The sequence below is a fragment of the Clostridium yunnanense genome, from assembly GCF_016595795.1.
GTDB classification, from domain to species: domain Bacteria; phylum Bacillota; class Clostridia; order Clostridiales; family Clostridiaceae; genus Clostridium_AR; species Clostridium_AR yunnanense.
On the sequence record NZ_JAENHN010000028.1, the window covers coordinates 1 to 57671 of the forward strand.

General features: G+C 31.0%; 54 protein-coding genes and 12 tRNA genes (1 of these 66 running past the window's edge). 53 read left to right on the plus strand and 13 right to left on the minus strand.

What is annotated here, in order from left to right; translation table 11 throughout:
• Positions 1-1301: 1301 nt before the first annotated feature.
• The 7 genes from gyrA to dnaA form a co-directional block, all read right to left on the minus strand.
• On the minus strand, positions 1302-3869 hold the full coding sequence (gene gyrA, locus JHL18_RS09325; protein ID WP_200268457.1) for a DNA gyrase subunit A: 2568 nt from the start codon (positions 3867-3869) through the stop codon (positions 1302-1304).
• 20 nt (positions 3870-3889) lie between these two features.
• On the minus strand, positions 3890-5800 hold the full coding sequence (gene gyrB / locus JHL18_RS09330) for a DNA topoisomerase (ATP-hydrolyzing) subunit B (RefSeq protein ID WP_200268458.1): 1911 nt from the start codon (positions 5798-5800) through the stop codon (positions 3890-3892).
• 56 nt (positions 5801-5856) lie between these two features.
• Positions 5857-6117 carry an extracellular matrix regulator RemB gene (gene remB / locus JHL18_RS09335; RefSeq protein WP_128210850.1) on the minus strand — a complete coding sequence of 87 codons (261 nt, stop codon included), beginning with the start codon at positions 6115-6117 and terminating at the stop codon, positions 5857-5859.
• 14 nt (positions 6118-6131) lie between these two features.
• Positions 6132-7217 carry a DNA replication/repair protein RecF gene (gene recF / locus JHL18_RS09340; protein WP_200268460.1) on the minus strand — a complete coding sequence of 362 codons (1086 nt, stop codon included), beginning with the start codon at positions 7215-7217 and terminating at the stop codon, positions 6132-6134.
• A 57-nt stretch (positions 7218-7274) separates the two neighbouring features.
• Positions 7275-7481 carry a S4 domain-containing protein YaaA gene (yaaA, locus tag JHL18_RS09345; RefSeq protein WP_200268462.1) on the minus strand — a complete coding sequence of 69 codons (207 nt, stop codon included), beginning with the start codon at positions 7479-7481 and terminating at the stop codon, positions 7275-7277.
• 84 nt (positions 7482-7565) lie between these two features.
• Positions 7566-8666, minus strand: a complete 1101-nt coding sequence (gene dnaN / locus JHL18_RS09350; RefSeq protein WP_200268464.1) for a DNA polymerase III subunit beta — start codon at positions 8664-8666, stop codon at positions 7566-7568.
• A gap of 260 nt (positions 8667-8926) precedes the next feature.
• Positions 8927-10288, minus strand: a complete 1362-nt coding sequence (dnaA, locus tag JHL18_RS09355) for a chromosomal replication initiator protein DnaA (protein WP_200268466.1) — start codon at positions 10286-10288, stop codon at positions 8927-8929.
• Positions 10289-10828: 540 nt separating this feature from the next.
• Here dnaA and rpmH point away from each other — a divergent pair.
• The 13 genes from rpmH to JHL18_RS09420 all read left to right on the plus strand — a co-directional run bounded on the left by rpmH (position 10829) and on the right by JHL18_RS09420 (position 21173).
• Positions 10829-10963 (plus strand): 50S ribosomal protein L34, encoded by a 135-nt coding sequence (gene rpmH / locus JHL18_RS09360; RefSeq protein WP_128210855.1) that lies wholly within the window; start codon positions 10829-10831, stop codon positions 10961-10963.
• A gap of 57 nt (positions 10964-11020) precedes the next feature.
• On the plus strand, positions 11021-11410 hold the full coding sequence (gene rnpA / locus JHL18_RS09365) for a ribonuclease P protein component (protein ID WP_200268468.1): 390 nt from the start codon (positions 11021-11023) through the stop codon (positions 11408-11410).
• Positions 11373-11582 carry a membrane protein insertion efficiency factor YidD gene (gene yidD, locus JHL18_RS09370; protein ID WP_183279575.1) on the plus strand — a complete coding sequence of 70 codons (210 nt, stop codon included), beginning with the start codon at positions 11373-11375 and terminating at the stop codon, positions 11580-11582. The genes rnpA and yidD overlap by 38 nt, the downstream gene beginning before the upstream one ends.
• Positions 11583-11604: 22 nt before the next feature.
• On the plus strand, positions 11605-12285 hold the full coding sequence (gene yidC / locus JHL18_RS09375; protein ID WP_200268470.1) for a membrane protein insertase YidC: 681 nt from the start codon (positions 11605-11607) through the stop codon (positions 12283-12285).
• 57 nt (positions 12286-12342) lie between these two features.
• Complete coding sequence (jag, locus tag JHL18_RS09380; protein ID WP_200268472.1) at positions 12343-12975, plus strand: RNA-binding cell elongation regulator Jag/EloR; 633 nt, start codon at positions 12343-12345, stop codon at positions 12973-12975.
• Between the two features lie 323 nt (positions 12976-13298).
• Entirely contained in the window at positions 13299-14675 is a 1377-nt protein-coding gene (gene mnmE / locus JHL18_RS09385) for a tRNA uridine-5-carboxymethylaminomethyl(34) synthesis GTPase MnmE (RefSeq protein WP_200268474.1), read from the plus strand.
• 9 nt (positions 14676-14684) lie between these two features.
• Entirely contained in the window at positions 14685-16580 is a 1896-nt protein-coding gene (mnmG, locus tag JHL18_RS09390) for a tRNA uridine-5-carboxymethylaminomethyl(34) synthesis enzyme MnmG (protein ID WP_200268476.1), read from the plus strand.
• Position 16581: 1 nt separating this feature from the next.
• The gene (gene rsmG, locus JHL18_RS09395) at positions 16582-17301 is read left to right on the plus strand and encodes a 16S rRNA (guanine(527)-N(7))-methyltransferase RsmG (RefSeq protein ID WP_200268478.1); all 720 of its coding nucleotides are present in this window, start codon (positions 16582-16584) and stop codon (positions 17299-17301) included.
• Between the two features lie 156 nt (positions 17302-17457).
• A complete protein-coding gene (gene noc, locus JHL18_RS09400; RefSeq protein ID WP_200268480.1) occupies positions 17458-18243 on the plus strand; it encodes a nucleoid occlusion protein in 786 nt (261 codons plus the stop codon).
• Positions 18244-18585: 342 nt separating this feature from the next.
• The gene (locus JHL18_RS09405) at positions 18586-19353 is read left to right on the plus strand and encodes a ParA family protein (RefSeq protein WP_200268482.1); all 768 of its coding nucleotides are present in this window, start codon (positions 18586-18588) and stop codon (positions 19351-19353) included.
• Between the two features lie 5 nt (positions 19354-19358).
• Positions 19359-20222 carry a ParB/RepB/Spo0J family partition protein gene (locus JHL18_RS09410; RefSeq protein ID WP_200268484.1) on the plus strand — a complete coding sequence of 288 codons (864 nt, stop codon included), beginning with the start codon at positions 19359-19361 and terminating at the stop codon, positions 20220-20222.
• A 48-nt stretch (positions 20223-20270) separates the two neighbouring features.
• Positions 20271-20780, plus strand: a complete 510-nt coding sequence (locus JHL18_RS09415) for a DUF4446 family protein (RefSeq protein WP_200268486.1) — start codon at positions 20271-20273, stop codon at positions 20778-20780.
• A 144-nt stretch (positions 20781-20924) separates the two neighbouring features.
• Positions 20925-21173: a YkuS family protein gene (locus JHL18_RS09420; RefSeq protein WP_200268487.1), complete on the plus strand. Its 249-nt coding sequence runs from the start codon at positions 20925-20927 to the stop codon at positions 21171-21173.
• 3 nt (positions 21174-21176) lie between these two features.
• Here the strand turns inward: JHL18_RS09420 and yyaC are convergent, their stop codons facing one another.
• Genes yyaC through JHL18_RS09435 form a run of 3 tightly spaced genes read right to left on the minus strand, consistent with a single transcriptional unit; the run spans position 21177 to position 24038 of the window.
• Positions 21177-21773, minus strand: coding sequence for a spore protease YyaC (gene yyaC, locus JHL18_RS09425; protein WP_200268489.1), 597 nt, complete (start codon positions 21771-21773; stop codon positions 21177-21179).
• A 49-nt stretch (positions 21774-21822) separates the two neighbouring features.
• Positions 21823-22881 (minus strand): sporulation integral membrane protein YtvI, encoded by a 1059-nt coding sequence (gene ytvI, locus JHL18_RS09430; RefSeq protein ID WP_200268491.1) that lies wholly within the window; start codon positions 22879-22881, stop codon positions 21823-21825.
• The gene (locus JHL18_RS09435; RefSeq protein WP_200268493.1) at positions 22881-24038 is read right to left on the minus strand and encodes an aminotransferase class V-fold PLP-dependent enzyme; all 1158 of its coding nucleotides are present in this window, start codon (positions 24036-24038) and stop codon (positions 22881-22883) included. The genes ytvI and JHL18_RS09435 overlap by 1 nt, the downstream gene beginning before the upstream one ends.
• A gap of 541 nt (positions 24039-24579) precedes the next feature.
• Between JHL18_RS09435 and JHL18_RS09440 the strand changes: the two genes are divergently transcribed.
• The 23 genes from JHL18_RS09440 to JHL18_RS09545 all read left to right on the plus strand — a co-directional run bounded on the left by JHL18_RS09440 (position 24580) and on the right by JHL18_RS09545 (position 48314).
• Positions 24580-24822, plus strand: coding sequence for a putative Se/S carrier protein (locus JHL18_RS09440; RefSeq protein ID WP_200268495.1), 243 nt, complete (start codon positions 24580-24582; stop codon positions 24820-24822).
• Positions 24823-24836: 14 nt separating this feature from the next.
• Positions 24837-25736 (plus strand): mechanosensitive ion channel family protein, encoded by a 900-nt coding sequence (locus tag JHL18_RS09445; protein WP_243277849.1) that lies wholly within the window; start codon positions 24837-24839, stop codon positions 25734-25736.
• 37 nt (positions 25737-25773) lie between these two features.
• A complete protein-coding gene (locus tag JHL18_RS09450; protein ID WP_183279562.1) occupies positions 25774-25968 on the plus strand; it encodes a DUF951 domain-containing protein in 195 nt (64 codons plus the stop codon).
• Positions 25969-26076: 108 nt separating this feature from the next.
• On the plus strand, positions 26077-26364 hold the full coding sequence (gene rpsF, locus JHL18_RS09455) for a 30S ribosomal protein S6 (RefSeq protein WP_200268497.1): 288 nt from the start codon (positions 26077-26079) through the stop codon (positions 26362-26364).
• A gap of 15 nt (positions 26365-26379) precedes the next feature.
• Complete coding sequence (locus tag JHL18_RS09460) at positions 26380-26829, plus strand: single-stranded DNA-binding protein (protein WP_200268499.1); 450 nt, start codon at positions 26380-26382, stop codon at positions 26827-26829.
• Between the two features lie 49 nt (positions 26830-26878).
• Positions 26879-27115 (plus strand): 30S ribosomal protein S18, encoded by a 237-nt coding sequence (gene rpsR / locus JHL18_RS09465; RefSeq protein WP_183279878.1) that lies wholly within the window; start codon positions 26879-26881, stop codon positions 27113-27115.
• 192 nt (positions 27116-27307) lie between these two features.
• Positions 27308-29122 (plus strand): glycosyltransferase family 39 protein, encoded by a 1815-nt coding sequence (locus JHL18_RS09470; RefSeq protein WP_200268501.1) that lies wholly within the window; start codon positions 27308-27310, stop codon positions 29120-29122.
• Positions 29085-30890: an LTA synthase family protein gene (locus tag JHL18_RS09475; RefSeq protein ID WP_200268503.1), complete on the plus strand. Its 1806-nt coding sequence runs from the start codon at positions 29085-29087 to the stop codon at positions 30888-30890. The genes JHL18_RS09470 and JHL18_RS09475 overlap by 38 nt, the downstream gene beginning before the upstream one ends.
• Before the next feature lie 172 nt (positions 30891-31062).
• On the plus strand, positions 31063-31380 hold the full coding sequence (locus tag JHL18_RS09480) for a MazG-like family protein (protein ID WP_200268505.1): 318 nt from the start codon (positions 31063-31065) through the stop codon (positions 31378-31380).
• A gap of 16 nt (positions 31381-31396) precedes the next feature.
• Positions 31397-32392 (plus strand): YybS family protein, encoded by a 996-nt coding sequence (locus JHL18_RS09485; RefSeq protein ID WP_200268507.1) that lies wholly within the window; start codon positions 31397-31399, stop codon positions 32390-32392.
• A 33-nt stretch (positions 32393-32425) separates the two neighbouring features.
• A complete protein-coding gene (locus tag JHL18_RS09490) occupies positions 32426-34405 on the plus strand; it encodes a DHH family phosphoesterase (RefSeq protein WP_243277850.1) in 1980 nt (659 codons plus the stop codon).
• A gap of 1 nt (position 34406) precedes the next feature.
• Positions 34407-34853, plus strand: coding sequence for a 50S ribosomal protein L9 (gene rplI / locus JHL18_RS09495; RefSeq protein ID WP_200268509.1), 447 nt, complete (start codon positions 34407-34409; stop codon positions 34851-34853).
• A gap of 14 nt (positions 34854-34867) precedes the next feature.
• Positions 34868-36769: a Lon family ATP-dependent protease gene (gene lonC / locus JHL18_RS09500; RefSeq protein ID WP_200268511.1), complete on the plus strand. Its 1902-nt coding sequence runs from the start codon at positions 34868-34870 to the stop codon at positions 36767-36769.
• 156 nt (positions 36770-36925) lie between these two features.
• On the plus strand, positions 36926-38263 hold the full coding sequence (locus JHL18_RS09505; protein WP_200268513.1) for a replicative DNA helicase: 1338 nt from the start codon (positions 36926-36928) through the stop codon (positions 38261-38263).
• A 209-nt stretch (positions 38264-38472) separates the two neighbouring features.
• Positions 38473-39813 carry a magnesium transporter gene (gene mgtE / locus JHL18_RS09510; protein WP_200268515.1) on the plus strand — a complete coding sequence of 447 codons (1341 nt, stop codon included), beginning with the start codon at positions 38473-38475 and terminating at the stop codon, positions 39811-39813.
• 466 nt (positions 39814-40279) lie between these two features.
• Complete coding sequence (gene glpK, locus JHL18_RS09515) at positions 40280-41779, plus strand: glycerol kinase GlpK (RefSeq protein ID WP_200268518.1); 1500 nt, start codon at positions 40280-40282, stop codon at positions 41777-41779.
• A 45-nt stretch (positions 41780-41824) separates the two neighbouring features.
• Positions 41825-42625 (plus strand): pyrroline-5-carboxylate reductase, encoded by an 801-nt coding sequence (proC, locus tag JHL18_RS09520; protein ID WP_200268520.1) that lies wholly within the window; start codon positions 41825-41827, stop codon positions 42623-42625.
• A gap of 434 nt (positions 42626-43059) precedes the next feature.
• Entirely contained in the window at positions 43060-44061 is a 1002-nt protein-coding gene (gene trhO, locus JHL18_RS09525; protein WP_200268522.1) for an oxygen-dependent tRNA uridine(34) hydroxylase TrhO, read from the plus strand.
• A 459-nt stretch (positions 44062-44520) separates the two neighbouring features.
• Positions 44521-44655 (plus strand): hypothetical protein, encoded by a 135-nt coding sequence (locus tag JHL18_RS26225; RefSeq protein WP_274600948.1) that lies wholly within the window; start codon positions 44521-44523, stop codon positions 44653-44655.
• 200 nt (positions 44656-44855) lie between these two features.
• Entirely contained in the window at positions 44856-45362 is a 507-nt protein-coding gene (locus JHL18_RS09530) for a hypothetical protein (RefSeq protein ID WP_200268527.1), read from the plus strand.
• A gap of 390 nt (positions 45363-45752) precedes the next feature.
• On the plus strand, positions 45753-47039 hold the full coding sequence (locus JHL18_RS09535) for an adenylosuccinate synthase (protein WP_200268529.1): 1287 nt from the start codon (positions 45753-45755) through the stop codon (positions 47037-47039).
• A gap of 283 nt (positions 47040-47322) precedes the next feature.
• Complete coding sequence (locus JHL18_RS09540) at positions 47323-47505, plus strand: DUF1858 domain-containing protein (protein WP_183279549.1); 183 nt, start codon at positions 47323-47325, stop codon at positions 47503-47505.
• Positions 47506-47573: 68 nt separating this feature from the next.
• Positions 47574-48314, plus strand: a complete 741-nt coding sequence (locus tag JHL18_RS09545; RefSeq protein ID WP_200268531.1) for an acyl-[acyl-carrier-protein] thioesterase — start codon at positions 47574-47576, stop codon at positions 48312-48314.
• 66 nt (positions 48315-48380) lie between these two features.
• Here JHL18_RS09545 and JHL18_RS09550 read toward each other — a convergent pair whose 3' ends face one another.
• Positions 48381-49631 (minus strand): BaiN/RdsA family NAD(P)/FAD-dependent oxidoreductase, encoded by a 1251-nt coding sequence (locus JHL18_RS09550; RefSeq protein ID WP_200268533.1) that lies wholly within the window; start codon positions 49629-49631, stop codon positions 48381-48383.
• A 424-nt stretch (positions 49632-50055) separates the two neighbouring features.
• Between JHL18_RS09550 and JHL18_RS09555 the strand changes: the two genes are divergently transcribed.
• The 17 genes from JHL18_RS09555 (at position 50056) to mglC (ending at position 56261) form a co-directional block, all read left to right on the plus strand.
• A complete protein-coding gene (locus JHL18_RS09555; protein WP_200268535.1) occupies positions 50056-50421 on the plus strand; it encodes a CoA-binding protein in 366 nt (121 codons plus the stop codon).
• 65 nt (positions 50422-50486) lie between these two features.
• Entirely contained in the window at positions 50487-50639 is a 153-nt protein-coding gene (locus JHL18_RS09560; RefSeq protein ID WP_200268537.1) for a hypothetical protein, read from the plus strand.
• Positions 50640-50993: 354 nt separating this feature from the next.
• Positions 50994-51068 (plus strand) — tRNA-Glu (locus JHL18_RS09565).
• A gap of 13 nt (positions 51069-51081) precedes the next feature.
• Positions 51082-51157: transfer RNA gene (locus JHL18_RS09570), tRNA-Val, on the plus strand.
• 7 nt (positions 51158-51164) lie between these two features.
• Positions 51165-51241, plus strand: a tRNA-Asp gene (locus tag JHL18_RS09575).
• A 10-nt stretch (positions 51242-51251) separates the two neighbouring features.
• Positions 51252-51326: transfer RNA gene (locus JHL18_RS09580), tRNA-Thr, on the plus strand.
• Between the two features lie 18 nt (positions 51327-51344).
• Positions 51345-51419: transfer RNA gene (locus tag JHL18_RS09585), tRNA-Glu, on the plus strand.
• A gap of 13 nt (positions 51420-51432) precedes the next feature.
• A tRNA-Val gene (locus JHL18_RS09590) sits at positions 51433-51508 on the plus strand.
• A 7-nt stretch (positions 51509-51515) separates the two neighbouring features.
• Positions 51516-51592, plus strand: a tRNA-Asp gene (locus tag JHL18_RS09595).
• A gap of 10 nt (positions 51593-51602) precedes the next feature.
• Positions 51603-51677: transfer RNA gene (locus JHL18_RS09600), tRNA-Thr, on the plus strand.
• 19 nt (positions 51678-51696) lie between these two features.
• A tRNA-Glu gene (locus JHL18_RS09605) sits at positions 51697-51771 on the plus strand.
• A gap of 13 nt (positions 51772-51784) precedes the next feature.
• A tRNA-Val gene (locus JHL18_RS09610) sits at positions 51785-51860 on the plus strand.
• 7 nt (positions 51861-51867) lie between these two features.
• A tRNA-Asp gene (locus tag JHL18_RS09615) sits at positions 51868-51944 on the plus strand.
• Positions 51945-51951: 7 nt separating this feature from the next.
• A tRNA-Thr gene (locus JHL18_RS09620) sits at positions 51952-52026 on the plus strand.
• A gap of 540 nt (positions 52027-52566) precedes the next feature.
• A complete protein-coding gene (gene mglB / locus JHL18_RS09625) occupies positions 52567-53613 on the plus strand; it encodes a galactose/glucose ABC transporter substrate-binding protein MglB (RefSeq protein WP_200268539.1) in 1047 nt (348 codons plus the stop codon).
• A 75-nt stretch (positions 53614-53688) separates the two neighbouring features.
• Positions 53689-55212 carry a galactose/methyl galactoside ABC transporter ATP-binding protein MglA gene (gene mglA, locus JHL18_RS09630; RefSeq protein ID WP_200268541.1) on the plus strand — a complete coding sequence of 508 codons (1524 nt, stop codon included), beginning with the start codon at positions 53689-53691 and terminating at the stop codon, positions 55210-55212.
• Positions 55213-55229: 17 nt separating this feature from the next.
• Entirely contained in the window at positions 55230-56261 is a 1032-nt protein-coding gene (gene mglC, locus JHL18_RS09635) for a galactose/methyl galactoside ABC transporter permease MglC (RefSeq protein WP_200268543.1), read from the plus strand.
• A 64-nt stretch (positions 56262-56325) separates the two neighbouring features.
• On the opposite strand, the gene JHL18_RS09640 is transcribed toward mglC, so the two are convergent.
• Both JHL18_RS09640 and JHL18_RS09645 read right to left on the minus strand, forming a co-directional pair.
• On the minus strand, positions 56326-57303 hold the full coding sequence (locus tag JHL18_RS09640; protein ID WP_200268545.1) for an ATP-binding protein: 978 nt from the start codon (positions 57301-57303) through the stop codon (positions 56326-56328).
• Positions 57296-57671, minus strand: the final stretch of a protein-coding gene (locus JHL18_RS09645; protein WP_200268547.1) for a DnaD domain protein. The gene runs 626 nt beyond the window's last position; the window shows 376 of its 1002 coding nt (coding positions 627-1002); its start codon lies beyond the right edge, outside the window; it ends in the stop codon at positions 57296-57298. The genes JHL18_RS09640 and JHL18_RS09645 overlap by 8 nt, the downstream gene beginning before the upstream one ends.

Sequence of the window (57671 nt, forward strand, 5' to 3'; positions counted from 1 at the left end):
ATTTAAAGTTTAATCATAGCTTACTTACTTAGTAAGTCTTTTTTCAAAAGAATTGCTGGTTTAGTTTAAGTCTATATTTAGACTTTGTTTATCTTCTCTGTTTAATTTTCAAAGACCAAGTTGTTTGTTGCCGCTCATCGGCGACTTCTTTATCTTATCACTTGCAAACTTTCTTGTCAACATTTTTTTTAATGATTCTTATTTGCTTACGATTTTGCATCGCTGTGACGTTCTTTATCTTATCATCTTAAAAGTTAATTTTGATATTATTGCAAAGTGATTATAAAAGATTAATCTGCTTTTTCTATTTATTGCTTTTATTTTCTAACTATATCCCATATTGATACACCTGGTTATGTTTTCATAAAGCAACATATCATTAAAGTTAATTAAGCTCTACTTAAAGCTCAATAACTGAATTTATCTTACATAAAAGCTATTCAATCTTATAGAGTATTTTATAAGATGTAAGATTTCTGTTACATTAAGGCTATACGAATCTAATTATTATTTAAAATAGAGCTTAAATAGTTTCAGTCATTAATAATTCACTATCACCAAATATCATCAACTTCGTATTATAATTAAATATAAAAGTTGGATTGTTTCGCACCTCAACTCTTGTCTATTTATTTCTTAAGAACATTCATATCAAAATTTTTCTATACTTATAATGTTTTAAACAACATGATCTAAATAATTGATTAATAAAAACATTGCCTTATTAAACCATTAAAGAAATCATTGAATTAATCTTTTTTAACTACTTTTACGTATGTTCATTGATAAATGTATAATAGTAAATTTACAAGATTATATTTTATGTATTACTTTTTATATGAATATTTATAAGCCTCATGAAATAAATAGGCTAAGTTAGCTTAAATAGATTGTCTATTTAAATATATAAAAATTAAAAAAGTTAAAAAGATAAAATCTTAACTTTTTAACTTTTTTTAAATTTAACTTTTTAAAAAGTTATGCTTATAATGCAGGTTTAGATGTATTTTAGAAAAGACCTTATATGTATAAAACATACTTTACTTATGACTTATAATCTATACATTTGCAAATTTATAAGCTAAAACTTACAAACATTATACTAATCTTTTTTACTATTTAGCTTAATAAAACTTAATCACTCAAAGATCTACATTAATTATAAAATTCAAAACAATAAGAGAGTTTAAATTTAGATTTAAAAATTATACGTTTTGTATTTTTGTAGACAATAAGAAAAGGGCCATCTTAATAACAATTCTATAAGATGGCCCTTAAATATACTTTTATTCTATTGAACTTTATTCTTCATTGTCAGTATCTTGATCTTCTTCTGCTCTCTCAAGCAATTCATCTAAACTATTATCTTCATCATATACTACTGGAACTTCTTCTAACTCTACAGCTACATCACTTCCATCAGTATCACCATCATCAGTCGAAGACTTTTCAGTGTATGGTATTTTTGCTATAGCAACTACCTTCTCTTCTTCTACAGTTCTCATAAGAGTAACACCCATTGTAGCTCTACTTGTAACTGATATGTCAGAAACATTAATTCTTATAGCAACACCACTACTATTTATAAGCATTAATTCATCATCAATCTTACATATAGTCGCACCAACTACCTTACCAGTCTTCTCTGCTAACTTATATGTTATTAATCCCATACCACCTCTATTTTGAACCTTATATTCAGATACAGGTGTTCTTTTACCAAATCCATTTTCACTTATTACTAACACATCTTCATCATCAACAGCTATATCCATACAAACTGCCATGTCATCTTTTCTTAGATTCATAGCCTTTACACCTGAAGCTGTTCTTCCCATTGGTCTTACATCTTGCTCATTGAATCTTATTGCATAACCATTTTGGGTAACTATCATTATGTTAGCATCTCCATAAGTTACTTTTGCCTTTAGAAGCTCATCTTCTTCTCTTAAACCTATAGCTATTAAACCATTCTTTCTTATATTCTGGAACTCACTAAGTGGAGTCTTTTTTACTAAACCTTTCTTAGTTGCCATAAATAAGAATCCATCTTGATTCATATCCTTTATAGTTAAAACAGTATAAATTCTTTCATCTTGTTCTAAAGGTAATATATTTATAAGATTTGTTCCCTTTGCAGCTCTTCCTGCATCTGGTATCTCATAAGCCTTAAGCTTAAATACCTTACCTCTATTAGTAAAGAATAGTAAGTTAGTATGAGTTGAAGTTATGAATACATTCTCTACAAAGTCATCTTCTTTTGTAGTCATTGCCTGTATTCCCTTGCCCCCTCTTCTTTGAGCGGAGTAAGTATCAGCTAATATTCTCTTAATATAACCACTATGAGTTAATGTGATAACAACTTCTTGCTCTTGAATTAAGTCTTCATAATCTATTTCATTCTGATTCTTAGTAATTTCAGTTCTTCTTTCATCAGAATATCTAGCCTTTATTTCAAGAAGTTCTTCTTTTATAACACTTAGAAGTTTTTCTTCACTTCCTAGTATCTCATTTAAGTAATTGATAAGTTTCATTATTTCGTTGTACTCATCTTCAATCTTATCTCTCTCTAATCCAGTAAGTCTTCTAAGTCTCATATCTAAAATTGCTTGAGTCTGAACATCACTCAATCCAAACTTTTCTCTTAATTCATTTCTAGCAATTTCAGTAGTCTTAGAATTTCTTATTATGCTTATAACTTCATCTATGTGATCAAGTGCTATTCTTAAACCTTCTAATACGTGAGCTCTTTCTTGAGCCTTGTTTAATTCGAATACTGTTCTTCTTGTAATAACTTGTTTTTGGAATGCTATATAGTGAACCAGTACCTGTTTTAGATTCAAAACCTGAGGTTCATTATCTACTAGGGCTAGCATTATAACCCCAAATGTATCTTGCATTTTAGTATGTTTATATAATAAGTTAAGAACTACATTTGGATTTGCATCTCTTTTAAGTTCTATTACTATTCTCATACCATCTCTGTCTGATTCATCTCTTAAGTCAGATATGCCGTTTATCTTTTTATCTTTTACTAAGTCAGCAATATTTTCTATTAATTTTGCCTTATTAACTTGATAAGGTAACTCAGTAACAATAATCTTATGTCTGCCTTTTTCTTCTTCTATGTTAGCTTTAGCTCTTACAACAACTTTTCCCTTACCAGTTTCATAAGCTTCTCTTATACCTGAGAGCCCCATTATTGTCCCTGCAGTAGGGAAATCTGGTCCTTTTATATGTCCCATAAGTTCTAGTATAGAACTTTCTGGGTTATCTATAAGCATTATTGTACCGTCTATAACTTCCCCTAGATTATGAGGAGGTATATTAGTAGCCATACCAACAGCTATACCAGATGATCCATTTACTAGTAAATTAGGAAATCTAGATGGAATAACAATAGGTTCTTGTTCTTCACCATCAAAGTTATCCATAAAATCAACTGTATTCTTATTTATATCTCTTAGCATTTCAACAGCTATCTTATTCATCTTTGCTTCTGTATATCTCATAGCAGCTGCTGAATCACCATCAACAGAACCAAAATTTCCATGGCCATCTACAAGCATATATCTCATAGAGAAATCTTGAGCCATTCTTACAAGAGCATCATAAACTGATGTATCTCCATGTGGATGGTACTTACCTAAAACTTCTCCGACTATTCTTGCACACTTTCTATAACCTTTATCTGGTGCTAAACCAAGTTCATGCATAGAATAAAGTATTCTTCTATGAACTGGTTTCAAACCATCTCGTACATCTGGAAGTGCTCTACCTACTATAACACTCATAGCGTAGTCTATATAACACTTCTTCATTTCATTTTTTATGTCAACTGGAAGAACTTTTCCCTCATTTAAATTCATGTACTTCACCTCTTTTAGTACTAAACATCTAAATTACTTACATACTTAGCATTTTGTTGGATAAACTCTCTTCTTGGTTCAACCTTATCTCCCATAAGTATTGTGAATATCTCATCTGCAGCCATCGCATCTTCAATGGAAACCTTAAGAAGTATTCTTCTCTCTGGATCCATAGTTGTATCCCAAAGCTGGCTAGCATTCATTTCTCCGAGACCTTTGTATCTTTGTATGCCTACAGAATTATCCTTACCACCAATCTCCACTAATTTATCCTCTAATTCCTTATCAGTATAAACATAGTAATCTTTCTTTGCTTTAGAGATTTTATAAAGTGGTGGCTGAGCTATATATACATGCCCTTGATCTACAAGTTCTCTCATGTATCTGTAGAAGAACGTTAATAATAAAGTTCTTATATGTGCTCCATCAACGTCAGCATCCGTCATTATTATTATTCTATTGTATCTTAATTTCTCAACATCAAAATCTTTTCCTATTCCACCACCAAAAGCAGTTACCATAGAACGTATAGTATCAGATCCTAATATCTTATCTAGCCTCTGCTTTTCAACATTCATTATTTTACCCCTCAAAGGTAAAATTGCTTGGAACCTTCTGTTTCTTCCTTGCTTAGCAGAGCCCCCTGCGGAATCTCCCTCAACTATGTATATTTCACACTCTAAAGGATCTTTAGATGAGCAATCTGCAAGTTTACCTGGTAGAGTTGATCTCTCAAGAACTGACTTTCTCGTAAGTTCCCTTGCTTTTCTAGCTGCGTCTCTTGCTCTTTGAGCAAGTAATGACTTTTCTATGATAACTTTTCCAACTGCAGGGTTCTCCTCTAAGAATTCACTTATACCTTCTCCAGCTATGCTATCAACTACACTTCTAACTTCACTATTTCCAAGCTTAGTTTTAGTTTGGCCTTCAAATTGTGGCTCAGATATCTTTATTGATACAACAGCTGTCAAACCTTCTCTTATATCATCACCAGATAAATTCTTTTCATTTTCCTTAAGGTAGCCAAACTTTTTACCATAATCATTAAATACTCTCGTCAATGCAGCTTTAAAGCCAATAAGATGTGTTCCACCTTCAACTGTATCTATATTGTTTGCAAAGGAGAACATATTTTCATTATATCCATCATGATATTGTAGAGATACCTCAACAACTATACCGTCTCTAACACCTTCAACATATATTGGTTCATCGTGCAGTACTTCCTTGTTTCTGTTTAAGTAACTTACAAATGATTTTATACCACCTTCATAAAAGTAGTTCTCACTCTTTCCATCTCTTTCGTCTGTAAGTTGTATGTTTATTCCTTTATTTAAAAATGCTAGTTCTCTTAACCTTTGAGATAAAACTTCAAAATCATAAACAGTTTCCTCAAAAATTTCATGATCAGGCTTAAAATGAGTTTTTGTTCCCTGTCCGTCATCTTCACCAATCTTAGTGAGTTCACTTGTAACATTTCCCTTTGAGTAAGTTTGCCTCCATACACTTCCTTCTCTAGTTACGGTAACTTCGCATAATTCTGACAAGGCATTAACTACAGATGCACCTACTCCATGTAATCCACCTGATACCTTGTATCCTCCTCCGCCAAACTTACCACCAGCATGAAGAACTGTCATAATTACCTCAACAGTGGATTTACCCATTTTAGGATGTATACCTACAGGCATACCTCTTCCATCATCAATTACAGTTATTGAATTGTCTTCATGTATATAAACTTCTATATTCTTGCAATAACCAGCAAGAGCTTCGTCTATACTATTGTCTACAATTTCGTATACAAGATGATGAAGCCCTCTTGAACTAGTACTACCAATATACATTCCTGGTCTCTTTCTAACTGCTTCAAGACCTTCTAGCACTTGAATTTGACTTTCATCATAACTCTGTTTAATATGTTCCACCACTCAATTCCTCCTAAAATTTAATAAACTAAGTAATACAAAATTAGATATCGGACGATTTATGGCGTATAATCTATATCCGTTCTTTTTGTAAGTGTAGATGAGGATATTGGAGAAAGATATATCTTACTTTTCTTATCCACTTCAGCAATTACAAAAGATTTGGGTTTATCATTAGTTATCCTTTCTACAAACCCATCTTCTTCTGCCATTCTTAAGAACTGGCTAGTATCACTACTATACATAGTAGTTTGTATATCAAAAATACCAATAACATCTTTGATTGGAACCACAACATTTTCCCCTAAGTGTAAAAACAATTAAAACTCCTCCTCTATGTTAGAATTATTCCATCCTGAACCTTAAAAACCCTAGCTTTTTCATCTAGGTACTCAGTTAGATCTTCTATTCCAGTGCAAGTTATAACAGTCTGTATCTGCCCTATAGAAGTTAAAACATATCTTTTTCTATTAAAGTCCAACTCAGAAAGCACATCATCTAAAAGTAAAACTGGGTATTCTCCCGTTATATCTTTTATAATTCTTAGTGATGCAAATTTTATTGATAACACAGCTGTTCTTTGTTGCCCTTGAGACCCATAACTTTTAGCATCTATATCATTAATCAAAATCAAGAAATCATCTCTATGCGGCCCAATAGAAGTAAGTCTCTTTTCTATATCCTTACTTCTATTCTTCTCTAGCCCTTCTAAAAAAGACTTTTTAATATCATCTAAGTTCTTAATACTAGATAAATACCTAAACTCTATTGCTTCCTTACCAGATGTTATTTCGTTATGTACAATTTTGCCATGCTCGTTGAGCTTATCTATATACTTGATTCTTTCCCTAACTATGTATTCTGCGAATTCACTAAGTTGTAAGTCATATATATCTAGCATAGATACATCTACTTTTTTTTGTTTTAAAACGGTGTTTCTCTCGTTTAATATCTTGTTGTATTGAACTAAACTATAGTAATACTTTTTATTTAATTGAGAGAGCTCCATATCCAAAAACTTTCTTCTTATTCCAGGGCTTTCTTTTACAATCTTTAAGTCTTCAGGCGAAAACATAACAACATTAAAGACACCTACTAATTCTCCAATTTTATTTATTTTAATTGAATTAACCTTAATAGCTTTTTTACCATCTTTGAATATATTGATATCAATTCTTTTATCTATTCTCTCTTTACCTACACTTAAGCTTATAAACGATTTTTCTGAATCCCAATTAACAAGTTCCTTATCTCTATTGGTCCTATGAGATTTAGCAAAGCCACAATAATACATAGCCTCTAATATGTTCGTTTTTCCTTGAGCATTATCTCCCATAAAAACATTAACATTTCTTCCTAGATCAATAGTTATATTTCTATAATTTCTGTACTCAAGTAACATAATCTTTTTTATATACATATAAGCACCTATTTAATTATACCACATTTATTAATGGCATATCTTATTTAAATATTACTAAATTATTTTGTAATCTTCATTATCAAATGTAACTACATCGTTTATTTTAAGCTTTTTTCCTCTTTGAATACATACCTCTCCATTTACAAGTACATCGCCTTCTTGAACGTAAATTTTAGCTTCTGCTCCAGTCGAAGCAGCTCCACACCACTTTAAGAATGCATCTAATTTTATAAATTCGGTATTAATTTTAATTTCATTCATTATATTGTTAAAGTTTTAACTATAATGCTTTCTTATTGTGATTTTTCACAAAAGCATCTATTTAGCAAAACCTACTCCTTATTTTTATTTAACCAATCTTACTGGTACTACTAAGTATTTACTATTTTCATTGATTTTATTTTTTATAACACAAGGAGATACACTACTTGTAAGCTCAAGTATAACTTCATCTTCCTCCATATTCTTAAGAACATCTAATAGGTATTTTGAGTTAAATGCAATTTGTATTCCTTCACCTTGCATATTAACAGATATCTCTTCTCTAACTTTTCCCAATTGAGAATTAGATGTTATAACCATAGCATCATCTTGGATATCTAATTTAATTAAATTACTATTTCCTTCTTTTGCCATTAATGATGCTCTCTCTATACTATTTTGTAAAGGTTGCTTCTTTACAGTAACACACATTTTATATTCTTGAGGAAGAATTGAATTGTATTGAATAAACTCGCCTTCAAGTAATCTTGATATTATCTTAGTTTGACCTAAGTTAAACAATATATGATTTGTTGTAAATGTTATGTTAACTAAATCTTCACTGTCTTCTAATATCTTAGCAACTTCATTTAAGGTTTTTCCTGGAATTACTGCATTTATAGTGTTTTGAGAATCTATAATTTCTCTTCTTAGTGCTAATCTATATCCATCTAATGCAACTAAATTTAAATAATTATCCTTAACTTCGAACAATATTCCTTGTAGGATCGGTCTTATTTCATCTTGTGCAATTGCAAAGGACGTTCCTTTTATCATATTTTTTAATTGATTTTGAGGAACTGAAAAAATCATATTTTCATTAATATTTGGTAAACTAGGAAAATCATCTGGACTCATGTAAATTAAGTTAAATACTGATTTTTGGCAAGTTATCTGAATTACACTATTATCAAGTGTCTCTATCTTAACTTCATCGTTAGGTAACTTTCGAATTATTTCTCCAAATATTTTAGCATCTACTACAATTGAGCCTTTCTCTATAATATCTGCTTCTAGTTTTGTTTCAATACTTACATCTTTATCAGATCCAATAAGAGTTAGAGTATTATTAGTTGCATTAATATACACTCCTTCTAATATAGGCATTGTTGATCTTCCTGTTATAGCCTTTTGAACTATTGAAATAGAATCTTGTAGTTTACTTTTATCACATATAAAAATCAAAGTGAAAACCTCCTTAATTAATTAACAAGTAATGATGTATAGATATATATAAATAAATAATTAATTACAGTAATAATAGTAGTAGGGGCTGGGGATTTGTTGAAAAGTACCTCTAGCCTTTAAAACAAGCCAAAAAACAGTAAAAAAATACTGTGGATAAGTTGTTATGGATTTTGTAACTTATCCACATTATTCACCGAGTAGCATTCAAATTTAAGTTATCCACAGGATATTATAAGGTTATTATGTACAGATGTTAGTTATTTTTGAGTCAGCTTCTTTGTTATGTCATTTACTGTGTTTTGAAGAACTTCATCAGACTTTAATCCGCCTGATATCTTTTCGTATGCATGTATTACTGTTGTATGATCTCGTCCTCCAAATTCTTCACCTATTTTAGGAAGAGACATATCTGTCAACTTTCTTGAAAGGTACATTGCAATTTGTCTAGGATAAGCTACATTTCTAGTTCTTCTCTGAGATTTTAAATCTTCTACTCTTAAATTAAAGTAATTTGAAACTGTTTCTTGAATCAATTCTATAGTAATATGATTTCCTTGTTTGTTAGATATAATATCTTTTAATGCTTCTGAAGCAAGATCAACAGTTATTTCTCTATTTGTTAATGAAGAATAAGCAACTATTCTTATAAGAGCACCTTCAAGTTCTCTTATATTTGATTTAATTTTTGTAGCTATGTAGACCATAACTTCATTTGCTACGTTTAATTTTTCTACGTCAGCCTTTTTTTTCAATATTGCCATTCTTGTCTCAAAATCTGGTGCTTGAGTATCTGCTATTAGTCCCCATTCAAATCTTGACCTCAATCTATCTTCTAACGTAGGGATTTCTTTTGGTGGTCTATCTGAAGATAGGATAATTTGTTTATTGGCTTCATGAAGTGTATTAAATGTATGGAAAAACTCTTCCTGAGTTCGTTCTTTTCCTGCAATAAATTGAATATCATCTATTAGAAGAACATCTACATTTCTATATTTATTCCTAAATTCTTCGTTAGTATCATCCTTGATTGCATTTATCAATTCATTTGTAAATTTTTCAGAAGATACATAAACTACTTTAGCCTTAGGATTATTCTTTAGAATATAATGGCCAATAGCATGCATTAAGTGGGTTTTTCCAAGACCAACTCCTCCATATATAAATAAAGGATTATATGCTTTGGCTGGAGATTCCGCTACTGCAAGGGATGCTGCATGAGCAAATCTATTACTATTACCTATTACGAATGAATCGAAAGTATATTTAGGATTTAAGGTAGCAGACATTTCATCATTAACGCTAACCACAGTATTATTAGAAGCCTCTTCTCTACTTGGTGTAGCTGAAATCTGTTTTTCTTCCTGAAGCTCGGATTGGATTAGGAATTCAATATTATATTTTTTAGAAGAAACCAGTTTGATTGCCTGCACGAAAAGAGTTTTGTAACGCTTCTCTATTATATCTTTTGTGAAATCATTTGGGACACTAAATTTTATTGAATCTGAATCCATAGATATAGGTTCACAACTCTTTATCCAGGTATTAAAGCTTACCTCAGACATCTCACCCTTCATTATATTCAATGTTTTCTCCCATATTTGGTTTAGTTGGGCATCCATTTCCTATCCTCCAGTCAAAAAATTTTTTATTAGCAATTTCTAATAATAACAGTTTATTCACAAAAATATATACACCCTATTAAGATGATTGACTATGTAAATAAAATTATTCACATGTTGATAACTATGTTAATAATTTTCATCATAAAAACTTATCAACATATGTTAATATATATTAAATAACACTATCAACAGCGGTATAATAATAGAAAAATGGCTAAAAATATATAATGTATAAGCCACTTATATACACAAAGCAATGACTTATACACAGACTTATCAACAGCTGTGGATAAGTATTAGTGGGTCAACAATTTATGCACAGCCACCACCTAATCATATCATAAAGAAATAAGCCTGTTCAATAACTTATCCACAAAAAATATATGCTATTATAAAATTATCAACAACTATTGATTTTCTTGACATAAGAACACTTGAAATATATAATTAAAAAGTAAATCTTAAAATCAATAAGATTCAGTGACAGAATAGTTTTTTTACTATACAACATAATTAATTGAAGGGGGTGTATTATAGATGTTCATGACATACCAACCTAAAAAGAAACAAAGAAAAAGAGAACATGGCTTCAGAAAGAGAATGGCTACTGCATCAGGTAGAACTGTTCTTAAGAGAAGAAGACAAAAAGGTAGAAAGAGATTGACAGCATAAGGGCCGCTTTAGTGGCCTTTTTCTGCAATTGCAGAAAAAAAGGAGAATATCGAAGCTATGGCAGATCAAAAACTAAGAAAGAACATGGAATTTAGAAATGTGTATAGACGAGGGAAATCCTTTGCTAATGATTTGCTTGTATTATATATATATAATAATAGAAGAAACAAAGATGAAAAAGGACTACCTTATAATAGGGTAGGAATTTCTGTTAGTAAAAAAGTTGGAATTAGCGTAATTAGAAGTCGAGCTAAGAGATTAATAAGTGAAAGTTATAGATTGAATAATGAGAATATAAAAAGAGGAAATGATTTAGTGTTCATTGCAAGGGTAGCCATCAATGAGAAAACTTATTGGGATGTCCAAAAAGCTATGATCAACTTATTTAATAAGGCAGGTTTAATAAAAAATGAAAAGGATTTTAATTCTAATAATAAGATTCTATAGAAAATTTATTTCACCTTTGAAAAGACCTTCTTGTATATATTACCCTACTTGTTCTCAATATGCAATTGAAGCGATACAAAAGTATGGATCCTTAAAAGGTGGATTCATGGCGATAAAAAGAATATTAAGATGCCATCCATTTCACGAAGGTGGATATGACCCCGTGAAGTAAGAGAGTGTAGGAGGTTAAAAATTTGTTACAACCAATAATTGATTTCTTAACTAATATTTTTACAGCATTACATAGTTTCGTACTTAACATAGGTATTACTCATGTAGGTACATCATATGTTTTAGCTATCTTCATATTAACTGTAATTGTTAGGTTAATATTATTACCTCTAAACATAAAACAAATTAGATCTCAATCTAAGATGCAAGAGGTTCAGCCTATAGTTCAAGAAATGCAAAAGAAGTATAAGAATGATCCTCAAAAAGCGCAAATGGAAATGATGAAGATATACAAAGAGAACAATGTAAGTCCTTTTAGTGGATGTTTACCTTTATTGATTCAGATGCCTATTTTGTTTGCTTTATATGGAGTGTTCATGAATATAAATGTACAGGGAGCATCTTTCTTATGGATACCTAACTTGTATTCAAAAGATCCATTCTATATATTACCTATCCTATCTGCAGCAACAACATATTTATCATCATACTTAACAACTAAAACAACAGCTAATACCGGTCAACAAGGTGGTATAAATATGGGGTCTATGAATATAGGTATGTCTATTATGATGGGATTCATGGCATTAAATTTCAGATCAGCATTAGTCCTTTATTGGATAATGGGTAACTTAATTCAATTAGTTCAGACTTATTTTTTAGTTATAAGACCAGCTAATAAGAAGAAAGCGTTAGCAAGTTAATATATATTTTGTATTTTAATACTAAGCTTTTAGTATAATAAGGTGGGTGACTAGGGTATGCAGAAAACTTTAGAAATTACAGGAAAAACTGTAGAGGAAGCTCTAAAGAATGCTCTAAAGGAATTAAATGTTACAGAAGATAAAGTTGAGTATAGCATTGTTGATGAGGGGAGTAGAGGTTTATTTAACTTTATAGGAAGTAAACCGGCTAAGATTATTGTTACAGTTAAGCGTGATTATATTCTTGAGGCAAAGACATTTCTAAGAAGTGTTTTAGATTCAATGGATATAAAGGCTGAAATAAGAATAAAAGAAGAAGATAATGTTTTAAATATTAATCTTTTAGGACCTAAAATGGGAGTTATAATTGGATATAGGGGGGAGACCTTAGATTCTCTACAATATCTTATTAGTCTAGTTGTAAATAAAGGACATGATATCCCTTATAAGAGAGTGGTTCTAGACACAGAAAATTATAGGATTAAGAGAGAAGAAACATTAAAACGCTTAGCAGATAAAACAGCCTATAAGGTTAGGAAGTCTGGCAGACCATTTAAACTTGAACCTATGAATCCATATGAGAGAAGGGTAATCCATTCTGCTCTTCAAGGCAACCAAACTGTATATACATACAGCGAGGGAGAAGAACCATATAGAAGAATAGTAGTTGATATAAGAAGAGAAAAATAGGAAAGCCATTTAGGCTTTCTTTTTGATTTACTTTTTTTTAATATGTTTTGACTAATAAAGTTTATTTTTGTAAAATGGATATTAGTTTTAAGATATAGTAGTTGAAATAAGACGTAAATAAAAGTTCTTAACTTTATAAGAATTTTTATTTATAAATTTTTATAAAGTTAAGAATTTATAGTATTAATGTGGATTTTATTGATTTAATTTGTTGCCCTAAAACAATAGAATTCAATGATTTTGTAAAAAGTTAATAAGTCTTTGCAAAACGGATATATTAGAGGAGATACTATAATTATAAATTTAATAATGAGGAGGACAGCATGAAAGAATTTGATACAATTGCTGCTGTTGCAACTGCACTTGGTGAGGGTGGGATTTCTATTATAAGAATTTCTGGTAATAAATCACTAGATATAGTATCTAAGATTTTTAGAGGAAAAAGTAATTCAAGTATATTAGAAATGAAGCCTTATACAATGAGGTACGGTAATATAGTAGATTCAAAACAAGAAATAGTTGATGAAGTAATAATTAGCTACATGAAAGGTCCTAAGAGTTTTACTGCTGAAGACACTGTAGAGATTAATTGTCACGGAGGTGTAACGTCAACTAATAGGGTATTGCAAGAAGTTATAAAATCTGGGGCAAGACTTGCTGAACCTGGAGAATTCACAAAAAGAGCGTTCTTAAATGGTAGAATTGATTTAACTCAAGCAGAAGCGGTTATAGATATAATACGTGCTAAAACAGATCTATCTATGAAATCAGCTATGATCCAAAGTCAGGGAATGCTTTCCCGGGAAATAAATTCTTTAAGAGAAAAATTATTGAATGTGTTAGCTCTTATTGAATTTGCTGTTGATTTTACTGAAGATGATGAGGAACCAGATGCAAGCATACCTATAAGAGTTGGTGAAAATCTTCAATCAGTAATAAATGAAGTTGATAGGTTATTATCTAGTGCAGATGAGGGAAAGATTATAAGAGATGGATTAAGCATGGTTATAGTTGGCAAACCAAATGTTGGAAAATCATCTCTTTTAAACACTCTTTTAAGAGAAAAAAGAGCTATTGTTACTAATATACCTGGAACAACTAGAGATGTAATTGAAGAATACATTAACTTAGATGGTATACCTATTAGAATTATTGATACTGCAGGCATAAGAGAAACCGAAGATGAAGTGGAAAGAATAGGTGTGCAGAGATCAAAAGAAAAGATAAATGAAGCCGATATCATAGTATTTATGGTTGATTCAAGCAGAGGCTTGGATAGTGAAGATAGAGAAATACTAGAATTTATAAAAGATAAAAAGTATATAACTTTATGTAATAAAGTTGACTTGGATAAGAAAATAGAAATTGATACCTTAGATATTCTTAGTAACTCAATAGAAATATCTACAGTAACAGGTTATGGAATTGATTCTTTAAAAGATAAAATAAAAGATATGTTTTTTAAAGGTCATATAGACAGTGAAAGTGTAATTATAACTAATACTAGACATAAACAGGCACTTTATAGAGCTAAGGAGAATTGTGAAGTGGCTTTAAATCAAGTTAAGAGCAATGAATATCTAGACTTGATTTCGATATATGTCACTACTGGTTTAAGAGCTCTCGGTGAGATTACAGGATCAGAACTTGAGGAAGATTTAGTTAATAAAATCTTTTCAGATTTCTGTGTTGGAAAATAGGAGATGAAAATGAAGTATTTAGCTGGTGAATATGATGTGATTATTATTGGTGCAGGCCATGCTGGATGCGAAGCAGCACTTGCTTCCGCTAGAATGGGATGCAAAACTTTAATTTGTACTATGAATCTTGATAGCATAGCATTAATGCCATGTAATCCTAATATAGGAGGTACTGCGAAGGGACATCTAGTAAGAGAAGTCGATGCGTTAGGTGGAGAAATGGGAATAAATATAGATAATACATTTATTCAATCTAGAATGCTTAACACATCTAAGGGCCCTGCAGTTCATTCACTTAGAGCTCAGGCTGACAAAAAGAAGTATCAGCAAAGAATGAAAAGTGTTTTAGAAAACCAAGAAAATTTATACATAAAGCAGATTGAGGTTATAGAAGTAGATGTAGAAGATAATAAGGTTATCGGAGTTCAAACTAAAAATGGAGCTTATTTCAAAACAAAAGCTGTAGTTGTATGTACCGGTACTTACTTAAAATCTAGAATTATAATCGGTGATGTAAGTTATAACGGTGGGCCAAATGGACTTTTTCCTGCCAATGAATTATCGAAAAGTTTATTAGACTTAGGAATTTCGTTAAGAAGATTTAAAACAGGAACTCCTGCTAGAATAAATATGAGATCTGTGGATTTTACAAAGATGGTTGAGCAAACAGGTGACATAAAAATTGTTCCATTTTCTTTCATGAGTGACTCTATTGATAGAGAACAAGTCTCATGTTGGCTTACATATACAAATAGTGAAACTCATGACATAATAAAAGAAAATATACACAGATCACCAATGTATAACGGTTCTATAGAGGGCGTAGGACCAAGATATTGCCCTTCTATTGAGGATAAGGTTATGAGATTTCAAGATAAGCATCAACATCAAATATTTATTGAGCCTGAGGGTGAAGACACTGCTGAGATGTATGTTGGTGGAATGAGTTCATCTTTACCAGAGGATGTTCAAGTTCAGATGCTTAGAACTATTAGCGGACTTGAGAATGTAGAAATGATGAGAACTGCATATGCAATAGAATATGATTGTATAGATCCAACTCAGCTTAAGCCATCTTTAGAATTTAAGAATATACAAGGACTTTTTGGAGCTGGTCAGTTAAACGGTAGCTCTGGATATGAAGAAGCTGCATCTCAAGGAATAGTAGCTGGTATAAATGCAGCTTTGAAGGTTAAGGAAAAAGATCCTATGATTCTAACTAGAAGTGATGGATATATAGGTGTTTTAATAGATGACTTAGTGACTAAGGGAACAAGTGAGCCTTATAGAATGATGACATCAAGAGCAGAATATAGATTGTTATTAAGACAAGATAATGCTGATTTGAGATTGACTGAAATAGGACATAATGTTGGTTTAGTTACAGAAGAAAGATATAAAAGATATACTGAAAGAAAAAACAATATAGATTCAGAATTAGAAAGACTAAAAAAGTTACAAATAACTAATAAGCAAGAAGTTAATCAATTCATTGAATCACTAGGTTCAACGGAGCTTAAGAAACCTATAAGCATGTATGAACTTATAAAAAGACCTGAATTAGATTACTTTTCAGTTGCAGAATTAGACAAAGAGAGACCGAATTTACCTTATGATATAGGTGAGCAGGTTAATGTAATTTCTAAGTATGAAGGCTATATAGAGAAACAACTAGAGCAAGTTGAACAGTTTAAAAGGTTTGAAAACAGACAAATACCTGACGATATTGACTATAGTAATGTTAATAGTTTAAGAATTGAAGCTGTACAAAAGTTATCTAAGATACGCCCAATAAGTATAGGTCAGGCTTCTAGGATATCTGGTGTTTCTCCTGCAGATATATCAGTCTTACTTATATATTTAGAGAGCCTTTATAGGAGAAATAATAAGGCGGAGGAAGTTTAGTATGATATACTATAGCATTTTAGAAAAAGCATGTACTTCTGTTGGAGTAGAATTCAATGAAGATAAGTATGAGAAGTTTATGACTTATATGAGTCTTCTAAAAGAGTGGAATGAGAAGATAAATCTTACAGCTATAACTGAAGATGATCAGATTGTAAAGAAACACTTTGTTGATTCAATAAAAGCATTTAATTCTCCATTGTTTAAAAGTGCTTCATCACTAATTGATGTTGGTACTGGAGCTGGTTTTCCAGGTATACCAATTGCAATAATAAGAGATGAATTAAGCGTTACTCTATTAGATTCTTTAAATAAGAGAGTTAATTTCCTAAATGAAGTTATACAACAGCTCAATTTAAGTAATGTAAAAACCATACATTCAAGAGCAGAAGATGGAGCTAGAAACAAGGATTTAAGAGAAAAGTTTGATATAGCTACATCTAGAGCAGTAGCAAATATGTGTGTACTTTCAGAGTTCTGCATACCTTATGTTAAGATTGATGGACATTTTATAGCTCTTAAAGGACCTTCAATAGAGGAAGAATTAGATGAGTCTAGAAATGCAGTGGCAACTTTAGGTGGAAGGTTAGTTGAAGTGATACAAGTAAATATTGAAGATACAGATTTAAAACATAATTTAGTTGTTGTCAAAAAAATTAAAGAAACACCAAAAACTTATCCAAGAAAAGCTGGAAGTATATCAAAAAAACCTATAAAATAGTAGTGTATGTTTCTTTATAATATAAAATCGATTAATATAAAACAAATTGTCGTACAATTTATATATATAAAAAGAAGGATATTTGTATTTTATAGAGAATTTGTTAAATAATGGGATAGAGTGTGTTTTAACTTTTTTCGTAAGGATGGATGGGAAATGCATAAAGAAATTGTTCATGTCGATATTGATAAAATAATTCCTAATACTTATCAACCAAGAAAATTTTTTAATGAAGAAGCTCTTGGAGAGTTGTCACAATCCATTAGAGAGCATGGTATAATTCAACCACTTACTGTTAGAGTAAGAGGTGAGATTTTCGAACTAGTTGCAGGTGAAAGACGATGGAGAGCAGCAAGACTTGCTAACCTTGAAGAGGTACCGTGTACTGTTGTGGATATAACAGATTCTGAGTCAGCTGAAATTGCACTACTTGAGAATCTACAAAGAGAAGATTTAAATTTTTTAGAAGAAGCAGAAGCGTATTATAACTTAATTCAAGACCATCACTTTACTCAAGAACAATTAGCTGAGAGATTAGGGAAAAAACAATCAACGATTGCAAATAAACTAAGACTTCTTAAGTTAGGAAATGAAGTAAGAAATATTTGCATATCGAATAACTTAACAGAAAGACATGCAAGAGCATTACTGTCTTTACCTAACGAGGAATTACAGCTAAAGGTAATAAATAAGGTTATAAAGCAAGGTCTTAACGTTAAGAATACCGAGGACTTAATAAATAAGGAACTATTGAAATTAGCAGGCGAAAGTCTATCAAAAGAAGGTAAGAAAAGAATGACAGGTGTATTTTCTGCGAAAATATACGTGAATTCTATAAAGCAAGTATTTGATAAATTTAAAATACCTGCTGAATATAAATCAAAAGACTGTGGTGAATATGTTCAAATAACCGTGAACATACCTAAAAATGCATCGAAATAATATAATTGAACTTGACAAAGGTTGTTGTAATAGAAACTAATTTAGTTTTTATGCATCAACCTTTTTTATTGTAAGTATAAAATTAAATGTTATAAGCTTTATTATTTGTATATTAAAATGAATTACTAGGGCTTTAGTAAACTGCAAAAGATCTATTATTGTAGATTTTAAATAGTATACAAAATAAATATAAGCAGGTTTTTATTGTTTTCTATAAATGTTTCACGTGAAACAGTAAAATTAATAATTAATTACTTTAATTATTCTTCATTAAAATATATAATATTTATATAAAGGAAAGGAGGTGGATGACTCGTAAGTTATAATAACTTAGAGTTGAATATGAAAAAGATATGTATATTTAACCAAAAGGGTGGTGTAGGTAAAACTACAACCAATATAAATCTATGTTCATACATAGCAATGTTAGGATATAAAGTTTTAGCTATCGATATCGATCCACAAGGAAATACTACAAGTGGGCTTGGTATTGATAAGAGGAAGTTAGAGAAATCCATGTATGATGTGATAACTAATGATGTATCCTTAAAAGAAATAATTAAACAAAGTGAGTTAGTTTCAAACTTGTACATAGCGCCGGCTAAAATGGAGTTAGCAGGAGCGGAAGTTGAAATTATAGAAAAAGAAAAAAGAGAATTAATTTTGCAACAGAAAATAAGAGAAATAGAAGATGATTTTGACTTCATTTTTATAGACTGTCCTCCTTCTTTAGGGTTTTTAACAATAAATTCGCTTACCTCATGTGATTCTGTCTTGATTCCAATTCAGTGCGAGTTTTATGCTCTAGAAGGGGTAGGACAACTTATTAACACTATACAATTAGTAAAGAAATCATTAAATAAGAATCTTGAAATTGAGGGTGTCATAATGACAATGTATGATTCAAGAACTAATTTAAGTAATGAAGTTTATAAAGAAGTTGAGAAATATTTTAAAGATAAAGTATACAAAGTAACAATACCGAGAAATATAAGATTAGCTGAGGCGCCTTCTTTTGGTCTTCCTATAATGCTTTACGATGAGAAATGTAAAGGTGCTGAGGCATATGAACAATTAACTAATGAATTTATCGAACGTCAAAAGGGGTGATGTAGATGAACAAGAAATTTGGATTAGGTAAAGGATTGAGTGCTTTAATTCCGGAAGAAGATAATGAAAATAGTGATGATATTATTGATAAATCAGCTACATTGATTCCGTTAAATAATATTAAGGCTAATGAGAGTCAACCAAGAAGATATTTTGACAATGATAAGATTAATGAGCTGTCAGAATCAATAAAGAATCATGGTATAATTCAACCTCTAATATTGAAAAAGGAAAATGATAACTATGTTATAATAGCTGGAGAAAGACGTTGGAGAGCTGCAAAACAGCTTATGCTGAAGGAAGTTCCGGCAATAATTATGGATATTGATGACAAAGAAATATTAGAAATTTCTTTAATAGAAAATATACAAAGAGAAGATCTCAATGCAATTGAAGAAGCTCAAGCCTATGAAAGGCTTCTACATGAGTTTTCATTGACTCAAGAGAAACTTAGCGAAAGAATTGGGAAATCTAGAACTGCTATATCAAATACAATTAGATTGCTTAACTTAGACATGAGAGTCCAAAGCTATATAATAGAAGGTGTATTAAGTGAGGGCCATGGAAGAGCAATACTAGCCCTAAACGATAAAAATAAGCAATATGAGATAGCTCAGAAAGCTATAGATGAAAGTCTTTCTGTAAGAGATGTGGAAAGGCTAATAAAAGCATACTTGAATAAGATTGATAAGATTGAAGAAAAATGTGATGATGCATTAAAACCATATTATAAAGATATACAAGACCAGTTGCAAAATTATTTTGGTACTAAGGTTAATATCAACTCTAAGAAAAACAAAGGTAAAATAGAGATAGAATACTATTCGGAAGAAGACTTACAAAGGATATTAGAAATCATAAATATATAAAGTGTTTCACGTGAAATATTTATTATTTTTCTAGAAAGGGATTTAGGAATGGACACTATAATAAGTAACATACAAAATTTTATGCCATATATAATAATTACACTTTCAGTAATCATATTGTTGTTTCTTATCTTAATAATTGTTTTATTTAGATCTTTATCAAAGGTTGAAAGAAAATATAGAAAGTTGATGAGAGGCGTTAACGATAAAAACTTAGAGGAACATGTTATAAGTTATTTAGATAAGATTGATGAAGCAAATAAAACTTCAGAAGCTGCTCTTGAACACTGCTCAGTAATAGAAGAAAGAATGAAAGGTTGTGTTCAAAAGGTTTCTATGATAAGATATAAAGCATTTGAAGACGTGGGAAGTGATTTAAGTTTTTCTATTGCTATCTTAGATGATAATAATGATGGAATAATTTTAACTGGAATATATAGTAGAAATGACAGTACAACATATGCAAAACCAGTAGATAAAGGTATATCAAGATACGATTTATCTGAAGAAGAGCTTACTGTATTAAATCAAGCAATTAATCGTGTAAATATACATTAGAAAATAGTGTTAATATAATAGATATAAATATCTATGATAATAAAAGGTGGTACTAATTTTAGATTAGTACCACCTTTTATTATTTAAGTCATCAAGAATAAAAACAAGTTGTAATGGTAAACTATTGTTTAAGGAGGGATAAATATGAACTTGTATGTATCGGATGAATTAAAAAATCTGAAATCGCAATTAGAAAAACGAGGATATAACATAGTAACATGCAATGAACATTATGATGCTATAATTTGCAACTTAAAAGAAGTAGATCTTTCTCATTTGCCATCCTGTAAAAGTTATAAATCAGAAGGTATAGTTATAATAGATAGTGGAAGTAAAAATGTTGATGATATTGAGAATATACTAATAAATAGAGTATATTCAGCTATTTTATAGTAATTATTTAGAAAGTATACTCTCAATTTTAGCTTCAACAGGATTCTTTTTAAATCCAATAGATTTTAAGATACAATGATGTATACCACGAGATATAGCATCTGCAATGGTCATAACAGTATATAATCTAGTATTTTGTAGTACCATGAATTCTAGGCTGCCTGAAATATTTACTACGCCTAGTATACTGATATCACCTACAGGAGGAAGATTTTTATTAACAGCAATTCCAGGAAGCAAAGGTTTTTTATCAATATATATTTTACCTACATTATCTAAATCACCAAGACAAGCGTCTATAGCAATAATAAAAGGATTATTAAATTTACAATTGATTTCATCTAAGGTTGAATTAAGATTTTTTGCATGAACAGGCTCTTTTAAGTTTCCATAGATGTACACTTCATTTTGAATCATATATTTTAGTTTTTCTCCAACAAGAGGTCCTAAAGAATCACCAGTGGACCTATCGGTACCTATACATATAAAAACAATAGGCCTTTTTTGCTTAAGAACTGGAGTGAGTTCATCATATAAATAATCTCTTATAAGAAATGGTGATCTAATATTTGTAGAATCTATTGTGAATTTATTTGACATTAAAACACCTCCCATATTGGAATTATTACCAATAAGGAAGGTGCATATACTATAGAACGTCTACTTTTTTTAAAATTTCATAAAATACAACTAAAAACATACAAAAAATTATGCCGCTGATCCCAGCTACTTGTATACCAATGAAGATGGAGGCTAAAACTGCTAGCGGATTAATGCCTAATGAGGAGGACATAATTTTGGGTTCTATTATTTGCCTAACAACAAAAACTATTGCATAAAGTATAAGTATGCCTATTCCATTTATATAATTTTTAGATGCTATGTTCATTAAAGCAAGAGGAAAATAAATTATTGGCATACCAACTACAGGAAGTAAGTCTAGAACGGCACAAAGAATACTAAGAACCAAACTGTATTGAACTTTAAATATAGTAAAACCGATAAAAGTAAAAATAAATGTAATAAATATTATAAATAAATAAGATAGAAAGTAATTCTTAAGCATTTTCCTTACATGGTTGAATATAGTTATTAATTTATCACTATTATTAGGAATCACATTAGCTAAAGTTAAAGTATTAGATGTAGATACCTTTTTAGTAAAGAAGTATGTTGTAATAAGAGTGAAAATTACAACCATTCCAATGTAGGGAACATATCCTAAGATTGTTAGAGTTTCTTGTACTATAGAAGATCCAGCACCAATTGTAAGATTAATTACTTTAGTAGCATAAGAAGAAAGGTTCCTTTGTATAGTATCTACAATAGTAGGATCAATATTTAAGTTGTTTAGATAATTTTGTAATGACATAAAATAGTTATATATATCAGAAGAGTTATTTGTTATAAGTTTTTGAAGGTATTTTATGAGTCCTATTAATTCGCTAACTAAAGATGTAAGTATTATTACATTTAATGATATTAAGGTTGAAAAAAATACTAAGGTGCTTAAAATAGATGCTATCCAAGATTTTAACTTAAGTTTTTCTATCATAAATTTAGTTGGTGACCTAAGTATTAGAGCAAATATTATTGCTAGTACAAATGGTAGTGTATATTTAAGTGTAGAAAAAAACAAGTAAAAGAATAGAGTATAAATCACGAAAAAAATTGCTAATCTTTCAAGGCGTTGCTGGATATTTTGCATTAATAACCTCCTAGAATACTTTTTATAGATTTATAAAGAACTTCGGCGTCATCAAAGCTGTTGAAGTAACCAAGACTTAGCCTTACGGTTCCTGTTGGGTAAGTACCAATAGTTTTATGAGCTAGTGGAGCACAATGAAGTCCTGTTCTTGTTATTATTCCATATTGTTTGTCCAAGATGAATGATATCTCGGATGGATCTCTATTTAAGATATTGAATGAAATAGTAGAAGTTCTTCTTTTTTCGATATCTTTGAGACCATATACATTAACTTCTTTAAAGTCATTTAATATTTCCAAAATTCGCCTAGTTAGAATTAATTCTTTGTATTGAATTGTATCAAGGCCTACATCTTGTATAAATTCAATACCTGCCTTTAGTCCAGCAATTCCTGGCAAATTAAGTGTTCCACATTCAAATTTATCAGGTAAATAATCTGGGGCAAGCAATGAACTAGACATACTACCAGTTCCACCTGTAAATATTGGTAGAGTAGTGTCGTTTAAATTATCACTAATTAAGAATCCACCAATTCCTTGTGGTCCTAATAAGCCCTTATGTCCGGTAAAGGCAAGCGCATCGCAGTTTAATGATTTAAAATCGACAGATGTACTTCCTGCAGATTGAGCACAATCTATAATAAAAATTATATCATTTTCTTTACATAATTTACCAATTAATTCTAAAGGTTGTATTGATCCTACTACATTTGATGCATGAGAAAGTACAATAAGTTTCGTATTTTCTTTTATTAGATTTTTAACATCAGTTGCATCAATAATTCCTTCAGCAGAACATTCTACTATATCCAACTGAATCTTACCTTGGTTTTTTAATATAGTAAGTGGCCTTAGAACAGAATTATGTTCCATTGATGAAGTTATAACATGCCAATCATCTTTTATAGCACCTAAAAGCAATATATTTAAAGAGTAGGTTATATTTTGAGTGAATATAACATTCTCTGTTTTATCAAAATTAAAAAAATTGCATAAAGCTTCTCTACATTCATAAACTAATTCACTGCTTTTTAAAGAAGAAGTTGATGCGCCTCTTCCGGCATTACCTCCGTTACATACTATAAAATCATAAATTGATTTGCTTACAATATCTGGTTTTGGAAAACTAGTTGAAGCATTATCAAAATAAATACCCATAATAATCATCCTTTGCTATAAATATATAAATTAAATTTTTACAATATAGTTAGGTAAATAACTATACTAATTATAATAACTGTTATTAGATAATATTAATATAACTTTGAACCGGTTGTAATAATATATTATTGAATGAATAAAAAGCAACAATGTAATATACATTAAATATATAAATGTTCTTACTATAGATACTACTTACAACTTGAATATTAATAAGATTATCTTAAATTATTCAATTCTAAAACACCTAAATAATATACTAGTATAGACAATTATAAGATTAATTGTTTGAAACAATAAGCCTAATTATGATAATTTCCTAAAAATGAAGAAAAAAATAATTTAATTAGATATAATAACTATTATAGTTGAACATAAGCACAAATTCACTATTATTTATATCTTTAACAGTAAAACAAGATTTAAACATATTGATTAAGTAATATTATTAGATTAATATGTTTATATTCTATGCTTAGAAAATTATATAAATAGAGGAGGAGAATGCTTTATATTAATTAATAAAGCTAACAATTTTATGAAAGAATACATAATGGTTTTTAAGAACACACATGATGCTATTGGTGCAGAAAAGTTTATTAAGAGTAATAAGTTAGAAGTAGTTGTAATGCCTACTCCAACATATATAACCCAAAGTTGCGGAATATGTATAAAGCTTAGTGATACAGTACTAAGTGAAATTGAGTGCGAATTAAATAATAAGATTAACTTTAAAAATATCTATTTAATAGGAAATGAAGGCTTGAAATTATATAAATAATGAGGTGATTATATATGGCAGCTATGGATACACTTTTTTCTATAGACTACGATAATAAAACTTTAAATTTAGCTAATATGGCAATAAAGTTTGAAGTGATAAATAATATATTATGGAAAACATTTACTATAGTAGTTATAATGTTTATCATGTACATATCCATAAGAATAGGAAATTCAATAATTGATAAGTTCGTAAAAAAGCAGATCGAAAGTGAACATAGATTCACGATGGATGAAAAAAAAGCTAGCACTATCGGCGAGTTATTAAAGAGTATACTAAAATACACAGTATATTTCTTTGGAATAGTAGGTATTTTATCAGGTTTATTTAATGGAATATCCCTTACCTTTGCAAGCATAGGTGGAGTTGCAGTTGGTTTTGGTGCTCAGAGCATCGTTAAAGACCTAATAAACGGTGTATTTATATTATTTGAAGATCAGTATGCTGTAAGTGAATATGTCACTATAGGGTCTTTTAGTGGCATTGTAGAGAGTATAGGGATAAGGACAACTAAGCTTAGGGATTTTTCAGGGGATATACATCTTATACCTAATGGTACGGTAAGTACTGTTACTAATCATTCCAGAGGGAATATGAGAGTTATGATTGAAATAGAGGTTGGGTATGAAGAAAATGTAGATAGAGCAATCGACACAATTAATCAAGTTTGTGATACGTACTCAAGAGAGAATGATAATATAATTGATAAACCACAAGTAGTTGGAGTAACATCACTTAGTCAAACTGGGATAGCTATAAGGGTATTAGGATCAGCAAAATCAATGATGCAATGGGCTGTTGAGAGAGACCTAAGAAAAGCAATAAAATTAGAGTTTGATAGACGTGGGATAAAGATACCACATCTTGGTGTTCAAAATGTGGCGAATAATAAAGCAAGAGAACAACAATAATGAACATTAACAATATATAATCGGAGGAAATAATTAGATGCAAGTATTCAATTTAGGTGATGTAGTTGAGATGAGAAAACAGCACCCTTGTGGTAGCTATGAATGGGAAATTATTAGACTAGGTGCAGATATAAAAATAAAATGTTTAGGTTGTGAAAGAATAGTTATGCTTTCTAGACAAAAGTTTCAAAAGGGAATAAAGAAGGTAGTCAAATCTAATGAGATATCTTAGTTAGTATAAAAAGACTTGCAAACATCGACAGCTAATGATATAATATTTCATTGTGGATCCCTGCAATGCTAAGCATTGCCGTTAGTCCAAAGGGAGGAGGTGAATGTGATGAGAAAGTACGAAACTATATTTATATTACATCCAACATTTGAAGAAGAGGCTGTTAAAGCTACAATCGAAAAGTTCAAAGGTGTAATAGAAAATGGTGGTGGTACTATCGATAACGTTGATTTTTGGGGTAAGAGAAAGCTTGCTTACGAAATATCAAAGGTTAATGATGGTTACTACACTCTAGTAAACTTTACTGCTGGTCCAGAATTACCAAGAGAGTTAGACAGAATATTCAGAATCACTGATGGCGTATTAAGACACATAATAGTAAAGGAAGAAAAGTAAGAGGTGGTATAAGAAATGAATAGAGTTATTCTTATAGGTAGACTTACAAAAGATCCTGAGCTTAGATTTACACCTGGAGCAGGAACTGCGGTTACTACTCTAACTCTTGCCGTTGACAAGTTTAATCGTCAATCAGGGCAAAAGGAAGCAGACTTCATATCAGTAGTGGTATGGGGAAAGCAAGCTGAATCTACTGCCAATTACATGAGTAAAGGTAGCCAAATGGCTATAAGTGGTAGAATTCAAACTAGAAGTTATGACGCCAAAGATGGTTCAAAAAGATATGTCACTGAAGTAGTTGCTGATGAGGTTCAATTCCTTGGAAAAGGAGCTGGAAACTCACAATCAGGAAACAATAATTTTGGTGGCGGTTCTGAATATGGAGCTCCGTCAAATGATCCATTTGGTGGTATGAGCTTTGATGAGGATATGACTCCTGTAGATGATGGAGATATCCCATTCTAATTCTAAAAGGTAAGGAGGGAAAGTCGTGAGAGATAATAATAACGGTGGAATGAAGAGAAATGGCGGAAAGATGAGAAGATCCAAGAGAAAAGTTTGTGGATTTTGCGTTGAAAAAGCTACTTCTATAGATTATAAAGACATCAATAAGTTAAGAAAGTATGTAACTGAAAGAGGAAAGATACTTCCAAGAAGAATTTCAGGAACATGTGCTAAGCACCAAAGACAATTAACTGATGCTATAAAGAGATCAAGAAACATAGCGTTATTACCATTTACTACTGAATAAGTAGTTAAATCCCACAATGAGAATTGTGGGATTTTATTTTTTATAAGCAGTGAAGTTATAACATTATTATGTAATTGTTAAAAAATAATTACAAAAAAGTTAAAAAAACTTAAAATATAGATATATATGAAAAAAATGTAGAAAATTGTGTTAAAATTATATACATCTTAAATAAAAAGGAGTATATAATTAATGGTTGGTTTCAGTAAGTTTGTATTGGTTTCGCTTAGAATAATATTTTTCCCTATAATAATTGTAGCAACCATACTTCTAGCAATGTATATAAAGAAAGATATGTATCTATTTGCTATAGTGGTTATGGGATTAATGATATTGCTAGGATTTGTTTTATATCAAATGATTAAAAAAGGATGTAGCAAAAAAACTATTCTCATATTTATATTCTTAGTTGGGTTTGTTCTTAGATTATCATGGGCATTGTCAATAGATAACAAACCTATATCTGATTTTAATAGAGCTTATATAGTTGCAGGAGATTTTTTAGATGGAAACCTTTCTGGTTTTCAAGGAACTCATTACATAGCTAGATTTCCTCATTTAACTGGTTTAGTATTATATTTTGCTTTATTTAGATCTATCTTTACTTATCCACTAGTAGCATTGAAAGTGGTAAATGTAATTCTTTCTTCTATAAATATAATTATTACATATGGCATATGCAGAGTTATTTTTAAAAATGATGTAAAAAAAGCATACTATGGAGCTTTTTTAACAGCATTATATCCACCTCTAGTTATATATACTGGAGTATTTTGTACTGAGAATATGGCTATCCCTTTCTATCTTCTAAGTCTATATACTTTTATATTGGGACTAGATAGAGATAAAAAGTATATAGTAGCATCGGGTTTTCTTCTTATGATAGGGCACTTTTTCAGAGCTGTTGGTCAGGTTATGATTGTAGCTTATTTTATGATGATTTTTATTTATACCAAGGAAATCTGGTTAGTTAAAATAAAGAAGAGCTTGCTTCTTGTACTAGCCTTCATCATACCATTTTTATCTATAAATAGTATATTGAGATATGAAGGTATAACACAGTATGATTTATGGAAAGGGAGCGAGACTGCTTGGACTTCTGTTCTTAAGGGTACAAACCAAGATAGTTGGGGACGTTGGAACCATGAAGATGCAATTATGTTTGATAAATATGAAGATGATAATGAGGCTTTAGCAAAAGCTTGTAAAGAAGAAATAAAAAGAAGAATTACAACCACGCCAGTAGGAAAGTTAGCTATTTTCTATCTAAGAAAGTTTTCCTTCCAATGGAGAGAGGGAGATTTTAGCGCATCATACTGGGCTGTACTAGGGGTTGATGGTGGTAGGATTACTATAAATACTGAGGAGAGAGGGGCGTTATTATTTCAAGTTTTTTATCTAGTTCTCTTGATATTGAGTTATTTAAGTTTATATAACAAGAGGTCGCATAATGAAAATCCTCTAGTAATCATATTTTATGTGATTTTTTGTGGATACTCCTTACTGTACCTTATAACTGAGTCTCAAGATAGATATTCATTTATAGCTTGTTGGCTCATGATATTTATGACCTTAAATAATTCAGAAGAAACTATTGTGATTGGACAAAGAAATGATATCGTAAGTGGAGTTTTCAACGGCATAATAATTCCTATGGCAAGCTTCTACATACTTGCTAGCTTAAAAGTAAACAATGTTTTAAGTATTTCGTTAGGATACTTAATAGGTGGAATTGTACAGTTTGTATTAAGTAAAAAGAATTTTAAAAGTATAAAACTTGATATAAATACATCCTTAATACCTCTTATAAGTGTAGTTATATCTATGATAGTAGGTTCTGTAATGATCAGTATAAATAATACTTATAGTTTTGTAAGGGATGGTATAGTTCCTATACCTATTGCTATCATAGTTACTTTAATTAACTATTTATTGCGAGTATTTTTAATAAAAGAAAGAGGTATCGATTATGATCAAAAGGTTAGTAAGCATCAAGAACAGCTTTAGGATTATAAATATTGTATCAATAATTATTAAGACAATACTTTTCACTGCATTATTTTATTCAGCTGATGCTTCCGTAATACACGGTATTAACTTAAATTCAGTAATATTAATATATCAAGCTAGTATAATACTACTTATATGTTCAGCAGGCTTCATGTTGAAAGGAAGAAGTGCCATTATATATGGATTGGTTATAAACATTATTTACACGCTAATTATATTGTTGGATTTATGGTACTACAGGGGAAATTGGTCTTTTTTAGGATTTAGATTTATATTTTATAAGGATTTATTTTATTCATATAGTACTAGATTAATAAATTTTAGAGCTATAGATCTAGTATTCATAGCTGATATAATAATATTCTTAATTTTATTTAAGATAAAGGTTATGGATACTAATGTAAAATCTAGAATAAGGTTTTGCGTAGTTATTTTATTAGTTAGTATATTTTCTATTGGTTGTGTTGAGTATTTAGTGGATGTAAGAGATATAACAAAAGGAGATATAAAACTATTTAAAAGACAATGGTCATATAAGGTTAATATGATGAGTTTAGGCCCAATAGCATATCATGTATTTGAAGCTTACGATACTTTTAATAAGATATCAAGAAAAGAAGATAAGTTAGAGATGACCGACGTGAAAAAGTGGATTCAAGAAAATAAAGAAGAACTTCCCGATAATGAATTTAAGGGAATGTTTAAAGGAAAAAATATAATTTTTCTTCAAATAGAATCTATGGAGAATTTTGTTATAAATAAAAAAGCCGAGGGACAAGAGATTACTCCAAATTTAAATAGAATGTTAAGTAATAGTTTATATTTTGATAATATCTTTGAGCAAAACAATGGTGGTAATAGTATAGATTGTGATATGATGGTAAATACCTCAGTTTTCCCATTAGGGGATCGAATTACTTTCTTGGATGAAGGTCAGGTAGAGTACTTCTCTTTACCAAAATTATTAAAAGACAATGGTTACTACTCAGTATCAGCTAAGGTTGATCAGGCTCAGGATTGGAATTGGGGAGAAACACATAAACTTCTTAACTTTGATGAAAAGTGGGATGTTAGTAAATTTGAACATGATGAATATGTTGGATTCGGATTATCAGATAGAACATTTTTAAGTCAGATTTCTGATAAGATAGATAATATACAAAAGCCATTTTACCTTATGGCAGCAACTGAGTCTAGTCATGGGCCTTTTGATATTGATAAGGAGCATAGAAATCTAAAGTTACCTAATGATATTGATAAGACTTATTTAGGTGGATACTTTCAAAGTATAAATTATGCAGATAGTCAGATAGGTATGTTTGTGAAGAAACTTGAGGACAAAGGATTATTAGATAATACGGTCTTGGTCATATATGGTGACCATGGAGGAGTTCATAAATACTACAATGATAAGATTAAAGACTTACATTATGATAATGACTGGTGGAATAATTATGATAAAAGAATTCCACTTATAATGTATTCAAAGGATTTAGATGGAAAGGTGATACATTCATATGGAGGACAAGTTGACTTTATGCCTACTATAGCATATCTTGTTGGCAATAAGGATAAAGAGTTCATGAATTATATTATGGGAAGAGTGCTAGTAAATACAAAAAGAGATGCAACAATTATAAAAAGTGGGATTATTCAGGGGCATGTTAATAATGATGATGAAAGAAGACATGTTGAAGATAGTTATTCCATAGGAAAAAAGTTTATATTAAATGACTATTATAGGAATAATTATAATAATAAATAAAGAGTATTACGTATATAAGGCTAATTTAAGTAACTTATTGCTTAAATTAGCCTTAATTCATTAATAAAAAGTATATAAATCATGTATTTTAGATATATTTGGTTGAAATACCATGAGAAAAAAATTAAAATATATAGTATATATGAAAGGTTAGGGATATGGGGTTGATATGATGAAAAAAGATAATTTCAATATTATGTCTGATATAAAGATTATAGAAGATTTAAAAGCACAGCTATTATGTATAATAGCAGAATTCTTTAGATTGTTAACTAAAGGAAGTAATGTCGCCCATGATGCTATACTAGAATGCATTTCCGGGGCAATAATAGTTTTATATCTATTAGCAGATAAGTTAGGTTACTCATTTATCGAAGTAGACGAAGATATGAAGAAAAAAATTAAGATTGGTATTGTAGAGGGGGATAATATAGAAAAGGATGGTAAAAACTTAAGTAGATTACATACCCATCTTAAAGAAAGAAATTAACCTTTGGAGGAAAACAATGAAAGAAAATAAGTATACGGCAAGATCAACGGTAGAAGCAGGGCTTATGTCAGTAATCGTATTTATAATACTTATGATTACTACATATGTTCCATTAATAGGAATGGTCGGCTTCTTTGTCTTACCAGTGCCAATAACGTTATTATATTTAAGGCATAATAAGGTAGTTGCTATATTATCTGTTGTAGTTAGTACTATTTTAATTAGTATGTTCTATAATCCTTTATTAGCCATAGCTTCAGCTGTTTTATATGGAGCATCTGGTTTATCGTTAGGTTTTTGTATATCAAGAGGATTTAAATCAACGCTGACTTTAGTTATAACGAGTATAGCTAATTTAATTGGTATTATTATAAACGTATATATGACAGTGTTATTGGTAACAAATATAAGTTTAGTACAAATGATTCAACAGATGATAGATCAAATGAAAATGGCAGGAGACATATATAAAAATGCTGGAATTGATATGAGCACAAACCCTGCATATCAACAAATACAGCAACTTAATGTAAATACTATTTTATTCATGATTCCAGCTGTACTAATTACTTGTACTGCTATAATATCATTATTAAATTATATAATAGCCAAGAAAATGCTAAAAAGATTTGGATACAGATTTGATCCGATAAGAAATTTCATGAATTGGTATTTAGATAATAGAATTGGGGCCCTTGTTATTTCTATTGTCTGTGTGGGAATAATCTTAAAGTCTAGAGGTTTTATGGTTGGAGACTATATACTTACTAGTTCTATGACTATATTGCAGTTTACGTTAATAATTGTAGGAATATCTATTATATTTTACTATTTAAAGACTAAAACTAATGTGAAAAACGGAATTGCTATTGCTATATGTATATTTATAGCTTTTTCGGGGGTTTCAAGTGTAGCCTTTTATATTGGCTTAGTAGATTTAGTATTTGATATTAGAGGGCTAGATCCAAATAGTCTTGGAAATGCTTTGAGAAAAAAATTTATTAAGAAGTAACCTTAAAATTGTTTTTAAGTGGGAGATTAAAATATGAATAATTCTAAGACGAATAAATCAAGGTACATGATTTCAATAATTATTTGTATAATACTATCTCTGATTATATTATTTCAAGGCTATATATTTTTTGCTTATTTTTTATTGCTATTAACAATGATATTAACTATTTATAGTTTTAGTTATAGTTTAAAATCAGAAAATAAAGATGAAAATTTATATGATAAAAATGTAGAAGCTAAAGAGATAAACATTACTTATATAGTTGAAGATTTTGTGAGAGAAACTATGATGCTGCAGATATATCCATTAGTAATTATAAAGGAAAATGGAGAAATAATTTGGCACAATAAAGTATTTGAAGATACATTTGAGTCGATTAATTATAACGGAGAAGTTATTTCATCAATAGTAAGAGGTCTAGAACTTGATGAAATAATGAAATTATCTAAGGGAATTTACTATAAAGCAAAGTTAAATAAACGCATATATGAGATTTATTCAAGAAATGTAAAGCTAGAAGCGAATGAGAATATACACTTAGTCTATTTTAATGATATAACTAATATAACGGAAGCAACTAAGGAAAGTGTAATGCTTATAGAAGTTGATAATTTGAGTGAAGTTGTAAAGATGACAGAAGAGAATAATGGACCGTTTCTTATAGCAGAAGTAGAAAAAAATATAAATTTATATGCTCAATCACTTAATGCTATGATAAGAAAATATGATAATAATAAATATGTGCTTTCGCTTCCAGATTATAATATAGATTCTCAAATCGCCACAAAATTTGATATACTAGATAAGGTAAGAGAGATAAACTTAGGTAATAAGATGGAAGTTACACTAAGCATTGGCGTTGGAAGGGGTGGTAGTTCACCTGCACAAAATCATGCTTATGCAATTACAGCAAAGGAACTGGCTCTTGGAAGAGGTGGGGATCAAGCTGTAGTAAAAAAAGGTGAGAAACTTTCTTTCTTTGGTGGTAATAAGAAAGAGTTAGAAAAAAGAACAAGAGTAAGAGCGAGAGTTGTTGGGCATGCACTAAAAGATCTAATATATGAAAGCAGTAAGGTTTATATAATGGGGCATAAGAATCCTGATATGGATTGCTTCGGTGCTGCAGTAGGAATTGCCGCAGTAGTACGTCAATTAGGTAAACAGTGCAATATTGTTCTCAATAATGACAATAGAGCTATTGATGGTTTCTTAGATAAGATAAAGCAGATTAAAGACTATGATGATGTATTTATTAGTTCAGAGACTGCTGCAAATAGTATAGATGATGATACTCTACTTATAATTGTTGATGTGCATAGTAGGGGATATGTTCTAGATAAAAATATATATGAAAAAAGTAAGAAGATTGTTATAATTGATCATCATAGGAGAAGTCCTGATTTTATAGAAGGAGCTCTCCTAACTTATATTGAAGTATACGCATCATCAACATCAGAGTTAGTTACTGAAATTGTTCAATATATGCTTGAAAAACCAAAGCTGCACCAGCTTGAAGCAGAAGCACTTCTTGCAGGTATAGCTATGGATACAAAGAATTTTGTGTTTAAGACAGGTGTAAGAACTTTTGAAGCTGCCTCTTTTCTTAGAAGAGCTGGAGCGGATACAGTTGATATAAAGAGATTCTTTAGTAATGACTTAAAGAGTTATATTCAAAAAGCAGAAACTATAAGATCTGCTGAGGTGGTAAATAATATAGCAATTGCTGTATGTCCACTAAATGTGACACAAACTGTAATAGCTGCACAAGTTGCGGATGATTTACTAAATATTACAGGTATTCAAGCCTCCTTTGTTTTTGTTAAAATAGATAGAGACATTCACATAAGTGGAAGGTCCTTAGGTGATGTTAATGTTCAAGTTATTTTAGAATCCCTTGGAGGCGGTGGTCATATGACTATGGCAGGTGCTAAGCTAACAGATGTAGCTATAGAGGATGCAAAAAAAATCTTACAAAAAGCTATATCAGAAAACTTAAGGGAAGGTGAATGAAATGAAAGTTATATTATTACAAGATGTTAAGAAGTTAGGTAAAAAAGGTGATGTTATAGAGGCATCAGATGGATACGCTAGAAACTACTTATTTCCTAGGAATCTAGCAGAGCAAGCAAATGATTCGAATCTTCATGTATTAAATGCCAAGAAAGAAACTGAGAGAAGAAAGAAACTTGCTGAAATAGAAGAGGCTCAAAAGTTAGCAGATGAACTTAAAAATAAAGAAGTAAAGATTGTAGCAAAAACAGGCGATAGTGGAAGACTATTTGGAGCTATAACTAGTAAAGACGTGGCTGAATTAATAAAGAAGCAGTACAACGTGACTGTTGATAAGAAAAAGATAGTCATGGAAACATTGAAGCTAGCTGGTACTTATGATATAGAAGTAAAATTATACCCAGAAGTTAGCACTAAGATGAAGGTTGTTATTGCTCCACAAGTATAAGGAGGAGTCATAGTTTGAAATCACAAAAAGATATAGATGTTTTACAAGATATATTCAAGAGCGGAATGAACTTAGAATCACAAATTAGTGTTCTTTTTGAGGTTGCAAAGAATGTTCTTGATGAAGGTGCTGTCAGAGCAAGAACTGTAAGACATAAATTAAATAAGTATGTTAAGTCAAAAAATGTTTATGATAGATTATATGCATTAAATAAGATAGTTTCAGATGGTAAGGGATTAAAAGCCGTACCATCTGAAGCTAATTTACATGAAGCTTTAGAAGATACATATGGATGGCTTTCAGAAGAGTTAGCGAGAAAGTATATCCAGAGTAGGATTGAAGAGCAAGTTCAAGATGCTATCATGGAAAAACAAGACAAGTATATCGATGAGATGAAACTTGGAATAATAAGAAAACAAAAAGGTCCTGAAAATGCAAAGACCTTAAAGAAATATGCACAGTTTGAAACCTTGGATGCAAAGGTTCCTAATAAGAATATAATGAGCTTAGTTAGACCATCATCATTTGATGAAGTAATTGGACAAGAAAGAGCTATAAAGTCACTAATTTCTAAATTAGCTTCACCGTATCCACAGCATATTATATTGTACGGGCCTCCAGGAGTAGGTAAAACAACTGCAGCTAGACTAGCATTAGAAGAAGCTAAAAAGCTTAGCTTTACACCATTTAATGATAAGTCTAATTTTGTAGAGGTAGATGGTACAACACTAAGATGGGACCCTAGAGAAATAACAAATCCATTATTAGGTTCAGTACATGATCCTATATATCAAGGAAGTAAAAGAGATTTGGCTGAAGTAGGGGTTCCCGAGCCAAAGCCAGGTCTAGTAACAGATGCACACGGAGGAGTTTTATTCATAGATGAAATAGGAGAATTAGATGATATTCTTCAAAATAAACTTTTAAAAGTTTTAGAAGACAAAAGAGTTGAATTCTCATCATCATACTATGATCCAGACGACGAAAATACTCCAAAGTATATAAAGTACCTATTTGAGAACGGAGCACCAGCAGATTTTGTGCTTATTGGAGCAACAACAAGAGATCCTTCTGATATAAATCCAGCTTTAAGATCAAGATGTACAGAAGTTTATTTTGAACCTCTTACTGTTTCAGATATTAAAGTTATAATAACAGATGCTGCTGATAAGCTTCAGGTTGCGCTTGAAGAAGGTGTAGATGAATTAATATCAAGATATACCATTGAAGGTAGAAAGGCTGTAAATATACTTGCTGACGCTTATGGATATGCTTTATATAGCTTTAAGGACAATGTGCCTGAAAAAGTTACTGTTACATTAAAAGATGTAGAGGAAGTAATATCAATAGGTAGATTTATACCTTATGAAAGAGTTGATAGTGATACGAAATCAGAAATAGGACATGTATATGGTTTAGGTGTATCAGGATTTTTGGGCTCTACCATAGAGATAGAAGCAACTGTTTTTGAAGCTAAGGATAAAGGAACTGGACAAGTTAGATTTAATGAAACTGCTGGTTCTATGGCAAAGGATTCAGTATTTAATGCTGCATCAGTTATAAGAAAGATAACTGATAAGGACATTAAAGATTATGACATACATGTAAATGTAATTGGTGGAGGAAATATTGATGGTCCTTCAGCAGGAGCAGCTATAACGGTATGTATAATTAGTGCTTTGCTTGACAAGCCTATAAGACAAGATATAGCTGTTACTGGAGAAATATCTCTTAGAGGTAAGGTTAAACCTGTAGGTGGAATATTTGAAAAGGTATATGGAGCTAGAAGAAAAGGAATAAAACTAGTGGTAGTTCCTAAAGACAATGAAAAAGAGGTGCCTCTAGGTCTAAAAGATATAGAAGTAAAAGCTGTTGAAACTATAGAATCGCTTATGGAAATAGTTTTCGAGGTATAATAAAGCTATGAGGCTGTCCATAATGTATAATGATGCATTATGTTCAGCCTCATTTTTACTAACTTAAAAAGTAGTTATTTTCATAAATGTATTGATTAATTATTAAAACAAATTCATAATATTATATGCAAATATAATGGAGAAGGAGCGAATCATATGGATAATACACCTATCATGAGGAGTTTACCACAGAGTATAGAAGCTGAACAATCAGTACTTGGCTCTATGATAATCGATAGGCAAGCAATAGCTCAGGCTGCAGAAGCATTAACACCTGATGACTTTTATAGGGAAGCTCATAAGGTTATTTTTTTAAGCATATCTGAGATGATTCAAAAAGATCAACCTATTGATTTGGTAACTCTATTAGAATATTTGAAGGCCACAGACAGGTTAGAAAAAGCAGGGGGGATGACTTATGTAACTGAAATAAGTGGTTCTGTACCAACTACTGCTAACTTGAGTTCTTATATAAAAATAGTGTCTGAAAAGGCTACTTTAAGAAAATTAATAAGGTCTTCTACTGATACAATAGAAGATTGCTATAATAATCAGGATAATGTTGAAAAGGTAGTAGACTCAGCTGAAAAGAGAGTCTTCGAAATAGGAGAGAAAAGAAATACTGGGGATTTTGAATCTTTAAGTGCCATACTTGAAAGAGGCTTTGCAGAAATTGAAAGACTTTTTAATGACAAGGGCGCTTTAACTGGAGTAGCTTCTGGCTTTGTTGATCTAGATTCTAAAACGTCAGGTTTTCAAAAAGGAGATATGGTTCTAATAGCAGCAAGACCTTCAATGGGAAAGACTACTTTTGCTCTTAATATATGTGAACATGCTGCGCTTAGAGAAGGTAAAAGCGTAGTTATATTTTCTTTAGAAATGCCTAAAGAGCAGTTAGCTTATAAGCTTTTGTGCTCTGAAGCAAACGTAGATATGGTTAGCCTTAGAACAGGTAATTTAGAAGATAAGGACTGGGAAAATATAGCTAGGGCAGCTGGTCCGTTATCTTCAGCTAAGATATATATAGATGATACAGCAGGTGTAACTGTAATGGAAATGAGATCTAAGTGCAGAAGGCTTAAAATGGAGTATGGTATAGATTTGATAATGATCGATTACCTCCAACTTATGAGTGGAAGCAGTGGATCAGGGGAAAGTAGACAACAAGAAGTTTCAGAAATATCAAGAAGTATAAAAGCATTAGCTAAAGAGATGCAGTGCCCTGTTATAGCTTTGTCTCAGTTATCTCGTGCACCTGAACAAAGAGCAGATCATAGGCCGATGTTATCTGACCTTAGAGAATCTGGTTCAATAGAACAGGATGCTGACTTAGTTATGTTTTTATATAGAGATGAATATTATAACAAAGAAACTGATGATAAAAATGTTGGTGAATGTATAATCGCTAAACATAGAAATGGTGAAGTTGGTACAGTTAAACTTGCATGGCTTGGTCAATATAGTAAGTTTGGTAACTTGGATGTAGTTCATTAATTAATGTTTAATATTTTTATTATAAATATATTACAAATCATATAAGAAATAAAAACGAGAGGTGAATAACAATTATGGAATGTGACGGGCATAGTTGCTTAAAACACATTGAAAAATTGAATACTAAGAAGTAGAAGGAAGCAACTATACTTAAATATTTTATATTGTTTAATATACTTTCCTTCTACATGGTGAGGAGGAAAAGTAAAATGAAAATTTTCAGTAAAGAAGACGTAAAGGAAATGCTACTAACTCAATCTCTTGAGGATTTAGAAAAACTTTTAGAAGAGGTACATCCAGTAGATATATTGGACGTACTAAGGGAGCTTGAGGATGAAAAGTATTTTATATTAAAGAAACTTCCTAACTGGCTTGTTGCAGATATATTTGAAGAAATGGATGAAGATGAGCAGCAAGAAGCACTAAATCTTTTTTCAGAACTAGACCAATTTAAGATATTGAATGAAATGAGTTCTGATGAGATAACAGATCTATTAGCAAATCTAGAGCCGGATAAGGTTGATAGGTTTTTAGGCAATATAGATAAAGAAGACGCTGAAGAAGTTAAAGAACTGCTTACTTATGAAGAAGATACAGCTGGTGGTATAATGGCCACTGAGTTTATAGCGGTAAAAGAGAATATGACGGTAAAAGAGACACTAAGCTATTTACAAACCGCTGGAATAGAAGCGGAGACTGTTTACTATTTGTATGTGATTGATAGTAATAGTATACTAACAGGTATATTATCATTAAGAGATTTAGTAATATCCTCATTTGATACTAAAATCAGTAGTATAATGACAACAAGTGTAAAGAGTGTTCCGGTACATATGGATCAAGAGGAAGTTGCTAATATATTTCAAAAGTATGGGTTTCAAGCAATGCCTGTAATTGATGAGATAGGTGAAATGTTAGGAGTAATAACTTTTGATGACATTATTGATATAGTAAGGCAAGAGGATAATGAGGATATATATCGTCTTGGTGGACTTAATGAAGGTGAAGCTGTAGATGGCTCAGTGATTGACTCAGTAAAAAGTAGACTTCCTTGGCTATTAGTAAACCTATTTACAGCTATAATAGCTGGTGCTACAGTAGGATTGTTTAGTGATACAATAGATAAATTAGTAATACTAGCTACATTTAATCCCATAATAGCTGGTATGGGTGGCAATGCAGGGACTCAAAGTTTAACTCTTATAGTAAGAGGTATAGCTTTAGGAGAATTAAATAAAGAAAATGCAAAAAGGGTATTCTTAAAAGAAGTTATAGCAGGATTGTTTAATGGGATAGCAATTGGAATAGTTGTAGCTATATTAGGTTTTATATGGGCCAATAAACCAGTGTTTGGATTGGTAGTTGGAATTGCTATGATACTAAATATGTCTTTAGCTACAGCTGTGGGGTATCTTGTACCTGTAATTCTTAAAAAGTTAAATATAGATCCTGCACTTGCTTCAGCAGTTTTTGTTACAACATTTACAGATGTATGTGGTTTCTTCTTTTTCTTAGGATTAGCCACAATGTTTTTAAAATATTTAATGTAGATAGCAAATACGATGAATTTAAATATTTTTGATCTTTGTTAAAGAGGGTTAAGTCGAAATAAGTTTTAAAATATAGATTAAGAGGCAATTGGTATATAAGATGTTCTTGGAATAGGGAACATTTCAATAATATATTAATTGTCTTTTTTATTTGGACTATAATAGTGTGAAATTTGGTTTATTATAACTTTAATTTTGTTTATAATTAAAGATACAGGGGTTCACTGCAATTATTAATTTATACATTCTAAAGGGCATATGCAAGTGATTTTTGGACAAGTATAAATTAAATTTCCGCAGAGTGCCTCTGTATATTAGATCAATTAGAAGTGTAAAATTAAGGTCTTTTTAACATTAATAGAACTTTAGTAAGCAGATTCTAATATATGTTGTTATATCATAAATAACTATTAAAATAAGATCTTATTGGAATTGGGTATAGAATAATTTATTATGTGAGGTTAATATGGAAAGATACATTATGTCATTAGATCAGGGAACTACTAGCTCTAGATGCATTCTTTTTAATAAGGAGGGTAACGTATTATCAATAGGGCAAATGGAAATTTCACAGATATATCCAAAGGCAGGATGGGTTGAGCATGACCCTATGGAGATATGGTCTACTCAGTATAGTGTGGCAATAGAAGCTATGGCTAAGGTTGGAATTCAAGCATCTCAAATATCAGCCATAGGAATTACAAATCAAAGAGAAACCACCATAGTTTGGGATAAGACTACTGGAACGCCTATTTATAATGGGATAGTTTGGCAGTGCAAGAGAACCTCTGAATATTGTGATGAGATAAAAGATAAAGGCTATGAAAGTAAAATAATAAGTAAGACTGGACTTAGGGTAGATTCTTATTTTTCTGCCTCTAAGATTGCTTGGATATTAGATAATGTTGAAGGTGCTAGAGAGAAAGCTGAAGATGGAAAACTGCTTTTTGGAACCGTGGATAGCTGGCTCATATGGAAGTTAACAAATGGAAGTGTTCATGTTACTGATTATTCTAACGCGTCTAGAACATTATTATATAATATACATGATTTATGCTGGGACAAGGAATTATTGGAGATTTTCAACATACCAGAAAGTATGATGCCAGAAGTTAAGAACTCAAGTGGATTATTTGCAAGGACTAATAGTAGATTGTTTGGTGATGAAATCCCTATATGTGGTGTAGCTGGAGACCAACAAGCTGCTTTATTTGGGCAAACATGCTATGAGCAGGGATCGGTTAAGAATACTTACGGAACTGGATGCTTTATGCTAATGAATACTGGAGGTAATCCTGTAAAATCAGATAAAGGACTATTAACTACAATTGCCTGGGGAATAGATGGCAATGTGACCTATGCACTAGAAGGAAGTGTATTTGTAGCTGGAGCAGCTGTACAATGGCTTAGAGATGAGATGAAGATGCTTCATACATCAAAGGAATCAGAAGAATATGCATGGCTAGTTGAAGATACAAATGGAGTTTATTTTATACCAGCATTTGTAGGACTTGGTGCTCCTTATTGGGATCAATATGCTAGAGGAATGATAACTGGTTTAACTAGAGGAGCAAAGAAGGAACATATAGTAAGAGCTGTTTTAGAATCCATAGCATATCAAACTTATGATATTCTAAAGGCTATGGAAGATGATTCGGATATCAAGTTAACAAGTCTAAAGGTTGATGGTGGAGCTTCGGCAAATAATTTTTTAATGCAATTTCAAGCTGATTTGATTAATACAAGAGTATATAGGCCTAAGGTTATAGAAACCACAGCACTTGGAGCCGCATACCTTGCAGGATTAGCAGTTGGGTATTGGAAGGACATTGAAGATATAAAAACAAACTGGAGCGTAGGCAAACAATTTAATCCTTGTATGAGTGAAGATAGAAGAAATAACTTTTTGTCAGGATGGAATAAGGCTGTAAAAAAGGCTTTAAGCGATGAAAGAAAAGATAGTTAATTGAATTATTATGAAGTTTTATATATTTAAATGAGGTGAATTTAATTGAAAAAGATTTTGGGATTTATAGGTTGTGGGAACATGGGAGCTGCTATGGTTGGAGGTATAATTGCATCAGGTATTGTAACAAATGATAATATCATAGCATCTACCAAAACTAAGCAATCAGCAGAAGCTCTTGAACAAAGGTTTGGAATAAAAACTACGCTAGATAATAAAGAAATAGCTTCTAAGGCAGATATAATATTTTTAGCAGTTAAACCATTTATGTATGATGGAGTAATTGAGGAGATAAGGGATATCATAAGAGATGATACTATAATAATTACTATTGCAGCTGGTATTGAGATTGAGAAGGTTAAGAGTGCTTTTAGAAAAGAAGTGAAATTAATTAAAACTATGCCAAATACTCCTGCTTTAGTTGGCGAGGCAATGAGTGCTATTTGTCCTTCAACTAATATATCTGAAGAAGAACTTGATTATGTAATAAGTATATTTAGTTCTTTTGGAAATACTGAGATACTTGATGAGAAAGACTTTCACGGCTTTATAGCACTTTGTGGATCTTCTCCAGCATATGTATTTATGTTTATAGAGGCTATGGCAGATGCAGCGGTTAAAATGGGTATTCAAAGAAAGAAAGCATATAAATTAGCTGCGCAAGCTGTATTAGGTTCGGCGAAAATGGTATTAGATACTGAAAAGCATCCTGGAGAACTTAAAGATATGGTTTGTTCACCAAGAGGTACGACAATAGAAGCTGTCATAGAATTAGAGAATAGTGGTATGAGATCTTCTATAATAAAAGCTATGGAAAAGTGTGAAGAGAAATCTAAGAATATGTAATGGATTGTGAATTTAGAGAAGTAAGTACTTAAAGTAATAAGTATTTACTTCTTTTTTTACAGCCTATGAAAGTATAAAGTTTTTGTGTCGGCTAATCCTACATATTTTAGTGGTTTTAAGAGCTGTATGTAGTAAAAAGGGAAACTTGTTCGCTTGCAAAGTTTTCTTCATGTTCATTATGAAAGGCGAATGTGTTAAAAAAGCTTATTGGAGAAGGTCGCTTCACCGACTTTTATATAATTTTAAAGTAACTTTTATAAATTTTAAATTAGTTAATAAGTAAGACTAAATGATAAAAATTATCATTTACAATATTATATATTTGAGTTATTATATTTAGGAAAATAATTATGATTAAATAATTATTATTAGTAAAAGTGGTTCATATAACTAATTATGTAAAAGTGTTTTAAATTATTAACGAGGTGATTATTTTGAACAAATATAGAATATTGCTATATTACAAATTTATAAATATAGAAAATAGTAAAGAATTCTCAAAAGAACATTTAAAGTTATGTAAGGATATTGGGCTTAAGGGAAGGATTCTAATTGCAGACGAGGGTATAAATGGAACTGTGTCAGGTACTGTGGAGCAAACGGAAAAGTACATTAATGAATTGAAGCGAGACTACAGATTTGTAGATATGATCTTCAAAATTGATGAAGCAAATGAACATGCTTTCAAGAAGATGTATGTAAGACATAAGAATAGTATAATAACTTTGCTTCCAGAGGATGATGTAGATCCAAATGAAAGGGTTGGAAGATATCTCAAACCTAAGGAATTTTATCAAATGCTTCAAAGAGATGATGTAATAATAGTAGATGGAAGAAACGATTACGAGTATAACATAGGCCACTTTAGAGGGGCAATAAAACCGAATGTAAGTAACTTTAAGGAATTTCCGAAATGGATAGATGATAATTTATCAGAGTATAAGAATAAGAAAATACTTACTTATTGTACTGGTGGAATAAGGTGTGAGAAATTGACAGGAGTGCTATTAGACCACGGGTTTGATGATGTATATCACCTTGAAGGTGGGATAGTGACCTATGGTAAAGATACTGAAGTAAGAGGGAAGTTGTGGGATGGAAAGTGCTATGTTTTCGATGAAAGAGTTTCTGTAAGGATAAATAATACAGATGAAGATATAGTTATATCTAAATGCACTCATTGTGGAGAAGCGTCTGATAGATATATAAATTGTACTAATGATGATTGTCATAAGCAGCATATATGTTGTGAGAAATGTGAAAAAGAGCAAGAGGGATTCTGTTCTAATAACTGCAGACAACACATACTAGAGCATCCTGACAGGGATGCAAGATTGAGGCTTAAAGAAAAGGTTAAGATGTATAAAAGGTATAATCAGTATCATGAAAAGGCTAAGGAGGCTATTGGAAGGGTAGATAAAAGTTATTCAAATTAAGTAACTGTAGATGTAGTTAAAAATGCAAAATAAAAAATAAAAAAAGTTTTTAAATATCTATTGACAGAAAGCAAAAAAAGATATAAACTTTAGATAGTGATAATCATTCTCAAGAAAAACTTAAATAAGATAGATGTTTTTACTGGGCAAAATAATTGCATCTTACTTATATACAAGTTGAGACTGGTTTTCGAAGGCAAACACACACATAGCATTAACCAAATAGACTCCTCTTAATATTATTTGATGACTGCGGAGAGGCTATCCAAAATAGGATAGTCTCTTTTGCATTTTTGGAATACATATTTTTTTATTGGAGAAACTTTTTATTATGTATGACTATGCTACTTTATAATTTATATAAGTAAGAAACTTTTCTTACTTTGATGAGATGATTCTATACTCAAGTCTTGTAATTAGGTCATACATCTACACAATTATATAAAAGGAGTTGATATTATGAGCGGTGAAAAATCAGTAAATGAGGGCTTATCTGATAAGAGCTCACAATCTAGATCTTCAAAAACTGGATATATGAATAGAGGAAACAGTGGATTAAATCCAGAAAATAAAAGTACCAAAAATAAGAGATAATATAGTGGGGCAGATGTTTATGACACTGCCTCAAATTTATTCCTTGTATATATTATGACGGTTTATAGATGTAAAGAAAGCATATAATATATAAAATTGCAAAATGTTAAATAAGTATTAAGTTAATTGCAGTTAATAAGGTAGTTTAAACCTAGCTACTATATTTATGATATAATATAAAAAAATAGGAGGTGGGTTTAATGGGAGGAATTACTACAGACAATATAATTTTATTATTAATAACCCTAGTACTTTTATATTTAGTATTTAAGTTTATAAAAGGTATAATAAAAACTATAATAACCATTATTTTAATCCTTACTTTAGGTGTAAGTGCATACAATATATTTATTGCAAAAAAGTCTGTTAGCGATGAAATTGATAGATATAAGATTGACTATGCATATTTTAATGATGTAAAAGATATATCATCTCAAGCAAAACAAACAGTTGATGATATAGAAAATAACAAGAATGTTAATCAAAATATAAACAAGCTGTCAGAATTGAGAAATAAAGCACAAGTGCTAAATCATAGTAGTGATTTGGATGCTTTACACAATAGATATATAAATACTTTTGATGGAATTATATTGGGATGCAAAGGATATAGTACTGCTAAGCAGGTTGGTGAGCAGACCAAGAAAATAGATGAGCTTAAGAAAGACCTTGATGTGAGCATTAAGGATATAGTTTCAGCAAGATAAGACATGTAGAACTTCCAATACAATTTAAAAAAGTTATCAAAAAAGGTTATTTATAATTTTTAAGTTTAAATTATAAATAACCTTTTTTATTATAAAAATATAAAAAATATTTTTTAAATTATAAAATATTTAATTAATGCTAAACATAGTTAGTAGTAGTGTAGTTAAATATATAATTTTAGGCACAATATACGAATTATAAAATAAATTAGTTGAAAAATATTCGTAACTTCCATTGACCTAATATATTTACTTTGATACTATGTTAGGTGGGAATTTAATTATATTAAATTTATTACTATTAAAATTTATATAAGTTTAGACTTATTAGGAATGACAACAATGAATGAGTGTAACCAAGTAAACTGATGTATTTAAGGAGGAAGGGTTATGTCAGCATTTATAGTTTTAGGAGCTCAGTGGGGCGATGAAGGAAAAGGAAAGATGACTGATTACTTAGCTGAAGAAGCTGATGTTATAGTTAGATTTCAAGGTGGGAATAATGCAGGTCATACAGTAGAGGTTGAAGATAAGCAATATAAGCTACATTTGATACCATCAGGTGTACTTTATGATTCAAAATTAAACGTAATAGGAAATGGTGTTGTTGTAGATCCAAAGGCTTTATTTGAAGAAATTGATTACCTTGAGGATTTAGGAGTAAAAGTAACTCCAGAAAAGCTTATAATTAGTGATAGAGCTCATCTTATAATGCCATATCATAGAGTGTTAGATAGATTAAAGGAACAAGCAAGAGGAAAGAATGATATAGGAACTACTGGTAAGGGTATAGGTCCATGTTATACTGACAAGTATGAAAGAAGTGGAATAAGAATCTGTGACTTACTACATAAAGATGTATTTACAGAAAAGTTAAAAATAAATATTGAAGCAAAAAATGAGTATATAACTACTGTCCTTAATGGAGAAGCATTAAATTTTGAAGAGATATACAATGATTATATAGCTTATGCAGAAAGATTAAGACCATATGTACAAGATACATCAGTAAAAGTCTATGATGCTATAAAGAGTAACAAACAAGTTTTGTTTGAAGGTGCTCAAGGAATGTTGCTTGATATAGATTATGGAACTTATCCATATGTTACATCTTCAAATACTACATCTGGTGGAGTATCTAATGGTGTAGGTATAGGTCCTACAATGATAACTAATGCTGTTGGTATTGCAAAAGCATACACAACAAGAGTTGGTAAAGGACCATTCCCAACAGAATTAGAAAATGAAACAGGAGAATGGATAAGGGAAAAAGGACATGAATTCGGAGTGACTACAGGTAGAGCTAGAAGATGTGGTTGGTTAGATTTAGTTATACTAAAGACAACAGTAAGAGTATGTGGACTAACTTCTTTAGCTGTTACAAAGATCGATACTTTAGCTGGATTAGAAAAAATAAAGGTTTGCGTTGGATATAAGTTTAACGGTTCTGTTATTGACTATTTCCCAGCAAGTCTTGAAGATTTAGCTAAGTGCGAGCCTGTTTACGAAGAATTTGATGGATGGGATGAATCTGTAGCTGATGCTAGAAGTTATGAAGAGCTTCCAGAAAACGCTAAGAAGTATCTAACTAGAATAGAAGAAATAACTGATACAAAGATATCAATAGTTTCTGTTGGACCTAGAAGAGATCAAACTATGAGAGTTAGAGAGTTATAAAATAAATAATTTTTTATAATAGAAGAAGGACCTATTTATAAATAGGTTCTTTTACTGTATATGAAAATATAAAGTTTTTATGTTATCGTGACTTATGTTACTGAAAAAAAGTTTTTTTTAATATAAAATAGGATCATAGGTAGTAAAAAAAACAGCTTGAAAAATGTACTAGATAAGTTTACATTCAAATCCGACCATTTTGGTTGAATTTATATAAATAATCTAGTATAATAATTAAAGTAAGCTTGTAACATAAAATTATTAAAAAGTGAGGTTGATAGTAATGGTTACTAAGGACATGACAATAGGTGAAGTAGTTAGAACATATCCACAAAAAGCAGAAGTTTTGATGAGCTTTGGAATGGGTTGTGTTGGATGTCCATCAGCTCAAGCAGAAACTATTGAAGAAGCTGCTTTAGTACATGGATTAAACCTTGATGAATTAGTAGTTGCTTTAAATAAGTAATAAGTAAGAACTTTTAAGGACGTCTTTGTTAAGACGTCTTTGTTTTTTTGAGTAGTGATGGAGGATTTATGATTAAAGAATTTGAAAAGGAATATGAGATAAATTACCATGATGTAGCGTGGAATCTAAAGGCATCTATTTCTGCCATAGTGAATTTCCTATGTGATATAGGGTTTAGGCAGTCTGAGAGCTTGGGAGCGGGGATTAAGGCCATGATGAAAGATAAACAATCATGGGTCTTTTATAAATATGATATAGAAATTCACAGATATCCAGATATAGAGGAAAAAATAAAGGTAATCACTGAACCAATAGGGTTCAGAAAGTTTTATGCTTACAGAAAATATATTGTTTTGGATGTTGAAGGAAATGTAATTATAGAGGGAAAAAGTATATTCTTCTTTGTTGATTTAGAGAAGAGAAGAGCTATAAGAATACCTGATCAGCAGTATAAGTTATATGGTGTAGAGAATGACTTGAATTATTCGATAGATATTGATGATGTTAAGCCAATTAAAGAGTATGAGTTTAAAAAGACTTTTAGAGTAAGGTATGGAGATATAGATTCTAATCTTCACGTTAATAATGTAAAATATATAGAATGGGCAGTAGAGAGTCTCCCAATTGGTATCATTAAAGAAAACAGTATTAAAAGAATAATTGTTAACTTCTTAAAAGAAACAACTTTTGGACATGAGATAACCTCTTCTAGCAGTATAAAGAACTTAGAGGACAGTTTAGAAAGTGTTCATAAGATAGAAGATGAAGACGGAAAAGTTCTAGCTACAGTAAGATGTGTATGGGAATAAAATAAATATATAAAAATCGCTAATTAATTCATATTAGCGATTTTTTGTTTTATAAAGTTTTTCATTTTAATTAGATGCGCTTTTCCCAGCTAACACACCTGAACTCCAAGCCCATTGAAGGTTAAAACCACCACAATCTCCGTCTACATCTAAGATTTCTCCACAAAAATATAAATTAGGAATAACTTTAGATTGAAGTGTTTTAGAATCTACTTCTTTAGTGTTAATACCACCAGCAGTTACTTGAGCGCTATCAAAACCATTGGTGCCAATGCATTTAAAAGACCAATTTTTTAATAAATTAATAATGTTACTCTTTTCTTTCCAGTCTAGGCTATAGCAAGGTTTATGGATATCTTGTATTCCGGCCTCTTTTAACAATATTGGAACTAACTTTTTATTTATTACACCGATAAATGATTCCATTAGTGTTCTATGTGATACTATAGCCCAATGTGCTTCAAAAAAGTTATGTATATCCTCAATAGATTTTCCAGGCATCATATCTACAGAAACAACTACTTCTTTACTTTTTGAAAGAGAGTAGGAAGCTATTCTAGAAAGTTGTAAGATTGGAGGTCCTGATATACCGTAATCTGTGAAAAGTATTTCTCCGAATTCTTTTCGTAATGAAATACCATCTACAATTACTTCACTAAACCCATCAAACTTTATTCCTGAAAGGGCTTTTAAACTTCTATGCTCCAACTTAAGCTGTATTAATGCAGGAATTGGTTGTATTATACTATGACCTAGATTAGAAGCTAAATTATATCCTGAACCATCGGATCCTGTTTTATGTGCTGATTTTCCTCCACAAGCTAATATAATTTTTCCACAGCTTATAGTACCCAAAGACGGGTCTGATGTGGATAACTCAAAAATATCATCATTGTGGATAATTTTTTTTACTTTAAAAGAATTATACACAGGTATATTTCTATCTTCTATAGCAAATCTTAATATATCCACAACTGAAGAAGCTTGAAGTGACTGTGGATACATTTTGCCCTTTTCTAACTCTACTATAGGTAAGCCTAGTAATAGAAATAGATTCTTTGTGTCTTCTACTGAAAAGTTATTTAGACAATAACTAAAAAAGCCTGGGTTTTCACTATGATAATGTTGAAATGGAAGTCCAATTAATGAATTGCTTATATTGCAACGACCATTACCAGTAGTTAAGATTTTTTTACCCACTCTATCAGTACCCTCTATTATGGCTACATCTGCGCCATAATCTTTTGCTGTAATAGCAGCTAGTAGACCTGATGCACCACCACCTATTACAACTATATCATGATGTGTTTTACTCATCTGCTTATAATCTCCTTTTAATTGATATATGAAAATATAAAAATGTACAACTTTAATCAAAAAATTACTTTTGAAACTTTGCTGGTTTGTGATAATAAATTAAAAAAGTTTTTAAGCAAATAAAGTTTTTGCAAAAACCTATAATTATATTTTTAACATAAAAGTTTGCTAAATAACAATTAAATATAAACAATAACTAATTGTTTGCTATATATTCATAAAATAGTAAGTGTAATATTAAACTGAATACCTAAATTGTGCATGCATTATGTAAATATTATCATAGTAATATATAATTCTAAAACTCACATACTATAGTAGATAGGTATGCAAGATTATAACTAATATTTCGTTTATGTTTTAATCTGTATTTAGCTTAAATTAGTATATCTATATATTATAAACATATAAAGGAGTGTATGATATGAATGCAAAAGATTTTATGGAGTATGATAATTGGGTTGTTATAGGTGATGTAGAAAATAATGAAAAATATGCTTCTAAGATATTAGCGAAATTTAGTGCTAATGGATACAATGTCAGTGGAGTAAATCCAAGAGCGAAAGTTGATCATGCGTATAAAAGTATAAAGGAAGTTCCTTATCATATTGACGCAGTAGATTTGTGTATAAACCCTAAAAGTGGTATAGAGCTTGTAAAGGAAGCAAATGAACTGGGAATTAAACATGTGCTAATACAACCAGGAGCAGAAAGTGAAGAAATATTAAGCTATTGTAAGGATCATGGTATAGAAGCTGTTGAAGGATGTGCGCTAGTAGAATTAGGATAAGTATATAAAGATATTTATAGGGGAATTATATTTGTACAATGAGTAAAGTATGAGGAGGGATATCCATGGATGATAATAAACACAGACAAAAAGATAGACCTAAAAGTAATGCAGAACTCAGAAAAATGTTTCCAAAAGAAGGCGCCTATATAGGTGATAAAAACAAAGGTAAAGGTGATTACCAAGATAGACATAAAGATCATAGCGGACAATATTAAGTTATATTTAAGGGTGGCTAATAAAAGACATATATCAATTATATAAAAGTTATTTTAACTCTAAGAAATTTAAGTTAAAAATCCTAAGTTATTAAATCTTTTATAAATTGATATGGCTATAAAAGAAATATAGCCACCTTTATTACGTAAAAGTCAGTAAAGATCACTAAATCACATATAAAGAACAAGCGTTGAAGGCAATCAAAAGCTATTAATTCATAACCATAAACAACTAAATTTTAAAGATAAATTTAAAAAAATAAAAAAAAGTGTTGACACTGAGTCTTATTTTTTGTAATATATCTATTGTTGGGTCGTAAAGACGACATAAATTTAAAACATAAAATTTAATTTGGCTCCTTGGTCAAGCGGTCAAGACACCACCCTTTCACGGTGGTAACAGGGGTTCGATTCCCCTAGGAGTCACCATTATCATATTTTTGGGCGCATAGCTCAGCTGGGAGAGCATCTGCCTTACAAGCAGAGGGTCACAGGTTCGATCCCTGTTGTGCCCACCAAAAATATGGCTCAGTAGCTCAGTTGGTTAGAGTGCCGGCCTGTCACGCCGGAGGTCGAGGGTTCGAGCCCCTTCTGAGTCGCCATTTTTTTAATGCTGGCATGGCTCAACGGTAGAGCAGCTGACTTGTAATCAGCAGGTTGTAGGTTCGATTCCTATTGCCAGCTCCACTAAAAAACAAAATATTTGGCTCCTTGGTCAAGCGGTCAAGACACCACCCTTTCACGGTGGTAACAGGGGTTCGATTCCCCTAGGAGTCACCATTATCATATTTTTGGGCGCATAGCTCAGCTGGGAGAGCATCTGCCTTACAAGCAGAGGGTCACAGGTTCGATCCCTGTTGTGCCCACCAAGAATATGGCTCAGTAGCTCAGTTGGTTAGAGTGCCGGCCTGTCACGCCGGAGGTCGAGGGTTCGAGCCCCTTCTGAGTCGCCATTTTTTTAATGCTGGCATGGCTCAACGGTAGAGCAGCTGACTTGTAATCAGCAGGTTGTAGGTTCGATTCCTATTGCCAGCTCCACTAAAAAAATAAAATATTTGGCTCCTTGGTCAAGCGGTCAAGACACCACCCTTTCACGGTGGTAACAGGGGTTCGATTCCCCTAGGAGTCACCATTATCATATTTTTGGGCGCATAGCTCAGCTGGGAGAGCATCTGCCTTACAAGCAGAGGGTCACAGGTTCGATCCCTGTTGTGCCCACCAAAAATATGGCTCAGTAGCTCAGTTGGTTAGAGTGCCGGCCTGTCACGCCGGAGGTCGAGGGTTCGAGCCCCTTCTGAGTCGCCAATTTGATGCTGGCATGGCTCAACGGTAGAGCAGCTGACTTGTAATCAGCAGGTTGTAGGTTCGATTCCTATTGCCAGCTCCAAGATAAAGACATCTTACTATTGTAAGATGTCTTTTTTGTTGTATAAAAAAATATGAAATATAATAACAAAGATATTATCTTTTCCTTAATAGATTATAAACTTTTTAAGTGGCTATTAAGTTTATTATTTATATTAGCACAGTAGTTTTTTTATCTGATATTTATAATTGAGAAAATATTATATATAAGTAGGAGTTTATTTCCTTATGAAGGAAACTGGTTTTATGATAAGCGTTTAAATATCTATATAGATGGTTTTTATAGTAGTTATTATAGTTATATAATATTTCACGTAAAAAATAGTAAATAAATACGACAAGTTTAGTAAAAAAAACTCTATGTAAAAGATTACTTGTGGAAAAAATATAGTAAATATGTAATAGTATCAGATGATTTTATTAATATAAACAATTAATAAAAAAAAAATTGTGTGAAAATACAAAAAATTATATTGACAGTAAGACTAAATTTTACTAAAAATAAATTTGTAAACAATTACAAACGGGTATGAATTGAGAATAGTTTATGGGGGGATCATTTATGAACAAAAAAGTATTATTATTAACTATTACAGCAGCACTTTCGCTAACTTTAGCTGGATGCTCATCAACAAAAACTGAGACAAGCAAGGATAGTGGAGTACCAAAGGTCGGAGTTACAATATATAAATATGATGATAACTTTATGTCATATGTAAGAAGATCAATTGATACAGGTGCTAAAGGAAAAGCTGAATTATCAATGAATGACTCACAAAATGACCAATCAAAGCAAAATGAGCAAGTTGATACTTTGATTTCTAAGGGAGTAAAATCATTAGCAATTAACTTAGTAGATCCAAAAGCTGCTCCAACTATAATAGACAAAGCAAAGAAAGCAAAATTACCAGTGGTGTTCTTTAATAAAGAACCAGAAGCAGCTGCATTAAAGAGCTACGATAAAGCTTGGTATGTTGGAACTAAATCAGAAGAATCAGGTATACTACAAGGTGATTTAGTATCTGATCAATGGACAAAGAATAAAGATAAATGGGACAGAAATAAAGATGGAAAGATACAATACGTACTATTAAAGGGTGAGCCTGGACATCCAGATGCAGAAGCTCGTACTAAGTATGTTGTAGATGAAATAAAGAAAAAAGGTATACAAGTTGAAGAATTAGCTATAGATACTGCTATGTGGGATACTGCAAAGGCAACAGACAAGATGGACGCATGGGTATCAAAATTCGGTGATAAGATAGAATTTGTTATAGCTAACAACGATGCTATGGCTTTAGGTGCCTATGCATCACTAGAAAAAGCAGGATATTTCAAAGATGCTAACAAGTTCATGCCAATAGTTGGTGTTGATGCTATACCAGAAGCATTAACAAAAATAAATGAAGGCAAGATGGTAGGTTCAGTACTTAATGATGCGAAGAACCAAGGTCAAGCAACTCTTGACTTAGCTATAAATGCAGCAAATGGAAAGAATGCTACTGAGGGAACAAAGTGGCAGTTAGATGATAATAAAGCAGTTCGTGTTCCTTATGTTATCATAACTAAAGATAATATATCTATAGGAAATGATGCATACAACAAATAAAAACACCATGTATGAGGCACACATAAGGTGTGTCTCATAATTATTTCAGTAATGAATTATATGGAGGTGTAAACCATGAGCAATGCGGTTGAAGCAGGATCAAAGCAAGAATTTATTCTAGAGATGAGAAATATAGTAAAAGAATTTCCTGGTGTTAAAGCATTAGCAGGAGTAAATTTAAATGTTAGACCAGGAACGGTACATGCATTGATGGGCGAAAATGGAGCAGGAAAATCAACTCTAATGAAATGCCTCTTTGGTATTTATCATCCTAATGAAGGAGAAATATTTTTTAATGGTCAAAGGGTTCAATTTCAAAACTCTAAACAAGCTTTAGATAATGGAGTTTCGATGGTTCATCAAGAATTAAATCAGGTTAGACAGCGTAATATAATGGACAACATTTGGCTTGGGAGATATCCTCACAAAGGACCTTTTATAGATGAGAATAAGATGTATGAGGATACAAAAAAGATATTTGATGAATTAGAGATAGAAGTTGATCCTAGAAGTAAAGTAAATACTTTATCAGTATCTCAAATGCAGATGGTTGAAATAGCTAAGGCGGTATCTTATGATTCTAAAATAATAGTTATGGATGAACCTACATCATCGCTAACTGAAAAAGAAGTAAACCACTTATTTAAAATAATTAATAAATTGAGAGAAAAGAACGTTGCTATCATATATATATCACATAAAATGGAAGAAATTCTAAAGATATCAGACGAAGTTACAATAATGAGAGATGGTCAGTGGATTTCAACAGAGCATGCTAGGGATCTAACGATGGATTTGATTATAAAAATGATGGTAGGTAGAGATTTATCAAATCGTTTCCCTGAAAAAGTAAACAAGCCTGGTAAAGTAATATTACAGGTTAATAATTTAGTTGCACAAACGCAACCATCACTAAAGGATATAAGTTTTGATCTTAGAGAAGGAGAAATCCTAGGGGTTGCCGGACTTGTTGGAGCAAAAAGAACGGAACTTATAGAAAGTTTATTTGGGATGAGAAAGATTGAATCAGGAAAAATAACTCTTCATGGAAAAGAAATAAGTAATAAATCTCCTCAGAGAGCGATGCAAAATGGATTTGCATTAGTTACTGAAGAAAGACGTGTTACTGGTATATTTGATAGGCTTCCTATAAGTTTCAATTCTATAATAGCCAATGTAGATAGTTATATAAACAAGTTTGGAATATTATCTGACAAGAACATAGAGAAAGATACTCAGTGGGTAATAGACTCCATGAGAGTAAAGACACCTTCGCAAAAAACACATATAGGAAAACTATCTGGAGGAAATCAACAAAAGGTAATAATAGGGCGTTGGTTACTTACAAAACCAGAAATATTGATGCTAGATGAGCCAACGAGAGGTATTGATGTTGGTGCTAAGTTTGAAATATATCAGTTGATGAATGAACTAGCTAAAGAAGGAAAAGGAATCATAATGGTATCCTCTGAAATGCCAGAACTACTAGGAGTAACAGATAGAATTTTAGTAATGAGTAATGGAAGACTTGCAGGTATAGTCGAAACAAGAAATACATCACAAGAAGAAATTATGCGTTTATCAGCAATGTACTTATAGGGTAGGGGGAATTGAATATGGAAAAACAAAAATTTTCTTTAAAAGGTAAGTTTGATAAGACTTGGTTAATGAATAACGTTATTTATATAGTTCTAATTGCATTACTTGTAGTTATAGTAGCTATATCTCCTGATTTTTTAAGCATAAATAACTTTCGTAATATATTAGCTCAAGCATCTACTCGTATTATAATAGCTTTAGGTGTTGGCGGTATATTAATTACTCAAGGTACAGATCTGTCAGCAGGACGTATGGTAGGTTTATCAGCAGTACTTTCTGCATCAATGCTTCAAGCTACAGATTATGCATATCGTATGTATCCTAATCTTCCTAAGATGCCCGTATTAGTACCTATAATAATAGCGATGCTAGCATGTGGTATAATCGGTCTTTTAAATGGTGTTGTAGTTTCAATTTTTCAAGTACCGCCTTTTATAGCAACTTTGGGTATGATGATTATAGTTTATGGACTTAACTCAATATACTTTGACCGTCCTCCATACGGAGCTCAACCAATAGGTGGTTTAGACAAGGACTTCTCTAATTTTGTTTTAGGTAGTATAGGTACCGGAACGAAGTTTGAAATACCGTATCTTATTATATATGCAATAATAGTAACTCTTATAGTATGGTTACTATGGAATAAAACTAGATTTGGTAAAAACATGTATGCAATTGGAGGAAATCCTGAAGCGGCTACTGTATCTGGTGTTAATGTAGTTAAATATCTATTATTAATATACTTCTTAGCAGGAGCTCTTTATGGATTCGCAGGATCTTTAGAAGCAGGACGTGTTGGTAGTGCTACAAATAATACTGGTAACATGTATGAACTTGATGCAATAGCAGCCTGCGTTGTAGGTGGGGTTTCTACAGCTGGTGGTATAGGAACAGTTCCTGGTATAATAACAGGTGTATTAATATTCCAAGTTATTAACTATGGATTAGCATTTATAGGTGTTAACCCTTACTATCAATACATCGTAAAAGGTCTAATTATAGTAAGTGCAGTTGCAATTGATATCAGAAAATATATAAAGAAAAAATAATATTTCATAAATAAAAAGAAGCAATGATTATAAGGTCATTGCTTCTTTTGTTATAACTTATAAATTATCTAGCTAAGTTTTTCTTAACCCTTATATCTTCAGAGTAAAACTTGAAAAGCTTGAAGTTTCCAAAAAGACGAGAGGTTATTCTTTCTGCATAATACTTAGTCAATGTTTGTAATGACATGTTTGTTGAGATAAGCATTTTCTTTTTAGCTAATAGCTTTTTATTCAGTAGTGTGAACAGCTCTGTAACAGAGAATTCAGTTATTTGCTCTGCACCTAAGTCATCAATAACAAGTAGGTCACAATTAATTAAAAAGTCTTCCACAGCTAGATTGTTATTGAATCTAATTTCTTTTAAGTCTTTAATAAGCTCATCAGAGGTTCTATATACTACTAAAAAACCTTGGTCTAGTAGCTCCTTTGCAATGCAGTTAGAAAGGAATGTCTTACCTGTTCCTGATGTACCGTAAAATAGGAGGTTATCATCCTTTTTACCGAAGTTAGGGAGATAATCTGTTGTAATTGAATTAAGTATAGATTCCATGTTTTTTCTAGGAGAAAACTTTTCATCTCCAATCCTATGAGAAGGATAATAGTTTAAGTTAAAAGTATCAAAGTTTTCTTCTTTTATAGCATTCTCAAGTCCAGAAGCTTTGTAATGTAGTCTAACTAATTTTTGTTTATAGCAGGAGCATCTTTCTGTAATAATGTAACCTGTATCCTTGCATTTACTACATCTATAATGCAGATTTAAGTATTCAGGATTGTATCCATGAGATACTAGCAATTCATATTTTCTAGCTCTTAACTCAGTTATCGCATCCTTTAACTCATCAAAGCTTTGTGTAGATTCGTCTTTTGATTTTAATGCATTTATAGATAATCTTATACACATTTTGCCTATTTCATTATCTAAATCCAGTATTTCAGGGTGTTCATTTTTTATTATTTCTCTACGTTTTTTTAAAGCAGCAGCTTCTTCTTCTCTTATTTTTGCATATATATCTGTCAGTTGACCTTTATATTCGTTAATCATTATTATCCCATCCTAATAACTTTCTTTCTAATGAATCATAATCATAAGTCCTCTGTTCATAATCTGTAAATTTCAAGTTGCTTTTCTTGCCGTTATCATAATTGTTAGAGTTATTATTAGATCTATTGTTACTTGTTTTTGAAGGTAGGTTTTTAGTTGCTACGTCTTCAAGAGTTTTTATACCGTCGTTATTCCATCGAGTCAATATACCATCAATGTATCTAAAGTCAGCCCTGTTTAACCGTTCAAAACATATTTCACAAGCCTTTAATATAACTTCGTTAGAAAAATTGTATGTAAACATCCATTTCTCCATAAGTTCTTCTTGGGGCTTCATAACTTCTGCGTTTTTTATGCCTAGATAAGCT

Coding starts and splice junctions, on each gene's coding strand:
- mgtE (WP_200268515.1), top strand. CDS start 38,473: ATGAAAATTTTCAGTAAAGAAGACGTAAAGGAAATGCTACTAACTCAA.
- JHL18_RS09420 (WP_200268487.1), top strand. CDS start 20,925: ATGAACTTGTATGTATCGGATGAATTAAAAAATCTGAAATCGCAATTA.
- JHL18_RS09480 (WP_200268505.1), top strand. CDS start 31,063: ATGAAAAAAGATAATTTCAATATTATGTCTGATATAAAGATTATAGAA.
- ytvI (WP_200268491.1), bottom strand. CDS start 22,881: ATGCAAAATATCCAGCAACGCCTTGAAAGATTAGCAATTTTTTTCGTG.
- JHL18_RS09540 (WP_183279549.1), top strand. CDS start 47,323: ATGGTTACTAAGGACATGACAATAGGTGAAGTAGTTAGAACATATCCA.
- JHL18_RS09560 (WP_200268537.1), top strand. CDS start 50,487: ATGGATGATAATAAACACAGACAAAAAGATAGACCTAAAAGTAATGCA.
- JHL18_RS09490 (WP_243277850.1), top strand. CDS start 32,426: ATGAATAATTCTAAGACGAATAAATCAAGGTACATGATTTCAATAATT.
- rplI (WP_200268509.1), top strand. CDS start 34,407: ATGAAAGTTATATTATTACAAGATGTTAAGAAGTTAGGTAAAAAAGGT.
- JHL18_RS09530 (WP_200268527.1), top strand. CDS start 44,856: ATGGGAGGAATTACTACAGACAATATAATTTTATTATTAATAACCCTA.
- JHL18_RS09555 (WP_200268535.1), top strand. CDS start 50,056: ATGAATGCAAAAGATTTTATGGAGTATGATAATTGGGTTGTTATAGGT.
- rpsF (WP_200268497.1), top strand. CDS start 26,077: ATGAGAAAGTACGAAACTATATTTATATTACATCCAACATTTGAAGAA.
- rpmH (WP_128210855.1), top strand. CDS start 10,829: ATGTTCATGACATACCAACCTAAAAAGAAACAAAGAAAAAGAGAACAT.
- JHL18_RS09640 (WP_200268545.1), bottom strand. CDS start 57,303: ATGATTAACGAATATAAAGGTCAACTGACAGATATATATGCAAAAATA.
- JHL18_RS09475 (WP_200268503.1), top strand. CDS start 29,085: ATGATCAAAAGGTTAGTAAGCATCAAGAACAGCTTTAGGATTATAAAT.
- JHL18_RS09545 (WP_200268531.1), top strand. CDS start 47,574: ATGATTAAAGAATTTGAAAAGGAATATGAGATAAATTACCATGATGTA.
- mglC (WP_200268543.1), top strand. CDS start 55,230: ATGGAAAAACAAAAATTTTCTTTAAAAGGTAAGTTTGATAAGACTTGG.
- JHL18_RS09535 (WP_200268529.1), top strand. CDS start 45,753: ATGTCAGCATTTATAGTTTTAGGAGCTCAGTGGGGCGATGAAGGAAAA.
- rpsR (WP_183279878.1), top strand. CDS start 26,879: ATGAAGAGAAATGGCGGAAAGATGAGAAGATCCAAGAGAAAAGTTTGT.
- JHL18_RS09445 (WP_243277849.1), top strand. CDS start 24,837: ATGGCAGCTATGGATACACTTTTTTCTATAGACTACGATAATAAAACT.
- rsmG (WP_200268478.1), top strand. CDS start 16,582: ATGATATACTATAGCATTTTAGAAAAAGCATGTACTTCTGTTGGAGTA.
- glpK (WP_200268518.1), top strand. CDS start 40,280: ATGGAAAGATACATTATGTCATTAGATCAGGGAACTACTAGCTCTAGA.
- JHL18_RS09450 (WP_183279562.1), top strand. CDS start 25,774: ATGCAAGTATTCAATTTAGGTGATGTAGTTGAGATGAGAAAACAGCAC.
- dnaA (WP_200268466.1), bottom strand. CDS start 10,288: ATGGATGCCCAACTAAACCAAATATGGGAGAAAACATTGAATATAATG.
- rnpA (WP_200268468.1), top strand. CDS start 11,021: ATGGCAGATCAAAAACTAAGAAAGAACATGGAATTTAGAAATGTGTAT.
- JHL18_RS09415 (WP_200268486.1), top strand. CDS start 20,271: ATGGACACTATAATAAGTAACATACAAAATTTTATGCCATATATAATA.
- mglB (WP_200268539.1), top strand. CDS start 52,567: ATGAACAAAAAAGTATTATTATTAACTATTACAGCAGCACTTTCGCTA.
- gyrA (WP_200268457.1), bottom strand. CDS start 3,869: ATGAATTTAAATGAGGGAAAAGTTCTTCCAGTTGACATAAAAAATGAA.
- JHL18_RS09505 (WP_200268513.1), top strand. CDS start 36,926: ATGGATAATACACCTATCATGAGGAGTTTACCACAGAGTATAGAAGCT.
- JHL18_RS09410 (WP_200268484.1), top strand. CDS start 19,359: ATGAACAAGAAATTTGGATTAGGTAAAGGATTGAGTGCTTTAATTCCG.
- noc (WP_200268480.1), top strand. CDS start 17,458: ATGCATAAAGAAATTGTTCATGTCGATATTGATAAAATAATTCCTAAT.
- JHL18_RS09435 (WP_200268493.1), bottom strand. CDS start 24,038: ATGGGTATTTATTTTGATAATGCTTCAACTAGTTTTCCAAAACCAGAT.
- JHL18_RS09440 (WP_200268495.1), top strand. CDS start 24,580: ATGAAAGAATACATAATGGTTTTTAAGAACACACATGATGCTATTGGT.
- JHL18_RS09485 (WP_200268507.1), top strand. CDS start 31,397: ATGAAAGAAAATAAGTATACGGCAAGATCAACGGTAGAAGCAGGGCTT.
- yidD (WP_183279575.1), top strand. CDS start 11,373: ATGAAAAGGATTTTAATTCTAATAATAAGATTCTATAGAAAATTTATT.
- yaaA (WP_200268462.1), bottom strand. CDS start 7,481: ATGAATGAAATTAAAATTAATACCGAATTTATAAAATTAGATGCATTC.
- recF (WP_200268460.1), bottom strand. CDS start 7,217: ATGTATATAAAAAAGATTATGTTACTTGAGTACAGAAATTATAGAAAT.
- JHL18_RS09470 (WP_200268501.1), top strand. CDS start 27,308: ATGGTTGGTTTCAGTAAGTTTGTATTGGTTTCGCTTAGAATAATATTT.
- JHL18_RS26225 (WP_274600948.1), top strand. CDS start 44,521: ATGAGCGGTGAAAAATCAGTAAATGAGGGCTTATCTGATAAGAGCTCA.
- JHL18_RS09405 (WP_200268482.1), top strand. CDS start 18,586: ATGAAAAAGATATGTATATTTAACCAAAAGGGTGGTGTAGGTAAAACT.
- mnmG (WP_200268476.1), top strand. CDS start 14,685: ATGAAGTATTTAGCTGGTGAATATGATGTGATTATTATTGGTGCAGGC.
- JHL18_RS09460 (WP_200268499.1), top strand. CDS start 26,380: ATGAATAGAGTTATTCTTATAGGTAGACTTACAAAAGATCCTGAGCTT.
- mnmE (WP_200268474.1), top strand. CDS start 13,299: ATGAAAGAATTTGATACAATTGCTGCTGTTGCAACTGCACTTGGTGAG.
- yyaC (WP_200268489.1), bottom strand. CDS start 21,773: ATGTCAAATAAATTCACAATAGATTCTACAAATATTAGATCACCATTT.
- JHL18_RS09550 (WP_200268533.1), bottom strand. CDS start 49,631: ATGAGTAAAACACATCATGATATAGTTGTAATAGGTGGTGGTGCATCA.
- jag (WP_200268472.1), top strand. CDS start 12,343: ATGCAGAAAACTTTAGAAATTACAGGAAAAACTGTAGAGGAAGCTCTA.
- mglA (WP_200268541.1), top strand. CDS start 53,689: ATGAGCAATGCGGTTGAAGCAGGATCAAAGCAAGAATTTATTCTAGAG.